49 protein-coding genes are annotated in these 53,359 nt (G+C 56.0%); 28 read left to right on the forward strand and 21 right to left on the reverse strand.

Annotated elements, in window-relative coordinates; all coding sequences use genetic code 11:
• Nucleotides 1-177: 177 nt before the first annotated feature.
• Together ACLQMU_RS09000 and ACLQMU_RS09005 are read right to left on the reverse strand one after the other, a co-directional pair.
• Nucleotides 178-381 (reverse strand): hypothetical protein, encoded by a 204-nt coding sequence (locus ACLQMU_RS09000; protein WP_422149412.1) that lies wholly within the window; start codon nucleotides 379-381, stop codon nucleotides 178-180.
• 154 nt (nucleotides 382-535) lie between these two features.
• A complete protein-coding gene (locus tag ACLQMU_RS09005; protein ID WP_422149413.1) occupies nucleotides 536-1,342 on the reverse strand; it encodes a hypothetical protein in 807 nt (268 codons plus the stop codon).
• 702 nt (nucleotides 1,343-2,044) lie between these two features.
• Here ACLQMU_RS09005 and ACLQMU_RS09010 point away from each other — a divergent pair.
• Nucleotides 2,045-2,521, forward strand: coding sequence for a hypothetical protein (locus tag ACLQMU_RS09010; protein ID WP_422149414.1), 477 nt, complete (start codon nucleotides 2,045-2,047; stop codon nucleotides 2,519-2,521).
• A gap of 97 nt (nucleotides 2,522-2,618) precedes the next feature.
• Here ACLQMU_RS09010 and ACLQMU_RS09015 read toward each other — a convergent pair whose 3' ends face one another.
• Nucleotides 2,619-3,200 carry a hypothetical protein gene (locus ACLQMU_RS09015; RefSeq protein ID WP_422149415.1) on the reverse strand — a complete coding sequence of 194 codons (582 nt, stop codon included), beginning with the start codon at nucleotides 3,198-3,200 and terminating at the stop codon, nucleotides 2,619-2,621.
• Nucleotides 3,197-3,574: a hypothetical protein gene (locus ACLQMU_RS09020; RefSeq protein WP_424039352.1), complete on the reverse strand. Its 378-nt coding sequence runs from the start codon at nucleotides 3,572-3,574 to the stop codon at nucleotides 3,197-3,199. Before ACLQMU_RS09020 ends, ACLQMU_RS09015 begins: the two co-directional genes overlap by 4 nt.
• Nucleotides 3,575-3,931: 357 nt before the next feature.
• Here ACLQMU_RS09020 and ACLQMU_RS09025 point away from each other — a divergent pair, with 357 nt between their 5' ends.
• The 5 genes from ACLQMU_RS09025 to ACLQMU_RS09045 all read left to right on the forward strand — a co-directional run bounded on the left by ACLQMU_RS09025 (nucleotide 3,932) and on the right by ACLQMU_RS09045 (nucleotide 9,296).
• Nucleotides 3,932-4,099, forward strand: a complete 168-nt coding sequence (locus tag ACLQMU_RS09025) for a DUF1059 domain-containing protein (RefSeq protein WP_422149565.1) — start codon at nucleotides 3,932-3,934, stop codon at nucleotides 4,097-4,099.
• 64 nt (nucleotides 4,100-4,163) lie between these two features.
• Nucleotides 4,164-4,664, forward strand: coding sequence for a DUF302 domain-containing protein (locus tag ACLQMU_RS09030; protein WP_422149566.1), 501 nt, complete (start codon nucleotides 4,164-4,166; stop codon nucleotides 4,662-4,664).
• 217 nt (nucleotides 4,665-4,881) lie between these two features.
• Complete coding sequence (locus ACLQMU_RS09035; protein WP_422149567.1) at nucleotides 4,882-5,337, forward strand: hypothetical protein; 456 nt, start codon at nucleotides 4,882-4,884, stop codon at nucleotides 5,335-5,337.
• Between the two features lie 435 nt (nucleotides 5,338-5,772).
• Nucleotides 5,773-8,916, forward strand: coding sequence for a GAF domain-containing protein (locus ACLQMU_RS09040; protein WP_424039350.1), 3,144 nt, complete (start codon nucleotides 5,773-5,775; stop codon nucleotides 8,914-8,916).
• Complete coding sequence (locus tag ACLQMU_RS09045; RefSeq protein ID WP_422149438.1) at nucleotides 8,913-9,296, forward strand: response regulator; 384 nt, start codon at nucleotides 8,913-8,915, stop codon at nucleotides 9,294-9,296. Before ACLQMU_RS09040 ends, ACLQMU_RS09045 begins: the two co-directional genes overlap by 4 nt.
• A gap of 328 nt (nucleotides 9,297-9,624) precedes the next feature.
• On the opposite strand, the gene ACLQMU_RS09050 is transcribed toward ACLQMU_RS09045, so the two are convergent.
• Nucleotides 9,625-11,040 carry an ATP-binding response regulator gene (locus tag ACLQMU_RS09050; protein WP_422149439.1) on the reverse strand — a complete coding sequence of 472 codons (1,416 nt, stop codon included), beginning with the start codon at nucleotides 11,038-11,040 and terminating at the stop codon, nucleotides 9,625-9,627.
• Between the two features lie 254 nt (nucleotides 11,041-11,294).
• Entirely contained in the window at nucleotides 11,295-11,588 is a 294-nt protein-coding gene (locus tag ACLQMU_RS09055) for a DUF2769 domain-containing protein (RefSeq protein WP_422149440.1), read from the reverse strand.
• A 308-nt stretch (nucleotides 11,589-11,896) separates the two neighbouring features.
• Between ACLQMU_RS09055 and ACLQMU_RS09060 the strand changes: the two genes are divergently transcribed.
• The 4 genes from ACLQMU_RS09060 to ACLQMU_RS09075 are packed head-to-tail and all read left to right on the forward strand — an operon-like array spanning nucleotide 11,897 to nucleotide 15,664.
• Entirely contained in the window at nucleotides 11,897-12,607 is a 711-nt protein-coding gene (locus tag ACLQMU_RS09060; protein WP_424039346.1) for a cytochrome c biogenesis CcdA family protein, read from the forward strand.
• A 1-nt stretch (nucleotide 12,608) separates the two neighbouring features.
• Entirely contained in the window at nucleotides 12,609-13,709 is a 1,101-nt protein-coding gene (locus tag ACLQMU_RS09065; protein WP_422149442.1) for a redoxin family protein, read from the forward strand.
• A 20-nt stretch (nucleotides 13,710-13,729) separates the two neighbouring features.
• Nucleotides 13,730-14,491 (forward strand): peptide-methionine (S)-S-oxide reductase MsrA, encoded by a 762-nt coding sequence (gene msrA / locus ACLQMU_RS09070; protein WP_443673670.1) that lies wholly within the window; start codon nucleotides 13,730-13,732, stop codon nucleotides 14,489-14,491.
• 18 nt (nucleotides 14,492-14,509) lie between these two features.
• A complete protein-coding gene (locus ACLQMU_RS09075; protein WP_422149444.1) occupies nucleotides 14,510-15,664 on the forward strand; it encodes an FAD-dependent oxidoreductase in 1,155 nt (384 codons plus the stop codon).
• A 398-nt stretch (nucleotides 15,665-16,062) separates the two neighbouring features.
• Here ACLQMU_RS09075 and ACLQMU_RS09080 read toward each other — a convergent pair whose 3' ends face one another.
• A complete protein-coding gene (locus tag ACLQMU_RS09080) occupies nucleotides 16,063-16,275 on the reverse strand; it encodes a hypothetical protein (RefSeq protein WP_422149445.1) in 213 nt (70 codons plus the stop codon).
• A 174-nt stretch (nucleotides 16,276-16,449) separates the two neighbouring features.
• Nucleotides 16,450-21,471, reverse strand: a complete 5,022-nt coding sequence (locus ACLQMU_RS09085; protein ID WP_443673671.1) for a PKD domain-containing protein — start codon at nucleotides 21,469-21,471, stop codon at nucleotides 16,450-16,452.
• A 706-nt stretch (nucleotides 21,472-22,177) separates the two neighbouring features.
• Here ACLQMU_RS09085 and ACLQMU_RS09090 point away from each other — a divergent pair.
• Complete coding sequence (locus tag ACLQMU_RS09090; protein ID WP_424039830.1) at nucleotides 22,178-22,642, forward strand: hypothetical protein; 465 nt, start codon at nucleotides 22,178-22,180, stop codon at nucleotides 22,640-22,642.
• Nucleotides 22,643-22,763: 121 nt separating this feature from the next.
• Here ACLQMU_RS09090 and ACLQMU_RS09095 read toward each other — a convergent pair whose 3' ends face one another.
• The gene (locus tag ACLQMU_RS09095) at nucleotides 22,764-23,474 is read right to left on the reverse strand and encodes an SRPBCC family protein (RefSeq protein WP_422149816.1); all 711 of its coding nucleotides are present in this window, start codon (nucleotides 23,472-23,474) and stop codon (nucleotides 22,764-22,766) included.
• Nucleotides 23,475-23,610: 136 nt separating this feature from the next.
• On the opposite strand from ACLQMU_RS09095, the gene gap reads away from it, so the two are divergent.
• Both gap and ACLQMU_RS09105 read left to right on the forward strand, forming a co-directional pair.
• The gene (gene gap / locus ACLQMU_RS09100) at nucleotides 23,611-24,645 is read left to right on the forward strand and encodes a type I glyceraldehyde-3-phosphate dehydrogenase (protein ID WP_422149815.1); all 1,035 of its coding nucleotides are present in this window, start codon (nucleotides 23,611-23,613) and stop codon (nucleotides 24,643-24,645) included.
• Nucleotides 24,646-25,750: 1,105 nt separating this feature from the next.
• Entirely contained in the window at nucleotides 25,751-26,149 is a 399-nt protein-coding gene (locus ACLQMU_RS09105) for a pyridoxamine 5'-phosphate oxidase family protein (RefSeq protein WP_422149814.1), read from the forward strand.
• 976 nt (nucleotides 26,150-27,125) lie between these two features.
• On the opposite strand, the gene ligD (ACLQMU_RS09110) is transcribed toward ACLQMU_RS09105, so the two are convergent.
• The 6 genes from ligD (ACLQMU_RS09110) to ACLQMU_RS09135 form a co-directional block, all read right to left on the reverse strand.
• Complete coding sequence (gene ligD, locus ACLQMU_RS09110) at nucleotides 27,126-28,535, reverse strand: non-homologous end-joining DNA ligase (protein ID WP_424040786.1); 1,410 nt, start codon at nucleotides 28,533-28,535, stop codon at nucleotides 27,126-27,128.
• Nucleotides 28,536-28,538: 3 nt separating this feature from the next.
• On the reverse strand, nucleotides 28,539-29,492 hold the full coding sequence (gene ku, locus ACLQMU_RS09115) for a non-homologous end joining protein Ku (RefSeq protein WP_424040784.1): 954 nt from the start codon (nucleotides 29,490-29,492) through the stop codon (nucleotides 28,539-28,541).
• A complete protein-coding gene (ligD, locus tag ACLQMU_RS09120) occupies nucleotides 29,446-30,333 on the reverse strand; it encodes a non-homologous end-joining DNA ligase (protein ID WP_424040782.1) in 888 nt (295 codons plus the stop codon). The genes ku and ligD (ACLQMU_RS09120) overlap by 47 nt, the downstream gene beginning before the upstream one ends.
• A gap of 110 nt (nucleotides 30,334-30,443) precedes the next feature.
• Nucleotides 30,444-32,639 carry an elongation factor EF-2 gene (locus ACLQMU_RS09125; RefSeq protein ID WP_443673672.1) on the reverse strand — a complete coding sequence of 732 codons (2,196 nt, stop codon included), beginning with the start codon at nucleotides 32,637-32,639 and terminating at the stop codon, nucleotides 30,444-30,446.
• A gap of 24 nt (nucleotides 32,640-32,663) precedes the next feature.
• Nucleotides 32,664-33,278 (reverse strand): 30S ribosomal protein S7, encoded by a 615-nt coding sequence (locus ACLQMU_RS09130; RefSeq protein ID WP_422149809.1) that lies wholly within the window; start codon nucleotides 33,276-33,278, stop codon nucleotides 32,664-32,666.
• Nucleotides 33,279-33,283: 5 nt separating this feature from the next.
• Entirely contained in the window at nucleotides 33,284-33,712 is a 429-nt protein-coding gene (locus ACLQMU_RS09135; RefSeq protein WP_011991275.1) for a 30S ribosomal protein S12, read from the reverse strand.
• A 166-nt stretch (nucleotides 33,713-33,878) separates the two neighbouring features.
• On the opposite strand from ACLQMU_RS09135, the gene ACLQMU_RS09140 reads away from it, so the two are divergent.
• Genes ACLQMU_RS09140 through sepS form a run of 9 tightly spaced genes read left to right on the forward strand, consistent with a single transcriptional unit; the run spans nucleotide 33,879 to nucleotide 42,467 of the window.
• Complete coding sequence (locus ACLQMU_RS09140; protein WP_422149808.1) at nucleotides 33,879-34,283, forward strand: 6-carboxytetrahydropterin synthase; 405 nt, start codon at nucleotides 33,879-33,881, stop codon at nucleotides 34,281-34,283.
• Nucleotides 34,280-34,888 (forward strand): 7-carboxy-7-deazaguanine synthase QueE, encoded by a 609-nt coding sequence (locus tag ACLQMU_RS09145; RefSeq protein WP_422149807.1) that lies wholly within the window; start codon nucleotides 34,280-34,282, stop codon nucleotides 34,886-34,888. The genes ACLQMU_RS09140 and ACLQMU_RS09145 overlap by 4 nt, the downstream gene beginning before the upstream one ends.
• Nucleotides 34,888-35,553, forward strand: coding sequence for a 7-cyano-7-deazaguanine synthase QueC (queC, locus tag ACLQMU_RS09150; protein ID WP_422149820.1), 666 nt, complete (start codon nucleotides 34,888-34,890; stop codon nucleotides 35,551-35,553). The genes ACLQMU_RS09145 and queC overlap by 1 nt, the downstream gene beginning before the upstream one ends.
• 2 nt (nucleotides 35,554-35,555) lie before the next feature.
• Nucleotides 35,556-36,053, forward strand: a complete 498-nt coding sequence (locus ACLQMU_RS09155) for an NUDIX hydrolase (protein ID WP_422149806.1) — start codon at nucleotides 35,556-35,558, stop codon at nucleotides 36,051-36,053.
• 3 nt (nucleotides 36,054-36,056) lie between these two features.
• Complete coding sequence (locus ACLQMU_RS09160; protein WP_422149805.1) at nucleotides 36,057-36,947, forward strand: alpha/beta hydrolase; 891 nt, start codon at nucleotides 36,057-36,059, stop codon at nucleotides 36,945-36,947.
• 36 nt (nucleotides 36,948-36,983) lie between these two features.
• A complete protein-coding gene (prf1, locus tag ACLQMU_RS09165; protein WP_422149804.1) occupies nucleotides 36,984-38,255 on the forward strand; it encodes a peptide chain release factor aRF-1 in 1,272 nt (423 codons plus the stop codon).
• Nucleotides 38,255-39,928 (forward strand): arginine--tRNA ligase, encoded by a 1,674-nt coding sequence (argS, locus tag ACLQMU_RS09170; RefSeq protein ID WP_422149819.1) that lies wholly within the window; start codon nucleotides 38,255-38,257, stop codon nucleotides 39,926-39,928. Before prf1 ends, argS begins: the two co-directional genes overlap by 1 nt.
• Nucleotides 39,909-40,814 carry a 4-demethylwyosine synthase TYW1 gene (twy1, locus tag ACLQMU_RS09175; RefSeq protein ID WP_422149803.1) on the forward strand — a complete coding sequence of 302 codons (906 nt, stop codon included), beginning with the start codon at nucleotides 39,909-39,911 and terminating at the stop codon, nucleotides 40,812-40,814. The genes argS and twy1 overlap by 20 nt, the downstream gene beginning before the upstream one ends.
• The gene (gene sepS / locus ACLQMU_RS09180; protein WP_422149802.1) at nucleotides 40,815-42,467 is read left to right on the forward strand and encodes an O-phosphoserine--tRNA ligase; all 1,653 of its coding nucleotides are present in this window, start codon (nucleotides 40,815-40,817) and stop codon (nucleotides 42,465-42,467) included.
• Between the two features lie 319 nt (nucleotides 42,468-42,786).
• Here sepS and ACLQMU_RS09185 read toward each other — a convergent pair whose 3' ends face one another.
• Nucleotides 42,787-43,752, reverse strand: a complete 966-nt coding sequence (locus tag ACLQMU_RS09185; protein ID WP_422149801.1) for a phosphoribulokinase — start codon at nucleotides 43,750-43,752, stop codon at nucleotides 42,787-42,789.
• 149 nt (nucleotides 43,753-43,901) lie between these two features.
• Here ACLQMU_RS09185 and ACLQMU_RS09190 point away from each other — a divergent pair, with 149 nt between their 5' ends.
• Both ACLQMU_RS09190 and ACLQMU_RS09195 read left to right on the forward strand, forming a co-directional pair.
• On the forward strand, nucleotides 43,902-44,288 hold the full coding sequence (locus tag ACLQMU_RS09190) for a hypothetical protein (RefSeq protein WP_422149800.1): 387 nt from the start codon (nucleotides 43,902-43,904) through the stop codon (nucleotides 44,286-44,288).
• Nucleotides 44,289-44,319: 31 nt separating this feature from the next.
• On the forward strand, nucleotides 44,320-44,553 hold the full coding sequence (locus tag ACLQMU_RS09195) for a helix-turn-helix transcriptional regulator (RefSeq protein ID WP_422149799.1): 234 nt from the start codon (nucleotides 44,320-44,322) through the stop codon (nucleotides 44,551-44,553).
• A gap of 4 nt (nucleotides 44,554-44,557) precedes the next feature.
• Here the strand turns inward: ACLQMU_RS09195 and ACLQMU_RS09200 are convergent, their stop codons facing one another.
• Both ACLQMU_RS09200 and ACLQMU_RS09205 read right to left on the reverse strand, forming a co-directional pair.
• Entirely contained in the window at nucleotides 44,558-46,867 is a 2,310-nt protein-coding gene (locus ACLQMU_RS09200; protein ID WP_422149798.1) for a DEAD/DEAH box helicase, read from the reverse strand.
• Nucleotides 46,854-47,930 carry a ribonuclease H-like domain-containing protein gene (locus ACLQMU_RS09205; protein ID WP_422149797.1) on the reverse strand — a complete coding sequence of 359 codons (1,077 nt, stop codon included), beginning with the start codon at nucleotides 47,928-47,930 and terminating at the stop codon, nucleotides 46,854-46,856. The genes ACLQMU_RS09200 and ACLQMU_RS09205 overlap by 14 nt, the downstream gene beginning before the upstream one ends.
• A 108-nt stretch (nucleotides 47,931-48,038) precedes the next feature.
• On the opposite strand from ACLQMU_RS09205, the gene ACLQMU_RS09210 reads away from it, so the two are divergent.
• From ACLQMU_RS09210 to ACLQMU_RS09220, 3 genes are read left to right on the forward strand one after another with little or no spacing between them, the layout of a single operon-like run.
• Complete coding sequence (locus ACLQMU_RS09210) at nucleotides 48,039-48,722, forward strand: type 1 glutamine amidotransferase (RefSeq protein WP_422149796.1); 684 nt, start codon at nucleotides 48,039-48,041, stop codon at nucleotides 48,720-48,722.
• On the forward strand, nucleotides 48,709-49,485 hold the full coding sequence (locus tag ACLQMU_RS09215) for a TIGR01458 family HAD-type hydrolase (RefSeq protein ID WP_422149795.1): 777 nt from the start codon (nucleotides 48,709-48,711) through the stop codon (nucleotides 49,483-49,485). The genes ACLQMU_RS09210 and ACLQMU_RS09215 overlap by 14 nt, the downstream gene beginning before the upstream one ends.
• Nucleotides 49,486-49,497: 12 nt before the next feature.
• Nucleotides 49,498-50,604, forward strand: coding sequence for a hypothetical protein (locus ACLQMU_RS09220; RefSeq protein ID WP_422149794.1), 1,107 nt, complete (start codon nucleotides 49,498-49,500; stop codon nucleotides 50,602-50,604).
• A gap of 43 nt (nucleotides 50,605-50,647) precedes the next feature.
• Here the strand turns inward: ACLQMU_RS09220 and ACLQMU_RS09225 are convergent, their stop codons facing one another.
• The 3 genes from ACLQMU_RS09225 to ACLQMU_RS09235 form a co-directional block, all read right to left on the reverse strand.
• On the reverse strand, nucleotides 50,648-51,523 hold the full coding sequence (locus tag ACLQMU_RS09225) for a DNA-methyltransferase (RefSeq protein WP_422149793.1): 876 nt from the start codon (nucleotides 51,521-51,523) through the stop codon (nucleotides 50,648-50,650).
• A 198-nt stretch (nucleotides 51,524-51,721) separates the two neighbouring features.
• Nucleotides 51,722-51,871: a hypothetical protein gene (locus ACLQMU_RS09230; protein ID WP_422149792.1), complete on the reverse strand. Its 150-nt coding sequence runs from the start codon at nucleotides 51,869-51,871 to the stop codon at nucleotides 51,722-51,724.
• The gene (locus tag ACLQMU_RS09235) at nucleotides 51,864-52,367 is read right to left on the reverse strand and encodes a hypothetical protein (protein WP_422149791.1); all 504 of its coding nucleotides are present in this window, start codon (nucleotides 52,365-52,367) and stop codon (nucleotides 51,864-51,866) included. Before ACLQMU_RS09235 ends, ACLQMU_RS09230 begins: the two co-directional genes overlap by 8 nt.
• A gap of 250 nt (nucleotides 52,368-52,617) precedes the next feature.
• Here ACLQMU_RS09235 and ACLQMU_RS09240 point away from each other — a divergent pair, with 250 nt between their 5' ends.
• The gene (locus tag ACLQMU_RS09240) at nucleotides 52,618-53,196 is read left to right on the forward strand and encodes a flavodoxin family protein (RefSeq protein WP_422149790.1); all 579 of its coding nucleotides are present in this window, start codon (nucleotides 52,618-52,620) and stop codon (nucleotides 53,194-53,196) included.
• Nucleotides 53,197-53,359: the final 163 nt, after the last annotated feature.

Below are 53,359 nucleotides of genomic sequence, written 5' to 3' on the forward strand. Positions count from 1 at the left end.
CGGCGGAGATCTGAAAGCAAGGAAATTTATTGTTCAGATGAAGGAAATCGCAAATAAAATGATTGTCTGTAACATTCACCGGTTCTTACAATTTCTCGTCACTGAGGTTTTCTACAGAGCAAAAAAATTAAAAATAAGAAACTTCCCCTTAAACATTACTTTTTTGCTGTTTTTTTCTCAGCATTCATCCAGCATCGTCTTTACCATCTTGAGGGTCTCGATCTTATACTGGAAATGCTTGATCATCCCTTCTTTCATCATGATCTTTGCATCGAGCATGCGCTTCATCAGGGTCTTTTTCTGGTCGTCAGAGAGCTTTTCCCACATCTCTTTCTCTTTCTCTTCCATCATGCTCATACCGGGTTGTGTGCCATACTCCATACACAGTCCTCCTTTTCGATGCCTGGTTGAACCAGACGCTGCGATCCTCTGTTACTCTCGCAATTTATAGGTACTGGATTTTTTCAAAAATGAATTCAAAAATTGAAACTGGAAATAACCCGATACTGGTCGTATTGTATAAGGCATCAATCGATCAGCCTTGAGTTTTCTGGTTCCCGTTCCCGCAAATGGTACGGCCCCTTCGGGAGGGTACGATAAAAATAGTATAAATAACGATAAGCAGGAGAAGGTATGCAGCTACCCGGACGATGTGCCAGAACCACCACGCTGCAGTCCATGAACTGGTGAATGGGTAAAAAAGCCCGGCCAGCCCGTTCAAAATACAGAACACAGAAAATAGTAAAAATTCCCTGGCTTCTGTTTTCATTGACAGGAAATAGAACCCGGCAGCTGCGATAACAAAGAGAGTTCCGCCGGTTGCATTGATACCGTTTGCTATAAGAGTGAATGTATTATTCACGGTAATGAAGGGGACTATGCCGTGGAACATGACACTTACCGTTCCCAAAACGATCGCAAACAAGGCAACAGCCCCGGCAATGTAATAACCGGGCGTTTTCTTTCCCAAGTGTCTCCCCCACCATATGCTGGTGAAAAGAGCACCCCCGGTGAGAGCTGCCATACTGTGTAACCAGACAGCAGTATTCCCGGGCAATACGGCTGCATGGAATCCGTCAAGAACTGCCATTGCTATCAACGCCGCAGCAATCCAGTCAAAGATTGACCGGATTTCCTGTTTTCCGGGGTTGGTGGAGAGAAGAAACAACGCAGTAATCAAACCAACGGTCAATCCGATTGTTTCAAGGATCGCATGAACCGGGATGCTCATCCATCTCTGATAGGGCAATCCAAGATCGAGCACGAAAAATCCGATAACCGGGAGAATGAAACTCAGAATCGCGATTTTTTTCAGAGTATTTTTTCCACCCCCCATTGCCATGTGTATCGCCTCCTCAGGCTTTCCCCAAAGAAAATATTCATGCAATATCCCGCCACGTTCCCGGTTCTGTTTTTACCCGGATCATTGCGTTGAACCTGCCCGTTCACGACAGCATCCGGCCCGGAAGTTTTCACCGCCAGGGATAACCACCGGGCCGGAGTGCATGCCTTTTTCCGTACTCCGTCCGGATGCCGGATGAACGTCAGCGTCAATATGACCGGGAAGGGCAATCCCATCCTGAACGGCATTAAACCGGGATCTTGTCACGGGGCACTGTTCATTCCGATATACCATGAGATGCTTTTTTTGCAGTTACTCTCATTAGTTCATCAATTTGTTGCTATGCAGGCCGATTCATCTGTTAATTAAAATACTTTTGCCTCGTCTTTCCGATGCGTTCTGATACGTCGGGGCAGACAGGGTATTTTTACCGGGGTGAAAAATCGATTGCCAACCGCTGGCTAAAAAAGGCCCTTCGGTTTTGTTTTTTGCGTTAATGGCTGGTTACGAATAGTTCACCCGGTTAACATTTTCAAATCAATCCGCCAGCGTCACAACACCGGCCGGGCTGCGGGAGTAAGACAACCAGACCTGTAAGCAACAGGGAAGACGAGTCACTGTTGCAGTTCTAATGCCCCCTCCCTGCTACTCCTCAATTTAAGAGGTCTCTCGCCACCACTATAGATTAACGCCAGGTGAACGATGGCCCTCACTGAAGCCCAGGAGCTGTTTACATTATTCTTCGCGATCTATTTTGCTATGATAATAGATCGCTCCCACGAGATGTATAAACCATGGGACACCTACAATGCCTGGAGGGGAAAACCCCATAACATCAGGCGTTTGCTGGCAGCATGGATTATCTTATTCGCGATACCGCTCGTGCATTTTGCGATCTTATTCGCCCTTCTTGGATCGGTCGATGTTCCCTTCGACATGACGATGCGCGGCATTTCAAATGTTATTCTGATCGGCTTTGGTTCATTTTTCGAGTTTGGCTATTTCAGGATATACGAATCTTTTCTGCACAGATACCCCACGTCATTTTTCTCTGAAGAGGAACTGACCCAAAGAGAGAGTCCGGGCGAAATCCGCCCGGATTTCCGGGCTCATTTTATCCCCGGGACATTATATGTAATCATGTCTACGCTTGCTATGTTAATCGCGATTTACTATTAATCGGGCCGTACGCGGTTGAACCCGGTTCAGGCGGGTACTTCCCCCCGTAAAGAACGCAAAACTGGCAGGACTGGGAAGAGTTCCCATGACCGGTCGCCTACTTCACCCGGGACAGCGGGTACTCTTTTGAGAGGTTGTCGATATCGTTGAGGATGTACGCAAACGCAAGCCAGCTCCACTTCCCCCACCGTTTTGCGAGTTCTTCCTGGACCCTCCCGATCTCCTGCCGGGTGTGTGCCGGTGTCCTGCGATCGTAGAGCTCGCTCATGATCACCACGCTCCACGCGTCGATGGGAGGGGTGGACTGGCCGAAGATGATCGCTGCCGAGTATTTCCCGATACCGGGGATGGCGGTAAGGACCTTCATGGCCTCCTCTTCCGGGATCTTCGCAAGCCCGCGGAGGGAGACGGGATGGGAGGCGAGGTACTGCGCAGCACCGACCAGGCGCTCCGCCCGGTACCCGAGCTTCGCCTTCGTGCGAAGGAGCCCCGGGTCGAGGGCGGCGACGTCTTCTGCCCGGGGCCAGAGCGTCACGGTGTGATGGTCAAAAGAGATCTCTGTTCCCGCAAGCGCGAGGACGGCGTCCATCATCCGTTCGCTCCGTTCGATCGGGGCCATCTGGAGAAGGATGGCAAGGACGACACCCCCGAAGACATCCTCCAGGAGCCCTATCCTCATGCCGGGGTGGTCGGCGACCGCTTTTCCCAGTACCTGGCGTCCTGCGCAAATGCGTAGAACCCGGCGAGGTCCTCGTCCGCGCCGAGGCCGGCCCGCACGATGTCCCTGAGATCGCACTTGGCTTCCTTTGCGAGCAGTGCTGCAGTGAAAGCCCGGACCCTGACCCGGTTTTTGTGTGCGGCCATTACGAGCCCGGACGGGATATCGCCGACCCGTACGCCGGTCCAGAGAGTCCCGTCATCGAAGATTTCCTTCCGGGTGGACCAGGGCCACCCCGCGGGCTTGGATACGGTAAGCGGGAAATCGAACGGTTCCGGGATCGTGACGGTGAACGCGTATTCGTGCCGGAGCTGCATCGCGCGTAGGTTTAACACGAATGGTATTAAAACCCGGGGATTAGCCGGGGCGTGCGGTTCCCGGGCCGGTTTTTCCTTCGGTTTAACGAAGCGGGAGACTCTCCAGAATCCGGATTTTCGGATTTTTTCCCTTTACTGATAAATGTACGAAAGCTCCCCCGCAACAAAGAACTGTCTGTGGCGGTCGTCCGGCTTGTGGGGGCGTCCCCATCGCGATCCGGGATTATGTTCATGATACGGAAAAATTGTTTTTAACGTCCCGGACAACGCAACAGATCCCTGCCAGGTAATTATTCATGGCCGATCGTTACAGTTTTTGGAATGTAAAAAAATGCATAAATAGGAGACTGGTATTACAACCCGTGGTGAAATACCATGGTGTCGTTTAAATGCAAGGATATCGGGATGGACTGCAAGTTTGAGGCAACTGCGGCCAATGTGCAGGATCTGGATGATAAAATCGCCCGGCATGCCCGCGAGGCTCACAAAATCACCTCACTTGACAAAGAGATGTGGACGAAGATCCATAAAGCAGAGAAGTGAATTCTTTTTTGAGTCCGCCGGCTTTCGCGAAAAAGTGTAATAAAGTCTTACAGGATATCAGACCATGAACGCCACCTCCGTAGTCGTCAAACATTTCGTTATCGCTTCGGACCGATCGTATGAAGCGGTGCGTGAAGCGCTCAACGAACAACTGGGAAAACAAGCGGACTGGAAAAAAATTGCGCAGGAAATGAAAACCACGAATCCAGAGTGGAAACAGATCAGTAAAATTATTACCCGGCAGATGGGGCCAAGCGGCTTTGCTGTTTTTAGTAAAATTGAATTCGGTCCCCTTCTTGCCTTGAAAGGCAGTCCTGCAAAGGCCGTGCAGTACCTGATCGGTAACCCGTTGCTCGCTCTCATGATGATCGAACGTGTGCCGGAAGCGGCGTTGTATGCCCCACTGAAGCTGGTGCTCTACGAAGATCCAGCCGGCAGCGTCTTTATCGCCTACGATAGTTTCGCCTCCCAACTCGATCAGTACCCGGACCCGGCAATTGCACCGGTGGCGCACCTGGTCGAGAAGAAACTCGGTGAGATGATCGTTAAGGTTGCGACAGGTTAAAAGAATTTAGCGGGAGGATAATTTTTACAATCGAAAAAAAAATTGAGTACGTTTTTTTGAGCGTCGATAGCGTTTTTTCGCAAAAAGAAAACCTGGGCAGGATCACCCTATCCCTTTCCTTATTCCTCATGTAAGGAAAATTCCTGCCAGCCGATACCTTTTCAGGACAACCTGAAGAAACTATATAAAAGGGAAACTGCAATCAAAATGCGATTGAATGCCGGACTATTCCCTTGTTTTCCTGCTTTTGAATGTAGCCCTGGGCTTCTATAATGCCGGAACCATCTGGGCAATGGAAATAGACATATTCCGAACATGGAAACTCGTCGGTCCCAAAGAATTTCATAACATACAGGTAACTCACTGGAAGAAACTTCCCTACTGGATTTTTACCCCAGTCGCACTTACGCTTACAGGAGGGATAATACTTGTTTTCTTTCATCCTGCGGGTTCACCGGCCTGGGCAATCTTTGGCAACATTACCGCCCAGCTCTTGTCGCTCCTCCTGACCGTGATATTCTGGGGCAGGTGGCAGGCGGCATTGAGCCGGGACGAAGCGGGTCCGGCGAGCGAATATCTCGACAAAATACTGAGGACCCACTGGATCAGGACTTTTCTCATCAACATCTATGCCGTCATTTTACTTGCCTGGGCGATCATCATCGTAGTGTAATGGGGAGGGGTGTTTTTGCGCCTCCCGGCACTTTTGACCATCTCCCCTTCATTTCCTGACCTGAAATCAGGCCCTGAAACCCCGTTATGGGACCGTTTTAATTCGCCCGTTTCCAAAAATACGGCCGATTTGGGGTTATTTTGAAACGTAGCCCGATACAGGCTTCTTTTGGGGTGTGAGAAGGGCAATCGGGGCTCATATTGAGGCCGGATGGGATGAGGCCGGTACGGAAATTCGAAGGGGAAAACGGCCGGATAGGGGGGCTGACGGTGGAAAAGATTGCGCTTGTGGAAGGGCCGGGGTGATGTTGTGCGGGAGGTGTTATGCAAGGGAGGAGGGAAAGGGTCGCAGGGACGACGGTTATACCCTCATCAAAGACCGGGGTAAATTGACAAGATATAATACGAATCTCGAACAATAACGGGAAATCCAAACATGCCTCCAAAGTACCGCATTCTCTACGTCAATAATGAGATCCCCCTGCCCGAGCCTGGAAAGCGTTTTCTTGAAAAGGACGGGCAGTTCAGCGTAGAGAGCAGTACCTCTGCGCCGGCTGCACTTTCCCTGCTGGGTTCGAAGGACTACGATGCCATTGTCTCGGGCTACCGGATGCCGGAGATGGACGGCATCGAATTTTTAAAGAAAGTACGATCTTCGGGAAACCCCATCCCGTTTATTATTTTCACCGGACAGGAACGGGAAGAGGCCGTTATGGAGGCCATCAGCAACGGGGCGGATTTTTGTCTCCGGAAAGACGGGTCTTTAGAAACGCAGTTTTTTGAACTGGCCCACAAGATCCGGATCGCTATAGAACACCAGCGGACACTGGAAAAAATACTTTCGCTCAACAGGTTATATTCGGTACTTTCCGCATCCAATAAGGCGATTGTCCATCTCCGGACAAAGGACGGGTTTTTTTCCGAAATATGCCGGATCCTTGTGGAAACCGGGGGATTTCGCATGGCGTGGATTGGCCTCGCCGACCCGGAATACCGGATCATCCGGCCCGTTGCTTCGGCCGGGCATACCAATGGGTACCTCGACACCCTGCATATTTCAACCGAAGATGTCCCTTCCGGACGCGGGCCGACAGGCACGGCATACCGCGACGGGAAATATTTTTTCTCAAACGATATCGCATCCGATCCCCGCATGGTGCCGTGGCGGGAAAACGCCCTGAAGCACGGGTACCTGGCAAGTGCTGCCTTCCCGTTTGCCCCGGGAACAAAAAATGCCGGTGTCCTGACCATCTACGCCCCGGTCACCGGGTTCTTTGATGACCAGACCCTCGCGCTTCTTGAAGAGTTATCCGATTCCATCTCGTTTGCCCTTGAAACACTCGATCAGGCAGGGCAGCGCGCATATGCTGAAAAAGAACTGGAAAAATCAGAACTCAAGTACCGGCAGCTGTTCCAGACGGCATGTGACGGGATCCTGATCCTTGACGGAGACACAGGGGAAATTACCGATGCGAACCCGGCCATCCTCGAAATGCTGGGATACCCGCCGGATTATTTCGTTGGCAGGCACCTCTGGGACCTTGGGTTTCTCAAAGACTCATCCCTTACAAAAAACGCGTTCGCAAAGCTGAAAACCGACGGGTATATCCGGTATGAAGATCTGCCGTTGGAAACACGACAGGGCAAGGCCATCAATGGGGAATTTGTCTGCAATGCCTACTTCGTGGACGACAAGAAGGTTATCCAGTGCAACATCAGGGACATCACCGGGCGCAGGAAAGCAGAAGAGGAACTGAAGCGGAAAAATGAAGACCTTCATGAACTCAACGAGGAACTCACGGCTGCACAGGAAGAATTGCGCCAGAACATTGAAGAACTCACCCTAAGGGAAAGGGAGCTCCAGGCGATCAGCCAGCAGCGCCAGCTTGCGCTGGATGCCGCCCGCTTGGGCTGGTGGCATTACGATCCGGTGACCCGGATCGCCTCGTGGGATGAACGCTGCAGGGAGATCTTCGGTGTCACGGGATACCAGTCCCTCATGGACGAGATACTCGCCATCCGTATGCATCCCGATGACCTGCCCGGCTTCAGGGCCAGGGTGGAGGCCGCCCTCGATCCCGCCAATCCCCGGCCTTTCACGGCAGAGTACCGTATCAGTCAGCCCGACGGGTCGATGCGATGGATCGAGACGCACGGTATCGCATCGTTCGAGGGGACTGGCGAAAACCGCCGGGCAACGAGTCTTGTGAGGACAGTTGCCGATATCAGCGAATCTAAGTATGACGAGGATATCATCCGGCTCACCGTCGCGGTTTTCCGTATTTCATCCACCAGCCACGATCTCCACGGGATGCTTGGCGAGTACGCCGGACTTCTCCAGCAGTATACGGGGTGCAGCGCAATCGGGATCCGGCTCCTCGACGATTACAGCAACATCCCCTACCAGGCGAATATCGGTTTCTCTGAAGAGTTCCTTAAGCGTGAAAGTCCGCTCACCATAAAAACCGACTCCTGCATGTGCATCAATGTCATCAAAGGAACAACCGATCCGTCCCTGCCATTCTATACGAACGAGGGATCCTTTTACATCAATGCCACGACAAAATTCCTGGCCACGGTCTCAGAGGAGGAAAAAGGAAAGACCCGGAACATGTGCAATACGGCAGGGTACGAATCTGTCGCTCTCATCCCCATCAGGCGAGGGGACACGATCCTCGGGCTGCTCCATCTCGCCGACGAGCGGGAAAAGATGGTGCCCGAAAGGATGGTCAGGATCCTTGAAAACGTCGCACTCTCCATGGGTTCGCCGATCCTGCGGATGATTGTGCAGGAGGAACTGAAGCGGAAAAATGAAGCGCTCAATGCAGCCTATGAAGAAATCACTTCAACGGAAGAAGAGCTCCGGCAAAACATAGAAGAACTGAGCCTCCGCGAACTGGAACTGATCAAAAGCGAAGCAGATCTCAAAGAGGCGCTTGTGGAAAAGGAGATCCTTCTCTCCGAGGTCCATCACCGGGTCAAGAACAACCTGACCGCGTTCATCTCGCTCCTGAGCCTTGATGGTACCTATGAGGACACCGAAGGGGGCAGGGCACTCCGTAAGGATCTCCAGAACCGGGCCCGGAGCATGGCCCTGATCCACGAGACATTGTACCGGACCGGGAAATTCTCGAAGGTGGATATGGAGGTCTACCTCACCACCCTCATCGACCAGATCGCCGGTTCTTACGCGGACAGTGCGAAGATCCGGACCGCTGTCGATGTCCACGGAGTGACCCTCGATCTCGCGCGGGCTACCACGGCCGGCCTGATCGTCAACGAACTGGTGACCAACTCGTTCAAGTATGCATTCCCGCCAGGGTTCGACTGTATGGCGGCACGGGGTGAGCCCTGTACGATCCGGGTCTCGCTCGCCCACGAGGACGGGACGGACGTACTCGCCGTGGCCGATAACGGCCGCGGACTACCGGCGGGACTCGAACCCCTGACGACAAAATCTCTCGGTCTCAAACTGGTGACCTTCCTTGCCCGCCACCAGCTCAGGGCAGAAATCGCGGTCAGGGCGGACAAAGGCGCCGGGTTTGTCTTCCGGCTGAAAAATACAGAGGATCGGGCATGACCGGCGAAACCATCCTGGTCGTAGAGGATGAGGGCCTGATCGCCCTCCACCTGTCCGAGATGCTGGAAAAAGCGGGATACCGGGTCATTTCACCGGCGTACTCCGGAGAGATGGCACTCCGGGCGCTCGAAACCTCCCCGAAACCCGATCTCGTCCTGATGGATATCGGGCTTGCCGGGTCGCTTGACGGGATCGAGACCTCCCGGCAGATCAAAAAGCGCTCGCCGGTTCCCCTGATCTTTATCACTGCCTATACCTCTGAGAATATGCTTGCACGAATGCGGGAAGCAGCACCGGCCGGGGTCATCACCAAACCATTCGACGATAAGGATCTGCTTGCCCTTATAGGGAAAGCCGTATCCGGCCCGGCTACACTATAATCACCCTGATGAAATGCCAGTGGTGCATTGATATGCGTTTTTTTACTGGCAGGCCAGCGGGAAGATGACATCAGGTTATGAAGGAAAAGAAGCCGGGCGTGAGAGTCACGCCCGGGGAAAGCTGGTGTGCTTCAGATGTTCTGATTTGACCGCTCTGCAAACGGTCAGGTTGATCTTACCGGATATGGTTAAAAAATTGCGGTCAGTTTCTTTTTTTTGTAACGTAATTTGATCCGCATGGCCGGAGCAGCATGCCGCAGGAACGAGGGCAATCCCGTCGCGGTACTGCCCGGGAGTGTCCATGAAAGTCCCGCGACATGACAGGATCTTATTGCACGTCGGCGAACCGGTACGCCTCTTTTGGCACAACCATTTCGAACCGGGCGCCGTTGCCGGGCTCGCTCGTTTCGTTCAGGGAGATTTTTGTAATGGAGAGGATCTCGCGGGAGAGAAAAAGGCCAAGGCCGGTGTTTTTCCCAAATCCACGCTCGAAAAGGCGTTTTTTGTCCTCGCCGCTGATCCCGGCCCCGTCATCCTCGCAGGTAAGAATAACCCCGGCACCCGTTTCAGAGGAGAAGAACTTGATTTTTGTCATGCCACTGCCCCCATACCTGAGCGCATTGTCGATCAGGTTATAGAAGACCTTCCCGGCCAGGGGGTCGGCAAACACTTCAGTTCCCGGCAGGAGATCGTTTACCACCACAATCTTCCCGGGTGAAGCTTGTTCTGATGCAGCCCCGACGAGCGCGTGGCAGTCCTGCCAGGCCGGGATCCTGACACCGATCTCTTCGTACTCTTTTGTAAACCTGATAATAGCGGAGATGCGCTGTACAGAGGCTGCAACCTTCCGGAAGTATTCATCGCGTACGGGCCCGGCCTGTTCCTTTTCCAGAAAGAGGAGGTAAGTCTGGAGCACCGACAGCTGGTTGTTGATATCGTGCCGTGTGATGCCGGAGAGAAGGTTGAGCTTCTTGTTCGCCTGGCAGACTGCCTTCTCTGCACGTTTTCGTTCGGTGATGTCATGGACCACCACGCAGGAGAGTGCAGGAACTCCCTCGCGGGGGATGATGCGGGACGTAAGGTCCACATCCCGCAGGGAGCCGTCCCGGCACTGGAGCTGAACTTCCCCCGACCATCTGTCCGGGGTGAAGTCGTGCCAGCTCCGTGTCCCGTCCTCCCCGCTGTTGCCGGCGATAATGTCAACAACGTTCATGCCGGTGAGTTCCTCCCCGGTATACCCGAGCAGCCGGATCGATGCCGGGTTGGCTTCGAGAATAGCCTTCGTATCGCAGGAAACCAGCAGGATCCCCTCCGCCGCATTGTCCACGATCGCCCGGTAGCGCTGCATGGTCTCCCTGAGCTGCTGGTCGACTGCATGCCGGTGGAGTGCCATCTCCACCGCGACGAGCAGCTCCCGTTCGTCAAATGGTTTAACGATGTAGTTGTATGGCGCGGTCTCCGTTGCCCGGGCAAGTCGCCTGCTGTCGGAATACGCGGTCAGGAAGATGAGGGGGATATCGGCATGCTCGTGGATCCTGCGGGCTGTTTCAATCCCGTCGATCTTTCCCATCAGTTCGATGTCCATGCAGATAAGATCCGGCAAATTTTTCTTTGCGAGTTCCACGGCCTCCTCCCCGTATGCCGTCGTGCCGGAAACCCGGTACCCGTTCTTCTCCAGCAATTCCCCGATCTGGAGCGCGATGATCCCGTTATCCTCAACGACAAGGATTGATTCGCCAGTCATACCGATTCCCCCGAAACCCGGGACATGTAGTCGCACGTGCTGAAGTTACGGCCAAATTATCCGGCGGTGATCCCGGGATCCGGAAGCGGCACCGTACGACAGGTCCGGTGCCGGGTTCTTCAACGCCTGCCGTATTCCAAAACATCGTTCGTAGTGTTTGTCCGTTTTGTATAACCCCGGTAACCATAATCCCCGTTATTTTCATCCACTGTTGCAGAAGAGCAGGGACATAACAACCAGCTGCGTCGCCCGGATTACATCTTCCTGATTTCCCGTTCCGAACCATCGATGCAGTAATACATGTTCTTAAGCCCCATCATAGGAGTTACCGGGCATTCCGGGCATATGCATTCTTTCTTTACCAGTGTACAGCCGGTTTTTCCGGTTGCACAAAACAACAGCTCATTCTTTTCCTTCATGCAATCGTTGCTGGTCGGGCACTCCATGCAGATGCACTTCATTCTCGCGCCGTCAAGTGCTGCCTTCTGCTCCGCGTCGCTCATTTTCTGCATGGCCTGCATCATTTCTTCAAATTTATCCACAGTCATCACGTCCCTGCCAATTCGTTTGTGCACAAAACCGTTGTGCACAGGTACCGCTTTTCGGGGAGGTGGGATTTTTCCTGCAACAGGCAATCGGTTTTCGAAGAGCAGGTCCGGAAATTCCACCGCTCCCGTAAGAAACACCTATTCAACAGGGAATATTATAGGAATTCTCCCGAAAATCATATTTTGAGACAAATTTTGAAACCGGATGAAAACTATAAAAACAATGATTTGGGTGTCTTTATAAAAACAGGACAGATGAATATCATTTGATGGGGGGAGAAAACCGTCCGCATTCCTGGTGACCTGAAATGGTTGAAGTCTCCTATCTTGTTGCCTTTGCGGCCGGCATAGTCTCGTTTCTAGCTCCCTGCGTCCTGCCGATCGTGCCTGGGTTTCTTGCCTATCTTGCCGGGACAACAGTACGGGAAGGAGCGTCGAAACGGTGGGATATATTTGCGGCAAGCATCCTTTTTGTCGCCGGCTTTTCCGTGGTTTTCTCCCTTCTCGGGGTCCTGCTCAACACGATCCTGACCTCGGTCGCCTATGATGTCCAGCTCTGGCTGTCCCGGGCCGGGGGACTGGTGATCATCTTCTTCGGCCTCTACCTGACAGGGCTTATACGGCTTGGCTGGCTTGAGAAAGAGTACAAGTTCAGCGTCACCGGGAAGCGATCGAAGTATGTCACCTCCTTTCTCTTCGGCGTCGCCTTCGCGGCCGGATGGACACCCTGCGTGGGTGCAGCCCTGGGCGCGATCCTCGGCCTTGCGGCGAGCCAGCCCGGCATCGCGTTCACCCTTCTTCTCGCGTACTCCCTCGGCCTTGGCCTGCCGTTCATTGTCACCGGGCTCTTTGCCTCCCGGGTAGCACCGGCGATATCGAAATACTCCCGCGTGCTGCAGTACATCAACGTCGCGTTTGGCATTGTACTCATCGTCCTTGGAATACTGATCTTCACGCAGACGCTGGGGCTTATCGCGGACCTGCCCCTGCTCAACAATTTCCTTCAGGGGAGTTTATAGTATGGAAAAAAGGACGATTGCACTGGTGATAGCGGTGATCCTGATAGCCGGGGCCATCGTTTACCTTGAACAGTTCAGCGCGAACAAATCGTATACCGGCACACCGGTAGCACCCGGAAACAGGACCGCGATCAATGCCGAAAAGGCAAAAATCTACCCGTACGCAAAAGAGATAGCCCAGCCCTCGGGTTTTGTGAATGTCGATAACATCACTATCGGCAGCCTCATAGGGAAGAATGTGATCCTCGTCGATTTCTGGACATACAGCTGCATCAACTGCGTACGGACGATCCCGTACCTGAACATGTGGTACTCGGAGTATCACGACCAGGGCCTCGAAATTATCGGCGTCCATACCCCGGAGTTCCAGTTCGAGCACAATATCGACAATGTCCGGCAGGCTGTCCGGAGGTTCGGGATCAGGTACCCGGTCGTGCTCGACAACAATTACGCGACCTGGGATTCGTACGGGAACCAGTACTGGCCCGAGGAATACCTGATAGATATCGATGGCTTCATCGTCTACCGCGCTATCGGCGAGGGAGATTACAACGCGACCGAGATGGAGATCCAGAACCTCCTCCGGGAGCGGGCCCAGGCCCTCGGGATCCAGGCCAACATCTCCAACACGACTGCAGCACCTGCGAATGCGGTCAGCGTTGATTTCTCGCAGATCGGCAGCCAGGAGACATATTTCGGTGCAGGAAAGAACCAGTTCCTGGCGAACGGACAACAGTCAGCGACCGGGCCGCAGGCACTGGTGATCCCCGGGTCTGTCCAGTCGAACATGCTCTACCTCGGGGGGACGTGGAACTTCGCCGACGAGTATGCGGAGACCACCGGGAATGACAGCATCGTTTTCCAGTACAATGCAAAGAATGTCTACTTTGTCGCGAGCGCCGATAATGCCACGGCGGTCACGGTCATGCTGGACGGAAAACCGATCGGCAGCAGCGCCGGTTCGGATGTAACGGGAGGTGTCGCCACGATCCAAGACGAGCGGCTGTACACGCTCGTAGCAGGGACGGATTACGGGGAGCATACGCTCAAGCTCGACATCGCACAGCCGGGCCTGCGGGCGTACACGTTCACGTTCGGGTGACGGGACACAGGGAAGATACCATGGACAGGAAACTGGTGAAGGCAACATTTGCAGGAGGCTGCTTCTGGTGCATGCAGCCGCCATTCCAGCAGGTAAAAGGAGTGGTTGAAGTCGTGGCCGGGTATGCCGGTGGGACAAAGGAGAACCCGAGCTATGAAGAGGTCTCTTCCGGTACAACGGGACACCTCGAATCGGTGCAAGTAACGTACGACCCTGAAAAGGTCTCCTACGAAAAGCTCCTCGATGTCTTCTGGACGCAGATCGATCCGACCGACCCGGAGGGCCAGTTCGCGGACAAGGGGTCCCAGTACAAAACCGCCATATTCTACCACGATGAAGAACAGAAGCGGATCGCAGAAGATTCGAAAAAGAAACTCGACGGTTCCGGGAAGTTCCAAAAATCCGTTGCGACAGAGATCCGGCCGTTTATGAATTTCTACCCGGCCGAAGAGTACCACCAGAACTATGCCAGGAAAAAGCCCCGGGAATACCAGCACTACAAGACATATTCCGGGCGTGAGGCGTTCATCGGGAAGGTATGGGGAACTGCGGAAAAAGTCAGGATCTATTCGACCCCGGGGTGCCATAACTGCCACGAGATAAAGGAGTTTCTTACGTCAAAGAAGGAGGAATTCGAAGAGGTCGACCTCGCTACCGATGAGGATGCAAGAACGATGATTATCGAAAAAACCGGGCACCTCGGGGCTCCCATCGTGCAGATAGGGGATGAGTTTATCTTCGGATATGATCCGAAAAAAATGGAGCGCCTCTTGCACCAGTGATACCGGGTGATTGTCAAGATGAGCAAAGTCACCGTCTATTCCACAAAAGACTGCCCCTCCTGCACTATGGCAACGGCGTTCCTTGAAAAACACCGCGTGCCATTCGAGAGTATTGATACCAGTGCGGATCCAAAAGCGGCCCAAAAGATGATCGAGCTATCCGGCCAACAGGGCGGGCCGGTCATCACGGTCGACGACGAGGTTATCGTGGGGTTTGATGCCCGGCGGCTGAACGAACTGTTCGGGGAACCGGCACCCGGGCAGATCTTCGATGTCCTCATCGTCGGGGCAGGCCCGGCCGGGCTGACCGCCGGGGAGTACTGTGCGCGAAAGCTCCTCATGACCATGATCGTCTCGGAAAACATCGGCGGCCAGGCACTCGAATCGTGGGCGATTGAAAATTACATGGGATACCGGATGGTGACCGGTGAAGACCTGATGAAGAAGTTCGAAGAACAGGCAAAAAACCTCGATTTGAGGCTTGAAATCGATCAGGTCACCGGTATTTTCGGGGAAGGCAACCTTTTTCTGGTAAAGACCCTCTCCGGCACCACCCTGCAAGCAAAGTGCCTTATCTTGGCGCAGGGAAAAAGGCCCCGGAAACTCGGGGTGCCCGGCGAGGAGCAGTACCTCGGGCGCGGGCTCTCCGTATGCTCGACCTGCGACGGCCCCCTGTTCAGGGCAAAGAAGGTCGCCGTGGTGGGCGGGGGCAACTCGGCACTGCAGACCGCCATAGAGATGAGCGGGATCGCACAGTCGGTGAGCCTTATTGTGCGCAGCACGATCCGGGCCGACCCGGACTACCAGAAGAAGGTCGAATCAAAAAACAATATCACGGTATACCTGCATTCGCGGGTGAGTACGCTCCACGGGGGCCGGTTCCTCACCGGCATTACGATAACGGACGAAAAAGGCGGTGAGCAGGTCGTCAGCGCGGACGGCGTCTTTGTCGAGATCGGCTGGCTCCCCAACACCGGACTGCTTGGCGGGTTTGTGGAGCTCAACAAGGAAAAAGAGATCGTCGTGGACATAAACTGCCACACGAGCAGGAAGGGTGTCTTTGCCGCAGGCGATGTCACATCGGTGAAGGGCAAGCAGATCATCATCGCCGCAGGAGAGGGAGCAAAAGCGGCGCTCGAAGCGTCAGAATACGTAATGAAGATGGGAACGTAGGGAGCAAAGTGCAAACACCGGTACCTGCGAACGCATCCCGGAACCGGCACGTTACCCATATTCTGCAACTATCCCGCCGGCTGTTTTTCGTACAGATAACAGCACCGGCAAACGGCAGCCTTTATCCAGTCAGGATATTCAAAACCATTTAAAAATAGTTCGCTCGTAGTTTCGCAGACCCGGTCCTTGCATAAAACAGGCCTAGTACCCGGCCACACAAAATAACCGCTCCTTCCTGAGCCGGGGCTCATCAGGATTTTGCCAGGATCCGAACCCCGGAGGGATACTTTTCCGGGGGTCAGCCTGAAGTCATGTTTTTCCCGCCTATATCGTTGAGGATACCCTGTTCCGTGTTCAGGAGGTCCTGCAGGAGAAGTTCGGCGAGGAATATACCCGGTTCAAACGGGAAGTAAAAGCCCTGATCCCCTGTATCCTATGACAGAAGAAAAAATGAGGTCAATCAACAACCGCTGTCGCGCATCGCTCTCCTCCTGAAACAAAGTGTTTCCTGCCAACGGGCAGAAGATATCGTTTCTTCTCTTCACCAGTGCCGGCCTGGCGCTCCTAGTATCGTAGTTTCTTAAAAGATCCCGGGGCATCGGCCACTCCATGGCGGTCCTGATGAGGTGACGGTCGAGATGGATTTACGAGAGGAAAGCGGGGAGAGGCCCCGTTACGTTACCAGAAGCCACTGCTGCGTGTACAGGAAATCGCCGGGCAACCGATTGGAACTACAATAGAATCAGGGCAGAGTTCCCTCGTGCATGCTCCCCACCGGAAGCATATCAATCATACTTCCGGAACAGTGCCGGGTTCTGCCTTCGTATCCACCAGCGCCGGATGAGAACAATCCCCCCGATAACTATCACAATGCCGGCAATTCCTGCAATCGCCGTGATCGGGATACCGGCGGGCGTTACCGGTGCTGCCGGCACAGCGGTCGTTTTCGTTGTTACCGGTACCACCGTCGTGGTACGCTGAACAATCGCGTAGGTCGGCCGGGTCGTGGACACCATTGTCGCATCCGGGGTAATGGGTGCTGCTGTCGGAGCGGGTGTTGCATTCACGGTCGCAACGGAGGCAGTTCCCGGGGATTGCACCACTACGGCAAAGTACGAGAATCCCGGTGTCGTTGCATCGAAATAATAGTAATTTCCGTTCTGGTAATCAAAGGTGGTTGGCAATGCAGTCCATTGATTGTTGTGCTCCCGCATCAGTACAATAGTGGCAGGGTTCACGTTGTGATTGCTGAGCCATTCTCCGATGACAGAGAAGGTGATAATACCATGGTCGACAGCATCCGGATTGACCCCGACGAGATTGATGACCAGATAACCGGCAACGGTACCCTCCAGAGGTTTACCGATATTTGCGGGTAACGCGATCACTTCCACAGCCCCGAGGTTTTGGGAAGGTACTACCTGGACCTGGCTGACAGCAACCGGCTGGATAAGATTGGGATTCTGGTTAAAGGAAAATGTCGCCGGTTGTCCTGAGGAAACGCTGGAGACAGTCGCCGCAGATGAACCACCTACAGCCGACGAGGCACTACTGCCCTCGGACGATGTCGATGCGGAAGGGCTGGTGGCAATGATATAACCGGACCGGGTTATCGTATTCGTCCCCGAAGTATTGGTGACCGACAGTGCCACCGTGTACGTGCCGGCATCGACATAGGTATGACTCGCATTCCGCTGGGTGGCATCGGTCGTGTTAAACCAAATGCTGTCGCCAAACGACCAGTTCCAGAGGGTGATGCCCGGCGATGTCGATGCGTCAGTAAACTGGACAAGGAGAGGAACATTCCCCGATACCGGAGAACCGGTAAATGAGGGGGATGGCAGGGAGGGGAGAGTGGAAATGTACCCTGACCGGCTTGTCGTGTTGACGCCGGTAGTGTTCGTAACCGTCAGGTTCACCGTGAAGGTACCTGCCGTTGAATATTGGTGAGATGCATTCCGGGCTGTAATATCGGTTGTATTGAACCATGGACTGTTGTCACCGAACGACCAGTTCCATATCGAGATGCCGGGGGATGCTGAGGTGTCGTTGAACTGCACCACCAGAGGGGGGTTCCCGGTTGTAGGCGATCCTGTGAAATCCGGAATGGGAAGCGGGGGGCCTACGACAATGTAGCCCGGCTGTGATGTGGTATTTGTTCCCGATAAATTGGTAACCGAGAGGTTCACCGTATACGTTCCCTGTACGGAATAGGGGTGAGTGGCATTCCGGAGTAAAGCGTTCGTCGTGTTGGACCAGGTGGTATCACCGAACGACCAGTTCCATGCCGTGATGCCCGGGGATATGGAGGTGTCGTTGAATTGTACAACCAGCGTCGCATTTCCGCTCCGGGGCGACCCGGTGAGACCGGGGACGGGCAGCGGGCCGGTGACACTGATATAATTCAGGAGGGAGGTCGTGTTGGTTATGGTTGCAGGAAAACTCAGCCCTGATGTATTGGTAACCGAGAGGTTCACCGTGTAACTGCCGCCTGACGAATACGGGTGCGTTACATTCTTTGCCGTCACGTCCGTCGTATTGAACCATGTGGTATCACCGAACGACCAGTTCCAGTACTGGATGCCGGTCCCCGACGTGGTGTCATTGAACTGGACGCTCAGTGGCGCGTGGCCGGATGTCGGCGTCCCGGTAAAGACCGGGATCGGCAGCGCCGCTGAGACGTTGATGTAATTCGCTATCGAGGTCGTGTTGGTAACGGTTGCAGGGGAGATTATTCCCGATGAGTTGGTGACCGAGAGGTTCACCGTGTAACTGCCGATGGCTGTATACGGGTGTGTCACGTTCCGGGCGGTAATAGCCGTCGTATTGAACCAGGTGGCATCACCGAACGACCAGTTCCAGTACTGGATGCCGGTCCCCGACGTGGTGTCATTGAACTGGACATTCTGCGGCTCGTGGCCGAATGTCGGCGTGCCGGTAAAGGATGGGATCGGCAGGATCGCTGATGCGTTGATGTAATTCACGATCGTGGTCGTGTTGGTAATGATCGCAGGAGAAATCAGTCCCGATGAATTGGTGACCGAAAGGCTCACCGTGAAGCTACCGGCCGAAGAATACGGGTGCGTTACGTTCTTTGCCGTTAAGGCTGTTGTATTGAACCAGGTGGCATCACCGAACGACCAGTTCCAGTACTGGATGCCGGTCCCCGACGTGGTGTCATTGAACTGGACACTCAGCGGCTCGTAGCCGGATGTCGGTATGCCGGTAAAGACCGGGATCGGCAGCGCCGCTGAGACGTTGATGTAATTCGCTATCGAGGTCGTGTTGGTAACAGTCGCCGGGGAGATTATTCCCGATGAATTGGTGACCGAGAGGTTCACCGTGTAACTGCCGATGGCTGTATACGGGTGCGTTACATTCTTGGCCGTGACGTCCGTCGTATTGAACCAGGTGGCATCGCCGAACGACCAGTTCCAGTACTGGATGCCGGTCCCCGGCGTGGTGTCATTGAACTGGACATCCTGCGGCGCGTGGCCGAATGTCGGCGTCCCGGTAAAGACCGGGATCGGCAGGGTCGCTGATGCGTTGATGTAATTCGCTATCGAGGTCGTGTTGGTAACGGTTGCAGGGAAACTCAGTCCCGACGAATTGGTGACCGAGAGGTTCACTGTGTAACTGCCGGCTGAAGAATACGGGTGCGTTACGTTCTTTGCCGTTAAGGCTGTCGTATTGAACCAGGTGGCATCGCCGAACGACCAGTTCCAGTACTGGATGCCGGTCCCCGGCGTGGTGTCATTGAACTGGACACTCAGCGGCTCGTAGCCGGATGTCGGCGTCCCGGTAAAGACCGGGATCGGCAGCGCCGCTGAGACGTTGATGTAATTCGCTATCGAGGTCGTGTTGGTAACGGTCGCCGGGGAGATTATTCCCGATGAATTGGTGACCGAGAGGTTCACCGTGTAACTGCCGGTGGCTGTATACGGGTGCGTTACATTCTTGGCCGTGACGTCCGTCGTATTGAACCAGGTGGCATCGCCAAACGACCAGTTCCAGTACTGGATGCCGGTCCCCGGCGTGGTGTCATTGAACTGGACACTCAGCGGCTCGTAGCCGGATGTCGGTGTGCCGGTAAAGACCGGGATCGGCAGCGCCGCTGAGACGTTGATGTAATTCACTATCGAGGTCGTGTTGGATCCGCCAACATCGGAGGCAGTCAGGGAAACCGTGTAGCTGCCCGCCGAAACGTACGTATGCAGAGGGTTCTCTGCAACTGAGAAATTGCCTTCCCCGAACGACCAGTTCCACGAAGTCGGCAGGTACGTCGAGGCATCAGTGAACTGCACGGCCAGCGGGGCGTAGCCGGATGTCGGCGTGCCGGTGAAGTTTGCGACCGGGGCCGTTTCAAAGAAATCGTATTTGCTGAAATGGAGGACTGGGAGGGTGATCAGGGTGTTCCCGATAACGGTGACATTCTGTGAGGGGTAGTTGACAAAACCGGCATAGTTGAGCCAGGTGCCTTTATCGAACAGCGTAGTCGTGGTGCCCGAATCAGTGGTTGCCGTGATCGTAATATTCCCGTAACCGGCGAACGGGAAGCTGTTGGGATACATGGTCAGGGTCGCCGAGTTATTAAATACGGAATTCAGTGCGGTGTTGGTCATGGTAAAATTGGTGCTGTTACCGGTCGAGGATATGGCGAGATTATTCCCGAGCACGGCAAGACCTGAATCGATACCTGATGTTAAAAGGTTCAGGTTCTGGTTGTAACTGATATTCCCGAGCAATGCGTGGGTCGCCGGGTTCTCGACAACAAACGTGAGATTACGGGCTGCCGAAAAATCCGGTATCGAACTCCAGTCGGTTGTCCGGGTGCTGTTGAAGTTCTCACCCGGGAGGGAATAGTAGGGATTGAAATCAAGGACGGTCACGTAACCCATATACCCGGGCGTTGAAACGATATTACCAGAAGAATCTTTGTATGTATTATTCCCGATCGACAGGCCCACCGGAACTACTGCAGAGATATTGCTGAATTTCAGGGAGCTGGTATCGTTGGTCAGGATCCCGCTCGATTCTCCTGAGTTCGAGTCGGTTGTGGTGTCCAGGAACAGGGAGCTGTTCCGGATAACATCGGCCGGCTGCCCGGTAATGTTGGAAATACCGGCAACTAAACTAACATTCCCCCCAAACGGGAAAACCCATTGTGAAGTGTCGATGGTCAGGTTCCTGTTCCCACCGGAAGGCGACCAGGAACTATTGAAGAAGTACCAGGATGTCGTCTGTGTGCCAGCAGTTCCATTCGAGAGATAGAGGGTTAGTCCTGGAGAACTGTAGCCATCATCCTGAATTACGTTTCCGTTCGCTGAGGGGGCAATGTAAATTCTCCCCCCGGGAGCACTATAAATCTGGCTTGTGTCGATATAGACAGGCGGGGAAGTCTCACCTGATGTCGGCGGAGATAGTACACTGGCTGATCCGGGTGCACCATTAAAATTGCCGGTAACATCGAGCCCGATACCTCCAGCTGCACCAGTATTCAGCGGACAGGATTGAGTATCAGAGATGCCGTTGTAGGAGCCTGCCAGGTTGAAAACTATCGACAGATTAGAAGCATAGTCGTTACCGTTGGCGTCTTCAATTTCACCGATCCAGGAATTAAGAGAATTGTAATTTCCCGTGAGGTTTACCCCAGTCCCAGAGAAGTCCCCGGAGATCAGGGATGGATGGGATTCAGCAACATTAAACGTATTTGAACTCCCGGTAATTTCGAAGAGGGAATTATTCCGGAATCCCCCGGTCTGATCATAGCTGAAAACGAGAAAATGACTGCTGCTTGTAGGAGACAATGTATAGGTTTGGGAGTTTCCGTTAAATGCAATCGTTGCATTCATGAAAATGTAGAATTTTTCTCCCGTACTTGGGGTGGTATTTTGATGAATTGTCAGGGAGTTAGGGATTTGAACTATATTTTGGCCGGGGGTCAGGGTCGCCGAAGTGTTACTGATCAGGAGCAATGTATCACCGGGATTCGCCCCCGCTACGGCGTCTTCAAGGGTTTGATATATAGTTCCTGTAGAGGTATCTTTAAGTGCAGCTGAACTAATCCCGGGAATGAGGGCAATCGCAAGAAAGCAGCTCAGCAGGATGATACTCAACGAAGTATAGCTAAGCCCTTTCATGAATATCTACGGTTCTAATTTCATCTTCGTTTATTTATCCTTTGGGATATTACAGAGAATTATGAAAAGCCTTCCACTGAATTATAGTGTTTTTATCTAAATTCCTCTGACGATGATTTGGATCTCTTGGGGACATTGCCTTACCGGTACGATATACGGACATCGTATCAATCCGTTTGTAAGGTTATGCGATAGCTGGCAGTTCCCGGCATGGAACCAAGATTTCAGAGGGGGGAGACCCCGGTAAACCTGCTATTTCTTGTCCACCGGTGCGTTTCCGGGGGGTTTTAATTAAACTATTCAGAGAAATCAAAATATGAAACATATTTTGAAACAATCAGGAAATGAATAAGGGGGAAGATGGTTCTATCGTATGACAGGATACAAAAATCCTGGGACTGGGACTATGTTTCATGATACGGAAAAAACAATCAAGGACCTGGCTGCAGGGTTATGGGCACTTCCCATCGGAGATTACCTGTCATCGGAAAATTTTTTGCTTTTTTGCAGGCACCATGATTTGGCCGATATATGGAGAGAATACCTAGATCTCTCCCACGATATACCCCATTTATACGGGAGTGCGGTGATAAAAAACACCCTTGTCCTGTTTTTGCACCATATTTTTCATAGCCGGCCCAAAGATTTCCTTACCTTGTTTACCCTTCTCCTGATGGATTTTTACGAGGGGAATATCAGTGATTTACCTGTTGGCGACCTGAAAAAGGATCTGGTGCTGCTGGGTTATTCCGACCAGGAGATAGAATATGAATTTTCCAGCATAACCGCGAAGAAAAAGGAGACCTTGGATCGCGGGACGAAAAATTGTCCTGATTGATCATACGTATCGCGGTTACCCCTATCGAAAATTAAATCATCCGTACGTCATAAATTGAGACAGTAAAGATCGTATCCGGGTTATATCCACGGACTAAAAAGTTTGACCAGGATGCCGGGAGTCACGCCACTTTTTTGAACACGAGCTGCCCAAGGACGCCTGCGAATTTATCCAGGGATTCGGTCCACCCGGCCTTTGCCTGGTCACGCAGCTCACCAGCGGGAATACCGGCATGTCGCAGGGTGAGCCTTGTCCTTCCCGCCTGTACTTCGAAGGTCACGGTTACCAGCATTTCAGCAGGAAAGTCCGGGCTCATGCCATAATACGTCGCCGGAACCACGTTGCCTTTTTCATCAGCAAAACTATCCGTACAGACGATTCTTTCCGGTTTTTCAATTTCCCGGTAAACCCCGGTGCTCCAGTAGTCACGACCATCGGGAGATCGCATGCAGTAAAGATAAACCCCGCCGACCCTGAGATCGATCCTACATGACGGTGCTGTAAAGGCTTTGGGTCCCCACCACTGCATGACCAACTCAGGTTCGGTCCATGCCCTCCAGGCAAGATCCCGCGGTGCGTCGAAGAGGCGTGTGATGACAATTTCTCCCTCGCACAGGTTATTTGCGAAACTGCATCCGGCAACAGACGATTCAATTTTGTGGCCGATCACGTTCACCCGGTAGATCCGGGGATTGTTCAGTAAATCCAGCGCATTGATTTTCTGGTCAACGAGTTCCTCAAAGGAAAAGAAATCATTTGTCTCTTTTCCTTCCTCGGTCCAGAAGACCTGGACCCCGTTCTGGTACTTTTTGCTGCCCGTAATCCGCTGCATGTTTCTTTCTCCATGGTCACAGACCTGTTCGCACCTGCTCTTTGATATACAATCACGATATTTTCAAAATTTGTTTCAAATCCTGATTCGAACGCCAACTGATATTTAGGCCGCAAACAGAGTAAGCGCGTCTGCAATGACAGGAAGGGGTATTATCAAAACTATCGCGATAAACGGTCTCGGGCGAATCGGGAGGCTCGTGCTCAGGCATTATGCAGAAAGACCGCCGGGTAATATCCGGCTTACTACAGCAAATTCCTCGACGTCCATGGAAGATCTCGCATACCTGATCAAATACGATTCGGTTCATGGCAAAGCCCCGTTCCCGGTGTCGTATGGCCGGGATTATCTCATGCTTGGGCCCCACCGGCTTGACATCGTGAATAACCGTGATCCGGCGAAGATCCCATGGAAGGAGCATGGTATAGATATCGTGCTCGAATGCACCGGGGTGTTCACGAAGCGGGCCGGGGCTGCCGCACATATAACCGCGGGCGCCTCAAAGGTCATCATCAGCGCCCCATCCACGGACGCTGATGCCACGTTTGTCATGGGCGTGAACGAAAAGGCCTTCGATCCCGCTCACCACCACGTCGTCTCGAATGCGTCGTGCACTACCAACAGCCTCGCTCCGGTCGCAAAGGTGCTCAACGACGCCTTCGGTATCGGATCCCTGATGATGACAACTGTCCACGCGTATACGTCAAGCCAGGCGCTGGTCGATGAATCGGCACGCAAGAAACGGCGGGGAAGGGCTGCGGCGGTATCACTGGTTCCCTCGACAACCGGTGCCGCAGAGGCGACGGCGTTGACTATACCGGCGCTGAACGGCAGGATGCATGCAATGGCGATCCGTGCCCCCGTTCCGGACGGAGCGATCACCGATATCGTAGTGCATCTCGGGCGGCAGGTTACGGTGCAGGAGGTCAATGACACCCTGAAGAGGGCGGCGGAAAACGAGCTGGCCGGCATCATGGAGTATTGCGAGGACGAGCTGGTTTCTGCCGACATCATCGGGAACCCGCATTCTGCCATCATCGACGCCTCATCGACCGCAGTTGTCAACGGGAATGTGATCAAAGTGATGGCATGGTACGACAACGAGTGGGGGTATGCAAGGCGGCTGTTGGATCTCGCGTCATACATGGCGGAGCGCATGGAAGACGGATGAAGGCATAAATGAAGAGCTAGGTATCAATCCTGCTTTTGCCCTGTTCACACGACAACGATCCTTCCGGCAAACGGCTGGATGGAAATTGCGCCCGGCAGGCTGATCCGGGCATATCTTGTCCGATGCCCGGCAGCACCGGGTGGAACCGACGGGGTGCGTGGGATCGTTTTAATATCCCGTTTTACCTGAGCTCATAAAAAAAGTGGATGCAGAGAATTGCAGGTATTTCCCACGAGGGCACCCCACAAAAAACGCCTGTAAAACCGTCCGATCTCTCTGCCCGAAAATAAAATCCCTTATGCGCCCCTGTTTGCCAAAATAGCTCCAAATTGAGCCCCATATAATGCCCTTTACCGCCCCGTAGAAGCCCTGCAGCGGTCACTTTTTTTCATCACCTATAGAAACCCATACTGTCCCACTTCGGGGCTCAAAACAGCGCTATGAGATCGTTTTAATTCGTCCGTTTGTAAAAATAAGACTGATTTGGGGATATTTTTAAACGGAGCCCGATACGGGCTTCTTTTGGGGTGCGATGAGGGTAATCAGGGGCAGGATTGAGCCCGGATTGGGACAGGCCGGACCGAGTGCCTGAAAGGAGACCGGCATGAGAGAATGTACTCCCGACGGAGAGGAGGTGCCGGATACCTCATTTCCCCCGAATTGACCACCAGGACGACAACCAGCTCACACCATCGCGGAGCTGGTCGCCGGGTCATTTCCACATAAATCATGACGATGGAGGGCCTGAACGCAAGTCCCCAAAAAATCAAGCCTTGCGATCCTAAGGGATAATGCCTCCAACAAACTGCCCGGCCTCAAAACAAACCAGGCGCATCTAAGTGGAGAACCACGGAAGTGACCAGGATAGTACCTGGGAGATCTGCCGTACGTCCAAAGGCGACATATGGCGGGAGAATCCTTTTGCTTCCTGACTGCCCACCGGTGCCCCAGAGCCGGTAATCGGATCGACTAACACTATTTCACGATATGCCATCGCCGCGCCGGGTTCCCGGCATCAGCTCCGGTGCCGGCTCTTTTCCGGAAGACTCTTTAGCCAAACCCTTAAATTTACGCTTTTGAAGAAGTAATAACCTGAGGACCTGCAATGGCTAAACTAACCGAGGAGATCAAAGAATCGCTCGCGGGAACAAAGATAGTGTTCATGGCAACCGCTTCAAAAAACAGCAAGCCAAACGTCGTCCCGATCGGGGCGTTCAAACTCCTGGATGACGAGACGCTTCTTATCTCGGACCAGTATTTCAACAAGACACTCTCGAACATGAAAGAGAACCCACAGGTGGCCCTGTCCTACTGGGGGGAGAAAGGCGGCTACCAGATCAAGGGCTCCGTAACCCTCCACACGAATGGCGAGGTCTTCAAAAAAGATGTGGCGTGGATGAAGGAGTTCAGGCCCAACTTAGCACCAAAGTCCGCGGTCATCATGAAAATTGCCGAGGTATATACCATCAAGCCCGGCGCTGATGCGGGAAAGAAGATCCTCTGAAAGCCTGCCGGGTAAACACAGGAGTACGGAGAACTAAAATTTTCCTGGATTTTTTATGACGGTATTCCCTCGCGGGCCAATCCCGGTATTTCCAAAAACGATCACGTACGAATCCACTGTCACCGGGATATTGTAGTGGCGCGGCAGAGGAGCAATTGTTACCTTACCTTGCTGGTGCAGCGCACGATCCCACCCCAATCACATCTATACAGCAACCGCTACCACCACCCCAGAATTGCAAGAACCGGAAGGGCTGTTCTCGATCGTACCGGTATCGATTATTATCTTTCGAAATCGGGTAAACCCACGGTCATGGGAAGAAATCTCTACGCTGCGTTCCCTCATGAGACTTCTGTCGCCGTACGATCCACGGTTTTCCCCATAAGATCGAGAAATTCCGAATCAACGGACGGTTTGATGATAAAACCGCCCGGCGCTACTTCCCGCACTCGTGCAAGGAGATTCTCAGAGGTCTAGGCAGTGATAAAGATCAGGGGAACCGGCGAGCGCTTTTTGATCTGCCGGGCGGACTCGATCCCGACATGCGACCCGGTAAGCCTGATATCCATCAGGACGAGATCGGGTTTCGGGGAGTTTCCTTGAGGTCCTGGCTCTTCTCTGTCCAGGGGTCTTCTTCTTCATGGTCATCTTCTCATTCTCACATCATCCTGGTCTGCAAGGATTTTCGGTTATCATATAACGTGTACCCGTCGGGATTGTCAGATCTTCCCTAGGGGGCGTCGCACATATCGCGAATCCCGGCGTCGGATACCCGGGCGATTTTACTACGGGCAATAGGGTTTTCGGGATAATAATGGATATGTACCGTCCCGGACTTATTGCCAGGGCTGATTCGCTGGCAGGGTCCCAACGTATATTCATGAATTTACCACTGTCCTGCATTGGAAGAACGTGTTGCACCATTTATAATACCGGACCAGAACCTTCCGGCAGGATAACCGGCACCAGGATCGCCTCACTCCGCCACCCGGAACACCAGCCATTCGTTATTTCCCGCCCGTTTGAACTTCACGAGCACGTACGGCCCGTTCAGTCGTCGCCCGTGGAGCGCGATCTCGATCTTCTCTGCATCCCAGTGTTTCGTCTCATACGTCCCGCTGTCCCAGATGGTAACCGTGCCGGCGCCGTACTCACCCTTCGGGATCTCGCCTTCAAACATCCGGTACTCGAGCGGGTGGTCCTCGACAGCGACGGCAAGGTGCTTCTCGCCGATGGCTTCAGGGATGCCTTTAGGCACCGCCCAGCTCTTCAGCACCCCGTCCCGTTCCAGCCGCAGGTCGTAGTGCAGCTTGTGCGAGTGGTGTTCCTGGATGACAAAACTGTTCCCGCTCATGTCCAGGGATCCCTCCGGTTCGTTCGTGACAGAAAAATTCCGCTTCTCATGATAGTTCCTCAGGCCGGGGTGCGCTGCCGCTGGTTGCCTCGCAAGATGCGGTCGCTCATCCGCGAGCTGGTCGATCGTACAGGTAGCCGCCGGCTTGTCGGCACGGAGACGGATAAAGCGGGGGATCCGCAGTTTCCGGTCCCGGGTCACCTCCTGGTACGCCACCTCGCAAACGAGAACAGGTTCCAGCCAGACCACGTTCCCGCGGGTGCTCCACGGCTGCGGGGGAACTGTCACCAACGGTGCGAAGCGCTCCATCAGCTCCACGAGCAGCCGGGTGGAAAAGCCGGTCCCGACCCTGCCGACCGGGACCAGCTGGCCGTTCTCGTACAACCCAAGGAGGAGGGCCCCAAAGGCCGGGCTCCGGGCTCCCCGCCCGGGAGTATAGCCGGCGATCACGCAGTCGCAGCTCTTCTGCGCCTTGATCTTCAGCCACATCCCGCTCCGGATACCGGGCTTATACGGGCTGTCTTTCCGCTTTGCCATCACCCCTTCGAGACCCTGAGCCACCGCTGCCCGGTAATAATCTTCGCCCCGGCCCTCAACCGGTTCGGAGAGGACGACATGGGTGCCTTCCCGCACCGCTGCTTCCAGCTGCTTTCGCCGGAGAAAGAGAGGGAGAGCCGTCAGGGGCTTCCCGTCCCGTTCGAGGATGTCAAAGACTATGTAGGTGACCGGAGCCATGCCGGGGCCGGGCAGGCCGGCCTGCAGCCGCCGGAGGAGGGCCTGCATATCAGGCTTCCCGCCATTCATCACTACAATCTCCCCGTCAAGCACCGTGCCGGGCGCAAGCGTGAGGAGCTCCGTAAGTTCAGGGAACTGCCCGGCAAGTTCCGTGTCGTTCCTGCTCCGGAGGGAGAGCGTCGCGTCAACCGTCGCGATCGCCCGCACGCCGTCCCACTTGATCTCGAAAAGCCAGTCGTCGCCACTGAACGGGGCGGGCGCGGGCCGGGCGAGCATCGGGAGGTAGCGGGAGACCATGCCTCACTTCCGGGCAAGGGTTGCGATGGTCTCCTGCAGGGCCTGCATCAGCTCCTTCGCCTCCCCGGGGTGCGATTCCTCGTACACGATCTTCTCGCCGGCCAGTTTGCTGTCGATCAGGGCGAGGATGGCCTCGCGGTACCGGTCGGGGTAATCGTTGATCGAGAAATCACCGGACAGGTCCCTGATGATCCGTTTCGCAAGCGCTAGCTCGGACTCCTTTGGTACCGGAAGGGTGGGCAGGATCGCAAACGAGTGCGGTTGCATTACCTCGTCGGCATGCCGGAGTGTGGTCAGGACCAGGGCGCCATCGTATACGTGCACAACCACGGGGTATTCTTTGGTCCGGAGCGTGATTGTTCCGGCCGCGGCCCGGCCGAGTTCCTGCAGTGCAGCGACCAGCAGGCTGTACGCCTCCTCGCTCCGGTCAGGGATGAGGAGGTACGAGTTCTCGAAATATACCGGGTCGAGGGAAAGGTAAGAGACAAACTTGTCGATCCGGATCTTCCGCGAGGACTCGGGCACCGCTCCCTTGAGTTCGTCCGGCTCAAAGACCAGGAATTCACCTTTCCTCACTTCGTATCCCTTCACGGTATCCGCCCATGGGATCACGATGCCATCCCGGGAACAGACCCGGTCGTACCTCAGGGGCTGGCCATCTGCCCGGTGGAGCAGCCGGAACGTGAAGGCCCGGTCCCGCACCATCGTATAGAGCCGGACCGGCACGTTGATGAGCCCGATCGTGATGCTCCCGCTCCAGAATGGCCTGCCGGTCTTTTCGGCGTGCTCGTGGTCATCTGGTGAGAGGAGATCCGTTTCCTCTCTTTTTCCGGGAACTGCTGGAGCCGGTTTTTTCCCCGCAACCCTAGCGGCATTTTTTGCGGCCCTGGCAAGCGGCACCGGTGGCGTATCAGAGTCTCTGGCGGGTTTCAATGATTCCCCTCCATGGTTCTTCATGTCTCGAGAGCATCGTCTTTATATTAAAATCTTCGGGACGTGCCCCGTGCCGGAGCTCTTCCCACCGGAGCGGTGCGGAGACAGAGGCGCCAGCCGTGGCCCGGAGGCTGTACGGGGCGGCCATGGTCTTCCCGTGGACATTCTGGAGATAATCGATAAAGATCGTCCCAGGATCCCGGGACCGGGGGAACTCAGAGACGGCATGCGGGGTTGTGCGGGCGATCTCTCTTCCTATCCCGTGCACAAATTCCCTGGCCTCCCTGAAGCGGTAGCCGGGGACGAGCGGAACCACAATGTGGACACCTTTTTTTCCTGATGTCTTGACATACGGCTGCAGCCCGGCATCTTCCAGATGTTCCCTCACAATCTGTGCGATATCGATCACGTCATCGAACTGGAGCGGGGGTTCGGGATCGAGATCGAAGAGGAGAAGATCGGGAGATTCGAATGAACCTGCGGTCGAAAGTGTGGTATGTATCTCAAGGGATGCAAGGTTGGCGATCCAGATGAGCGTATCGAGGTTGTTGCAGAGGATAAAATGCACGTCCCTTCCCGCAGTATCCGAGAAGCGGGTGAAGATATCTACGAAATCCGGTGTACCTGGCGGCGCATCCTTCTCAAAGAAGTCCTCCCCCTCCACCCCGTCCGGGAAGCGGTGCAGGGTCAGCGGCCGGCTCCGGAGAAACGGGAGCAGGAGAGGCGCCACCCGGATATAGTACATGAGCACATCACCTTTCGTGATACGGCCTGCCGGGTACATCACCTTGTCGAGCCGGGTGAGCCGGACTCTCGTAAGGTTGTCGATTGAAGTTCCTTCCAGGCTGTCCGGTCCACTCGCCATCTCGAGTAGTTGTCGGTGACTGCCAAAAAAGGTTTTGCCTTGAAACACATCCATCAGCAGCAGATATAACGGATAACGAATGAAAAAAGGACCGGGTGAAAATTAAAAAATTATACGGACAGGTAGTCCGCCGGAGTGGGCATCTGCTCTTTTAAGCCCTTTCTCTTCCGGATGGCAACGACAACTTCTTTTACCATGTTGTTGGGGACCAGCTCGAATCCCGAGAATTCGGTGTTCCACATCGCACGGCCTTCGGTCGCGGACCGGATGTCGCCGGCAAACCCGAAGAGCTCGGCGACCGGGGCCTTGCCCACCACTGTGATGGTGTCGCCCTCGCTCTGCATGTCGAAAACCTGCCCGCGCCGGCCCTGGATCTGGGAGGTCGCGGCGCCCATCTGGTCGAGCGGCACCGAGATCTGGATCTTCTGGACGGGTTCGAGAAGCGAATCGCCGGCGATCAGCATACCGCCCTTGATCGCGCCACGCACCGCCGGGATGACCTGCGCCGGGCCGCGGTGGATCGCGTCTTCGTGCAGCTTTACATCGGTAAGCGTCATCTTGAGGTTCTGGACCGGCTCGTCCGCAAGCGGGCCGCCGGCAAGGGCTTCGTTGATACCCTCGATGATCAGTTCCATCGTCTCGTTGAGGTACTGGATACCCTTGGTCATATCGACGAGCATGTTCGTGCCCTTGATATGCTTGACGTTCTTTGCCTCGTCCTTGCCCATGCCGGCCTTTAAGAGCACATCACGGCGTTCGATCGCCTGCTGGTTCATCGAGATGTCGCCGGATTTGATCAGGTTTACGATCTCGTCGGGCAACGGCTCAAGGTCGAAGTAGAACCGGTTGTGCCGGTTCGGGGACTTGCCTTCGACATTTTCGACCTTGCCCGTGACCGTCTCACGGTACACCACGATCGGTTCGGAGGTGACGATCTCGACACCCTTGTCACGCTTGATACGGCCCGTGACGATCTCAAGGTGCAGCTCGCCCATACCGGAGATCAGGTGCTCGCCCGTCTCTTCGTTGATGGCGATGCCGAGCGTCGGGTCTTCTTTTGCAACCTGCCGTAGCACTTCGACGAGCTTTGGCAGGTCCTTCATGTTCTTCGCCTCGACTGCGACGGTCATGACCGGCTCGGAGTAGTGCTTGAGCGACTCAAACGGCGCCATCTCCATGAGGGTGGTGACCGTGGAGCCGACCATCGCGTCCTTGAGGCCGGTGACTGCCGCGATGTTACCCGCGACAATCTCCTCGACCTCCACCCGCTTCGGGCCCATGAAGATACCGACCTGCTGGAGCCGGTTCTCTTTTTTCGCCGAACCCATCACATAGAGGCCGTCGCCCCGCTTCAGGCTTCCCGAGAAGAGACGTCCCGTGGCAACTTCGCCCGCGTGGGGATCAAACGAGATGTCAGTGACCATCAGCCCGACCGGGCCGGTCGCGTCGCAGCTGACCATCGCCTTTCCTTCCTTGGACTCCTTGTCACCGTGCCAGATAACCGGGATACGGCGCTTCTGTGCCACGAGTGGGTCGGGCAGGTGGTGCACGACCATGTCGAGCACGACTTCGTAGAGCGGGCTGTTCTTCGCGAGGTACTTCATGTCACCGGACCGGCACTTCTCGAACACGTCCTTGAACGAGACCCCACCCTTTTTCATGTACGGCACCGAGACCGCCCAGTTGTAGAGCGCGGACCCGAAGGCAACCGTGCCCTGCGAGGCGTCGAGCTTCCAGCCGTTATTGTAGGACTCCTCGTTCATGCCCTTGATGAGCTTGTTGACCTTATCGATGACTTTTCCCAGCCGTATCTGCATCTCGGTCTCGTCGACCTTGAGCTCGTTGACCAGCCGGTCCACCTTGTTGATGAAGAGAACCGGGCGGACCTGCTCCTTTAGCGCCTGCCGGAGCACGGTCTCGGTCTGGGGCATCGTGCCTTCGACTGCATCGACGAGCACGACCGCGCCGTCAACCGCACGCATCGCACGCGTCACATCGCCGCCGAAGTCCACGTGGCCCGGCGTATCGATCATGTTGATCAGGTAATCCTGACCATCGTACTCGTGGACCATCGAGACGTTCGATGCATCGATGGTAATCCCCCGGGCCTGCTCTTCTGCATCCGAATCCATGAAGAGCTGCTTACCCGCAAGTTCCTCTGATATAATACCGGCACCCGCAAGCAGGTTATCGGACAGGGTCGTTTTACCGTGGTCGATATGCGCCACGATACCGATGTTTCTGATGTGCTTGGGGTCCTTCATGAGCTCGACTACGCGCTCTACCGTTTTTTTGCCACGTGACATGAAAATAACCTCAAAAAAAGATGTTTAACGGGCGGATTTTGCGATCCGCTCCTTTTCTTCCTTTTTCCCAACCGAGTAGCACTTCGCGTCGCCCTTTGAGGCCGCGATCAGTTCATCGGCAAGGATCGCGCTCGCGGGCTTCTTGCTCTTGCGCGAGGACTTCCAGACTGCCTCGGCGATGAAGCCGATGGCGGAGTCGACACGGCGCAGGGGAGCGGTGTCGACGGATTTCGGGACATTGATACCGCCGTATTTTAACCGGACGGTCTCTTCCCGGGGACCGGTGTTGCCGATTGCCTCGACGAGCACTTCAACGGGATTTCTTTTCGTCTTCTTGTTGATGAGCTCGAATGCATCCCGCACAATCCCTATTGCCAGCTGCTTTTTGCCGGTGTTATTCTCGGTCTGCATCAGGCTGTTGATCAGTCTCTCGACAATCATCATATTGGCCTTATTGAACTCCTGGCGCGAGTACTTGCCGCAGGAGTGGGGGATGATCTGGGGGGTGAGATTCACGTACCGCACAAGGCTCGGGTCGGTAACCTTGACCTCAGATACATCCCACTTGTTGAAGAGCAGTTTCTTTGCCTGGGGCTTTGCATCGGTTGCAGCTTCGGTTTTTATTTCTGCTTCTGCCATCTCGATCACCTGCGCGGTTTCTCTTTCCTGCCGATAACCATCTCATGGAGGCAGACGTTGTTCACGCTCGTCACGACGTACCGGACCCCCGGGATATCTCCCATGGACCGGCCCAGACGGCCGCCGATACCCTCGATTTCGACCTCGTCGTGCTCATCGATAAAGTTGATGGCACCGTCGCCGACCGCGAACGCGGTGACCTGCCGGCCGTTCTTGATCAGCTGCACGCGGACGCATTTCCGGATCGCCGAGTTGGGCTGCTTGGCCTCGACACCGACTTTCTCGAGCACGATACCCCTCGCTTGTGGAGCGCCTTCCAGCGGATCCGACTTCACATCGAGGTTGAGTTCGCGGCGTGCGTAGTTCTTGTCGCTCCACCGGAATTTTTTTGAGTCCCGAACCAGTTTTCTGGCTGCAAATTTACCCTGTCCCATTAAAGAGCCTCATTTCAGTTGTTTTTGTGGTTATCGATAACCCACACTGAGATATATACTAAAGCGGGGAACCGATTTATAAATTGTGGCATCCACCTGCCTGTCTTACACTATTATCCCTCACTCGTAATAATATTATATCCTCATCCGGCCAATGATACTTGCGATGAAAGTCCGGATCTACAAAGAGGTGCAGATTGACACCAGTCATCGCCTCCTTCATTACCACGGGAAGTGTGCGAACCTCCACGGGCACCGGTGGAAGATCGAAATCTGGATGGAAGGCGAGCCGGACCCGGCAACGCAGATCGTGATCGATTACAGTATCATAAAAAAGATCGTGGACAAGTACGATCACCAGATCATCCTCAACAGGGATGATCCGATGGTCCCCCGCATAGCAGAGTTCCACCCGGTCATTACGACGCCCGGCGACCCGACGAGCGAGCTTATCGCGTCCCTGATCCGGGACGATCTCTCCCGCGCCTGCCGCGAGCTGGGGATCAGGGCAACGGTATCGAAGATCCGGGTGTGGGAATCCCCGACATCCTGCGCCGAGCTTACCGAATGAAGATCGCTGATATTTTTACGAGCCTCCAGGGGGAGGGGGTGCGGCAGGGGACGCCCTGCCTTTTTATCCGGCTTAGTGGCTGCAACCTTTCCTGCCGCTGGTGCGACACGCAGTACGCGCGGGAAAGCGGGACGGAGATGGGGTGCGATGCAATCCTCGAACAGGTCTGGCGGGAGAACCCGCGCTCGGTCTGCATCACGGGCGGCGAACCGCTCCTCCAGACAGAGGCACTCCTCCCCCTGCTCGCATCGCTTTTTAGACGCGGCATCGCGATCGATATCGAGACAAACGGCACGATCGATTTTACGCCCGTCCAGCCATATGCCGCGGTCTGCATGGACGTAAAGTGCCCGTCGTCGGGTGAAAAAAGCGACCTTTCGCTGCTTTCTAAGATCCGGCCCGAAGACAGCGTGAAGTTCGTGGTCGGGGACGAGGAGGACTGCCGGTACGCACAGGAGGTCATGGAGAGCCATCCCATCGCCGGCGAGATCTTCTTTTCCCCGGTGTACGGTACGGATTACCAGCCCATCATCCGGTTTATCCTGAAAAACAACCTGCCGGTCCGGTTCCAGCTCCAGCTCCATAAGATCATCGGGGTGAAATGATGAAAGCGGTCTGCCTCATCTCCGGGGGTATGGACTCGTCGACCCTTGCCTATCTGGCAAAGAGCGAAGGCTACGATATCCTCGCCATCCACGCTAACTACGGCCAGCGCACGGAGAACAAGGAACGGGCCTGTGCAAGAAAGATCGCCGGGCTGCTCGGGGCACAGGACGTTGTCGAGATCGATCTCCGGTATTTCCCGCAGTTCGGGGCGAGCAGCCTGACCGACCTCGCGATCACGGTCGACCGGTTCGACCCGGACCGGGCGCACGTCCCCAACACCTACGTCCCGTTCCGGAACGCGAACCTGCTTTCCATCGCGACCAGTTTTGCCGAGGCAAAAGGGGCCGGTGCCATCTTTATTGGCGTGCAGGCGCTCGACTATTCCGGGTACCCTGACTGCCGGCCGGCTTTTATCGATGCCTTCAGGCGCGTGATCGAACTGGGTACGCAGGAAACCTCGCACATCGGACTCTTCACGCCGTTCATCCACATGACCAAGACCGATATCCTGAAGCTCGGAAAAGAACTCGGCGTCCCTTACGAGCACACGTGGTCCTGCTACCAGAACGAGGAGAAGGCCTGCGGGACCTGCGGCTCGTGCCATTTCCGGCGCGGGGCATTTGCCGCGCTCGGGATGACCGACCCGATACCGTACGAGGTGTGAACATGGAGATATTCCGCACGAAGCGCCTCTGGATCGAAAAATCAACCGTCCGGTTCCCGAACGGGGTCGAGGTGGAGAAGGTGACCGTGCACCCGGGCAGTGCGGTCGCGATCCTGCCGGTCACGCCGACCGGGTACCGGCTCCTGCGCCAGTACCGGTACGCGATCGACCGGTATATTTACGAGGCGCCGGCCGGGACGATGGAAGAGGGGGAGGACCCGGAAGAGACCGCACACCGCGAGCTCATAGAGGAAGCAGGCGTCTCGGCAACAACGATGACCCCGAAAGGCTTCATCTACACCACGCCCGGATACACTGATGAGAAGATCTGGCTCTTTGAGGCCCGGGACCTCGTACCTTCCCGTGAATTTGAAAAAGACGCCGATGAGGTGATCGAAGTTATGGATGTCACAAGAGAGGAAACGGACGCGATGGTTGCAAACGGCACCATCTGCGATGCAAAGACCATCTGCCTGATCCACCGGTGCAGGGAGGGATGAGCCTTGCGCGTCCTTCCTGTTGCCGCCGGTCTCGCCGTTCTCGTGGTGCTTGCCGCCTGCGCCGGCTGCACGAGTTCTGCGACTCCCTCGTATTCTGTGGACAATAACGGCGTCCTCTCGGTCACCTGCGCACCGGTCACGACAAACGAGACCGTGATCTTTGCAAACGAGACCTATACCGAGTCCAAAATTATCCTGCACACGCAAACCGGCGACGTGGTCACGTACCTGAGTTACCCGGAGCACCCCAAGGCGGTGATGCTTTACCTGCCGGGCGCCGGGGAAAAGATTTCGGGCCACGCGGAACGGATGGTCACCTATGCTGAGGCCGGGTATGCATTCATGTTCCTCGACTACCGGGGCCGGGGCGGGGAAACGGCAGGCTACCCGCTCAACCCCCAGACGGACTATGCGCTCTTCGAGAACAAGGAGTGGCCCGAATACTACCTGACCATCTGCGACATTTCATCGGCCCAAGCCCTGCTTGCCGGCCGGTTTGGCGTCCCCGTCTACGCGGTCGGGGGCAGCAATGGAGGCCGGTACGCGGCAGTAGCGGCCGGGGTCGACAAGAATTTTGCCGGGTATGTCGGGATCTCCACCGCGGACTGGGGGATAAAAGACGCGGTGCTTGCCCAGGGCGGATCGGGGGATGTCCTCCGGTTTGCCACATCGCTCGAACCCAGCACCTACCTGCCGACGATCTCCCCGCGCCCGGTCTGGATGTTCCACAACGCGACCGACCCGATCATCCCCTTTGCCGATGGCCAGGCCCTCTTTGCGACTGCCAGCCAGCCCAAGATCTTCACTGAATTCGATGGCGACCACGGGATCAACCCGGATGTGGACACCCGGCTTATAGCCCTCTTGGCGCAAATTTATGGGACGCAAGCGTGAATAGGTACTAGCTTTAGGAGAGGCTGAACACCGCTCATGACAGAACCCGGGGAAATGGACGATGCGCGCAAGCGCTACGAGTTCAAAAAGACGCTCGAAAAACTGGAGGCGCAGGAGGGGGACGGAACGGAGCTTATCACGCTCTACATCCCCCCCGACAAGCAGATCTACGATGTGACAGGCCAGCTCAAGGACGAGTTCGGCCAGTGCGCGAACATCAAGAGCAAGCAGACACGGACCAACGTCCAGAGCGCCATCTCCTCGATCCTCTCACGGCTCAAGTACTACAAGCGCCCGCCAGAGAAGGGCATGGCGGTTTTCTGCGGCACGGTGAAGCTCTACGGTGACCGCACCGACCTCCAGTGCACGGTTATCGAGCCGCCCGAGCCCCTCAACCTCTACATGTACCGGTGCAGCTCGAAGTTCGAGCTCGAACCCCTCAAGCAGATGCTCGAGGAGAAGTACGTCTATGGCCTGCTCGTCCTCGACCGGCGCGAGGCGTACTGGGGATTTTTGCGCGGCAACCGGATCGAGCCGATCGGGGGTTCAACCTCCACCGTACCAGGTAAAATGCGAAAAGGGGGCCAGTCGGCAGCCCGGTTCGGCAGGCTCCGCGAGATCGCGATCAACGAGTTTTACACGAAAGTCGGCGAGCGTTCGAGCGCAATCTTCCTTGCCGAGAAGAATTTCTTCGAGCGGTTTAAGGGCCTTTTAATCGGCGGCCCGAGCCCGACAAAGGAGGAGTTCGAGGCCGGAAACTTCCTCCACCACGAGGTCCAGAAAAAGATCATCGGCCTCTTTGACGTCGCGTACACGAACGAGGACGGCCTGCCCGAGCTCGTGGATGCCGCAAAGGACGCGCTCTCGGGGATGGAGGTCGTTAAGGAAAAGTCCCTGATGGAACGGTTCTTAAAAGAACTGGTAAAAGACAACGGTCTTGCCGCCTACGGGGAGGAGAGCATAAGAAAAAACCTCGAGATCGGGGCGGTCGACACGCTCCTTCTCTCCGCAAACCTCCGTAAGTCCCGGCTCAGGATAAAATGCCAGAGCTGCGATTACACCGAGGAGCGGACCGTGAGCATGCCGGTCGGAAAGACTGTCCGCGACATAGAGCTCGGCACGTGCCCGAAGTGCACCGCGCCGCTCGTGCTTGAAGAGGAGATCGATATCATCGACGAACTGGCAAAACTCGCCGACAGCTCCAGCGCAAAAGTGGAGCTGATCTCGGACGATTTCGAGGAGGGCTCGATCCTCTTCTCGGCATTCGGCGGGATTGCCGCGATCCTCAGGTACAGGACGGGATGCTGATGGTTTTTGACGCGATAACAATAATCAAAAAGGCACTGGCGGAATGCTCGGGGACGCAGGACGTCCAGCTCACCGATGGCGGGGAGCACGCGGACCTCGCCTCGACTGTCGCATTCGGCCTTGCGAAGGAGAAAAAACAGGCACCGGTAAAGATAGCGCAGGATATTGTTTGTGCGCTTAAAAACAACCCGGAACTGGTGCAGCAGGGCATCACGGTCGAGGCAAAGGGCCCGTACATCAACTTCGTTTTCGGCAGCGCCTACGTAAGTGCGGCGCTCAAAGCCGCAACGCAACCCGGCTATGGTTCGCTCCCCAAAAAGGAGACCCGGGTCGTGCTCGAACACACGAGCGCAAACCCGAACGGCCCCCTCCACGTGGGACACATCAGGAACTCCATCATCGGGGACACGCTCGCCCGCGCGTTCCGGAAGGCCGGCTACCGGCTCGAAGTCCAGTACTACGTGAACGACATGGGCCGGCAGATCGCGATCGTTGTCTGGGGCTTTGACAATCTCGAACATGAACAAGCCGAGGGTGAGAAAGAGGACGCCCACATCGCCCGGGTCTACATCGAGGCCAACCGGGAGATCGAAAAAGACCCCGGTATCACGCAGCAGGTCGACAAGCTCATGCAACTCGTGGAAGGCGGGGATGCAGAGACGGTAAAAAAGTTCCGTAAGGAAGTCTCCCGCTGCCTCGACGGGTTTGCCGTGACGATGAAGGAACTCAACGTGAAACACGACCGGTTTGTCTGGGAGAGCGACTTTGTCAGGAATGGCGACACAAAGAGGGTCATCCGGAAGATCGAGAAACTCCCGCAGGCCCGGACCGAAGAGAACCTGCTCGCGCTCGACCTTGCAGAGTTCGGCTTTTCGAACAAGTACGTGATCCGGAGGAGCGACGGCACCTCGGTCTACGCGGCCCGCGACCTCGCGTTCCACACCTGGAAGAGCGCAAACTTCGACCGGGTCATCGACGTACTCGGCGCCGACCACAAGTTGATCGGGGCGCAGCTCCAGTGCACCATGAAACTCCTCGGCGAGAAAGCCCCGGAGATCGTGCACTTCGAGTTCGTCTCGCTTCCCGAGGGCTCGATGAGCACCCGGGCGGGAAAATTCGTCTCCGCAGACGATCTGATAGATGAGGTCACGAAGCGTGCCTTTGAGGAAGTCACGACCCGCCGGCCCGAACTCGACGAGGAGACCCGTAAGGAGATTGCCGGGTCCGTCGCCCGTGCCGGGATCCGGTACGATATTGTGAAGATCTCACCGGAAAAGAGCACGGTCTTTGACTGGAAGGAAGCGCTTGACTTCGAGCGCCAGAGCGGCCCTTACATCCAGTACGCCCATGCGCGGGCGTGCAGCATATTAAACAAAGCCGGGACGTTCACCGAATGCTACGATCTTGAAACAGAACAGGAAATAGTGCTCGCAAAGAAGATCGCAAAGTTCCCCGGGGTTATCGAAAAAGTGGTCGCCGAGCTCCGCCCGCACCTGCTCGCCACCTACGCCCACGAACTGGCCGACACCTTCAACACGTTCTACCACTACGAGCCGGTCCTCAAGAGCGAGGGCAAGGTGCGCGACCGCCGGCTTACGCTCGTTACTGCCGTGCAGAATACGTTAAAAGAATCGCTTGAGACGCTCGGGATCGATGCCATCCGCACCATGTGATGCCCTGCGAAAGCAGGGATATCTCTTCTTTTCACCGGCTTCCTCCGCCGCGCTCAAGCCCTGCCTCTGGTGCAAGCGGGCCCTTGCCGGGGGCGACATGTGCTACAAGCACCAGTTCTACGGGGTCGACAGCCACCGCTGCGTCCAGATGACGCCGACGCTGCGCTGCAACCAGCGCTGCCTCTTCTGCTGGCGCTCGTTCGAGCACGAGATGACGGAAATTGAGGAATGCCCGCCCGAAACCATACTCGCAAATGTGCACAAATTACAGAAAAAAGCGCTCGCTGGTTACAACGCAGTGCTCGACAATACCGTGACCGATGAACGCTGGCAGGAAGCGCTCGCGCCAAGACACGTGGCGATCTCGCTCTCGGGCGAACCCACGCTGTACAGCCGTCTCCCGGAACTTGTCGACCTCTTCAACGCGGACGGCTACACCACGTTTGTGGTCAGCAACGGCACGAACCCGGACGTGCTCGCCCGGTGCCGGCCGTTCCAGCAATACGTCTCGCTCGATGCGCCCGACCTCGAAACCTACGAAAAGATCTGCCGGCCGATGGGCGATGCGGGTGGGTACTGGGACCGGATCAGGGAAAGCCTTGCGCACCTCTCGACAAAACGCTCGGCAGTGCGGATCACGCTTGTAGAGGGGCTCAATGACATAAACCCTGAAGGTTATGCCCGGCTCCTGCAGGACGCTGGAGCGACTTTTGTCGAGGTCAAGGGATACATGTATCTGGGATACAGTAGAAACCGTTTGAAACAGAGCAACATGCCGGAACATGAGCAGGTGAGGGCATTTACGAGAAAAATTGCCGCATCGTGCGATTATAAAATCCGTGATGAAAACCCCCTGAGCAGGGTCATATGCATGGAGCGTGTGTAAATGAGATTCAACCCCCAGGACTGGAAAGAGAAATCCCATACGAACTTCGAAGGGGCGTGGCACGAAGGCCCGTCTGTGATCACCCCGCCGGGCGGGGATGGGAAGTACCCCCTCCTCCGGTACAAGCGTGCGCAGGCGCACCCGATTTTCGAGACGATCAACCGCTTGCGTGAGATCTACCTCGCGATGGGATTCGACGAATGCGAGAACCCGGTGATCGTCGAGGAAAGCGACATCTACCGGCAGTTCGGCCCCGAGGCGATGGCCGTCCTGGACCGGGTCTTCTACATCGGTGGGCTCCCGCGCCCGAATGTAGGGATCGCAAAAAAGCAACTCGACGAGATCAACGAAATCCTCCAGAGCCACAAAAGCCCGCTCGCCCACGGCCATACGGTACCGGCAGGAGAAAGCGGCCACAAGGCACCATTCCAGCCGATGACAAAGGAGACCGAAGAGCGGCTCCGCGAAACCCTCCATGCATACAAGAAATCGGAGATCGACGGGGACGAGCTCACCTTCGAACTGGCAAAAGTCCTCGGGGTTGATGACGGTATTGTCGTGCATATCCTCGATGCCGTCTTCCCGGAGTTCAGGTCGCTCGTGCCTGAATCCTCGCGGAGCACGCTCCGGAGCCACATGACCAGCGGCTGGTTCATGACGCTCGGCTCGATCTGGGAGCGCACGCCGCTTCCCATCCGGCTCTTCTCGGTCGACCGCTGCTTCCGGCGCGAGCAGGCAGAAGGCCCGACCCGGCTCATGACCTACCACTCCGCATCCTGCGTGGTCGCAGGAGAAGATGTCACCATCGAGGACGGCAAGGCCGTGAGCGGGGCGCTGCTCTCCGCGTTCGGGTACGAGGACTTCCGGTTCCAGCCCGACGAAAAGCGCTCCAAGTACTATATGCCGGATTCGCAGACCGAGGTCTACGCAAAGCACCCGGTCCACGGCTGGGTGGAAGTGGCGACATTCGGCATGTACTCCCCCTCGGCCCTCGGCGAGTACGGCATCGGTGTACCTGTCATGAACCTCGGCCTTGGGGTCGAGCGGCTCGCGATGATCGCGTACAATGCAGATGACGTCCGCCAGCTTTCGTATCCCCAGTTCTTCCCCCGTCCGCCTGCGGACCGGGAGATCGCACGCGCCGTGCACCTCAGGGAGGAGCCGGTCACGCCGGGAGGAAAGGCGCTCGCGCTTGCCATCGCACAGGTCGCGGCGGCCAATGCCACGGCGCAGGGACCCTGCTCCTTTGAGGCATGGGATGGCACCCTGTACGGTACGCACGTGGAGGTAACGGTCGAGGAAACCGAAGCAAATGCAAAACTCTGCGGGCCGGCGTGCGCAAACGAGATCTTCGTCCACGAGGGAAACATCCTCGGCGTGCCCGATGCCGAGAAGTGGAAGGACGTGCGCACACTGGGCGCCCCGACCGGAATCTCCTATCTCGGTGCAGCATCCGCACTTGCATCAGCAGAGATCGAACGGGCAGCCCGGTGCGGCAAGGGGACGCTCGTGCAGGTCAAGATGGCAAAGCACCCCAGCGACATCAATCTCAGGATCGAAGAGTACGCGATGCGGGCCATCACGGACAACAAGAAGAAAGTGGACGTCCGGGGGCCGGTCTTCCTTGCGGTCAGGTCAGAACTTTCTGAATGATTCTCTTTTTTATTCTGGATTAAAGATCCATTAATCGAGTGTGTTCACTCTCGAAACCAAGAAAAGAAGTTTAGACTTGAAAATGATAATGCGCCGAATTGAAAGAGCTATTAAATTATAGTAACGAGGGCTTCCCGCCTCAGGGCCCATCCGGGGCACGGAGGGGCAGGGAGTTGCCGCGGGGGCGTCCCTTCGGGGGCTGCGGCACCATCGTTACATGCGGAGGTTGAACCGGACCCGTTTCCTGGTACCGGTCTTTTGGCAGTTCTCCCAAGGGTTTCCAACACCGGTGCCGGCGTATAAAACGATTCGGAAAATATCAGATTCGATCCTGCAGGAAGATACGCCAGTGGATGATCCGCCACGAGAGGATGAGCTGGACGAGATCGGTCGCGGTCACCGTCACACGGTTCTCGAAGATAGCGATCGGGTGGACACCGGTCTGCTGCTCGATGCTGGTTTCCAGTTTCCGGACGGTGCCGTAGTTCATCGCGCCGTCGAAGGTAAGCGCACGCATCCGGGCGCAGGCCACATCCTCGGTCGAGAACTCGATCATAAAGGCATGGTCGTGGAAGGAGAGGAGCGAGTACAGGTCGATCGAGAGATCGACATCGGTCACCTTCTGGTCCATCCGGTGCTGGAGGAGCGAGATCCGGTAAACATTCTCGGCCTCTCCTTTCTCGTCCCCGTACCGGGAATTGCCGATGCGGATAACTGCGTCAGCATGGCAACGCTGGGGTGCGATGTAGGTCTCGTAATCTTTCCCCCGCAGGGAGATCTCTTCGGTAACCTCCGCGGACGAATACCCGCGCCCTTCGGTATCGCGGCGGCGTTTCCACGCGTGTTTCACCTCAGGATCCGGGTCGACAAAGACGGAGAAGTCAAGGAGTTCGCGCAGCCGGGGCGTAAAGAGCGTGTGGAGCCCTTCGAGGATAATGATTTTTTTCGAGGCAAACGGCACCGGGAGACCGAACGTCCCGGTCTCATGGTTGTAGACCGGTTTCTGAATTGCACGGCCTTCCTTGAGCCGTGCCACATCCGTTTCAAGCTGTACGAGGTTGTTCGCATCCGGATTGAGTGGGGTAACACCGAGACGCCGGCGCTCTTCCCGGTCGTACCGGTGGTAATCGTCAAGGGTGATGGTGGCAACGAGATCTGGGCCGAAGATCTGACGGATGGCGTTCGTGAACGTGGTCTTCCCCGACCCGCTGTCCCCGGCGACACCGATTACGAAGACCAGCGGCGACCGGGCGATAATCTCTTTGAAATTGGGGATGCGCGGCATGCGTAACGGTACGTGAGATGGCATCGGTCTTTAAGATCGCGTGAAGAGAGGCATCCCGGTGCCGGCAGGACCTTCCCCAAATGTTAGAAATAGATAACATTAATATACCGATAGATGTTAGAAATAAATAACATACCACCGTGACAGCCATGAAACCAAAAAATATCTACCGGATAATTATCGGAGTGCTGATAGTCATCAGCGGTATCGTCTCCATCCTGCTGATCCCTGGGGAGTCGAATCTCGGAACAATGTTACTGGCTGGAGGGCTTGCCTTCCTGATTACCAGTATCGCCAATCACCGTAAATATGGCGATGATCCGGAATCTGATGAACGGTCAAAGAAGATCGGTGCATATGGGTTATCCTATGCCTGGCTAACCGGCATTTTATTCATGTTCGGCCTCTTCTGGCTGGACAGCCTCAACGTGCTCAGGCTCAGTGTGCAGAATGCACTTGTATCATCCATTCTTGTCCTTGCGCTCTCCGCCGTGATCTACCAGGCGATTCTCTTCCGGAAAGGTGATGTCGATTGATTATGCCAGAGTACGCGGAGTGTGAATCCCTGTGCAAACGAAGATAAAGGAATTCCGTGCAAAATATTCCTTAACCCAGGACGATCTCGCAAAAAAAGTGGGCGTGCGGCGCGAGACGATCGTCTTTCTCGAACAAGGAAAATACAACCCATCGCTCAAGCTGGCGCACGATATCGCAAAAGCCCTGCACGCACCGATCGAAGACCTGTTCATCTTCGAAGACGATGAACCAGAACCGGAGCGCCGGGTTGTTCTCGTCGATTGAACCTTCAGGGGAAAACGGGTTCCGGCCCGGCCGGGCACCCACCGGTTTCATGGATTCCCGGGTCCGTGCACAGGTCACAGAGAATCTTAACCGTTGCCTCCTTGTCGAGCGGGACATTGTCGTTGCCGCACTTCGGGGAATAGATGCAGGACGGGCAGCCTTTCCGGCACGGGCAGTCACGCACCAGTTCATAGGCGCTTAAAAAAAGTGCGGGAAGGAGGGTGAATGCCTTCTCCGCGAGGCCGATACCTCCTTCATACCCATCGTAAACAAAAATCGTCGGCTCTCCATTCTCACCGAACGAGGGGGTGGATAATCCCCCGATGTCCCAGCGGTCGCACATCACGTGGAGGGGCATGAGCGCAATAAGCGCGTGTTCCGCGCCGTGCAGCCCGCCGGCAAGATCGAGGCCGCCGGCAGAGACTGCTGCGGCGAGAGTGTCGGGCAGGACCAGCCAGAATGCCTTTGTCCGGAACGTGAGCGGAGGAAGCGAGAGCGGTTCGACGCTGAGGATCGTGTCCCCGCGCTTGATCTTGTACGCGGTGTACTGCTCGGTCACCTCGACATCGCCAAAAGCGCATTTCACCCCATTTACTGCCCGGGTCGCGAGCGTTTCGATCACGCGGAGATCCACCTCTTTTAACGGCTGCGTGTAATAATCCACGTCGGTCTCGCTTACCCGGACAGCGTGGGTCTCAAGGTCCATCTCGTTTACGAGGTAGGTCTCGCCCTGGTGGAGCATGATCGCACCCTTGTGCGCTTCGCGGTATGCCTGCGCCCGGTCCATGGTCTCAAGCATCCTGCCGTGGCACATGATCCGGAAACTCTCTGCGGCCATGCCGTCAAGCCTCACCGCATCGGCTGCCCGGCCCCTGCCTGCGTATACCCATCCCCGGGGCGTCTTTTTGACGAGGCCGCTTTTTGCAAGGCCGGCAAGAAGGGGCGCAAACGATTCCCCGAAAAACCCGGCATCTGCCTCTTCACGTAACGGCAGTTCCGCCGCAGCGCAAAGCATGTGCCCGGAGACGATGTAAGGGTTCCCGGTATCGATGATCGCATGCTCGTGCGAGCGGGAGAAGAACGCATCCGGGTGATGCATGAAGTACTGGTCGAGGGGGTTAGCCTGCGCCACGAGCACCGCAAGCGATTCGCCGCCTTTCCGGCCGGCCCGGCCGGCCTGTTGCCGGGCCGACATCATCGTGCCCGGGTACCCGTCGATGATCACCGCATCGAGCGAGCCGATATCGATGCCAAGTTCGAGTGCATTCGTGGAGACGACGCCCCGGACCTCGCCGCTCTTGAGCTGCCGCTCAATCGTGCGCCGCTCCTCGGGGAGGTAGCCGGCCCGGTATGCAGAGATGCCCTGGGCAAGCCGTGCGGACGTGCGCCGGGCATCCTCTCTCGTCCAGATGGTGACGAGCTCTGCCATCTTCCGTGAACCGGTAAAGCACAGCGTCTGGAGATCGCCTTTCACGCAGGAGAGCAGGAGGTCTTTTGTCTCCTGGTGGGCGGAGCGTTCCCCGATGCCGTCGTAGAAGGGGTTGTAGAGGACAAAGTGCCGGGTCCCGTGCGGTGAGCCGTCAGTATCGACCAGCGTAAAGGGCCGGCCCACGAGCCGGCCGGCAAACTCCTCCGGGTTTGCAAGGGTCGCAGTCGAGAGGACAAACTGCGGGTCGGATCCGTAGGAGCGGGCAATCCGCAGGAGCCGCCGGATCAGGAGCGCGATCTGGGAGCCAAAGACCCCGCGGTACCGGTGTGCCTCGTCGATCACAACAAACTTCAGGTTTGAGAAAAACGGGCTCCATTTCGCATGCCACGACAGAACATGGTGGAGTTCGTGAGGATTCGAAATAACGATCCGGGCATTTTCCCGGATGGCGGCCCTTTTCGATTGCGGTGTATCGCCATCATAGATCGCCGGCTTTGCCGGGATGCCGGTAAATGTTTCCATTGCCCTGATGGTCGCGTACTGGTCGTTCGAGAGGGCTTTTGTGGGATAAAGATACAGTGCCCGGGCCCCGGGGTCGGCCGCGAGGCTGGCAAACACGGGGATGTTGAACGCGAGGGTCTTACCGCTTGCCGTGGGTGTGGTGATGATTACGTTTTTCCCTGCACGGAGACCGTTGATCGCTTCGCACTGGTGGGAGTACAGCCGGATGCCGCTATGGGCAAGGTAGTCAGAAAGCGCCCCGGGGAGCGCTTCGTCCAGAGCACCGTAGCGGGCCGGTTCCGGATCGGAGACCTGGTGACAGGTGACCCGGCTGCGGTACACCGGGTTGGTCCCAAGGAGCCGGACCACGTCAGCGACAGCCACAGGTCTCCCCCAGCAGGTAAAAGAAGAGGCGGGCAAGCGAGACGACATCCTGCCGGTTGTGCCCGACGATCGGGACAAGGGGGCCGCAGTTCTGCGTCCTTTGATAGGTTTCGTAAAACTCCGGCACCATCTGGCCGGGGACATCGTCGGCCCGGGCGACACCGAGAACTGCGGATTCAAGCGTGGAAAGCCGGCACGACGGGAACTGCCCTTTCCACCGGCGCCGGGAGAAGTGTAAAATATCGAAATGCGGGATGCGGGGGATCGCACCGAGGCCGTAATAGGCAAGCCGGTCCTGCACATAGGGGAGATCAAATGCTTTCCCGTTGAATGTCACGAGCGCCGGGCGCTGGCCTGAACACTGCTCCGCGGTCGCAAAAAGAGCGGCAGCCTCCTCGCTGATATCGCGCAGCAGGTACTGGCGGACCACGAGACATGACTGTTCGATGGTGCCGACGCCAAAGAGGATAATCGGCCGGGAAAAGAGCCCGAGCGTCTCGATATCGAGGAAGACATAATCCCCGGGTTCAAACGAGCCGGCCGTCCCAAGCGCGAACGGGTGGGACTTTGTATGCCGGTTCCCGACAAGGTCAATGACATCGGCCGGGTCCGCACGGGTCAGCCGTTCGAGTACCTGCCGGGCCGCATACCTGAACTTCGGGTGCCCGAGAAGGTCCGCTATCGTATGGTAGCCCCGCGTTTTCAGCTGCCGCTCCGACACTTCCCCTACCCCGTGCACAAGCGTGAGATCGGAAAGCATCTCCTGAGCAAGGCGCCCGTAGTCGATGGTGGCAGGGGTAAGGGAGTGCCGGCTCTCAAGCGCGATGCAGGAGCCGCCGTCATTTTCTATCTCCCTGCCGGGAAAGAGGGTGTCGAATTCAACGCCGTCATACCGGTCGATAAGCTCGCTGAGCAGGGTCCGGGCCCGGTCATATTCCGATGAGAAGACGCAGCTGCCGACGAGACCGGCCCTAAAAACATTCCCGTCGCGGACGATATCGTATTCTTTCAGGGCATCCATCCGCTGCTGCCAGAGCGCCCCGATCCTGCTTTCTGCCTGCATGGCGGCCATCTGTACAAAGAATTCCGGGGACCGGATGGTTAAAAGACCGGCCGTGGGGGGTGAAAGTGAAGCGAACGCTCATCATGATGCCACGCACACCTTTTTTTAATGATCGCGATCTTCCAGCACGGGGAGTACGAGCCTGCGGACGCCATCGCGGAATATCTCGATGCCCGTAACAAACCATTCCGGCTCCTCCGGCTCTACGAAGGCGACGCACTCCCGGGCGATCCCCCGGACCGGCTTATCATCCTTGGCGGCCAGATGAGCGTCAACGATGAGAGCACATACCCGTTCCTTTCTCCCGAGAAAAAACTGGTGAGAAATGCGATCGACCGCGGTTGCACGGTGCTCGGGATCTGCCTCGGCGCACAGATGATCGCTTCAGCGTGCGGGATGCAGGTCTATCCCAAAGAAAAGGAACTGGGCTGGCGGACAATCCATGGCTGCGCACCGGCATGGGATCATCTCTTCCCGGCATCGTTTCCGGTCTTCCACTGGCACACGGAAACCTTCGATCTTCCGGAAGGAGCAGAACTTCTTGCGACAGGCAGTGCAGTCCCCAACCAGGCATTCCTGCTCGGCCATGCGCTCGGCGTCCAGTTCCACCCGGAGGTGACTGCTCCCGTGATAGCGCAGTGGGCAAAGGATCTCGGCGATGCAGAACGGTTGATGCTTGTCAGGGAGACAAAAGAGAGGATGGGAGGAAACCGGCAGATCTGGTCCGCACTTATGGACGCCTTCTGCGCTGGCTGGAACCTGACAAAGGAGGTCATGAATGGTAATCAGTAATGTGAAGGGATTTCTCATCGACATTGACGGCGTGCTTTCTACCGGCGACACCGCCATTCCCGGTGCACGGGACGCCATCGCGTATCTCAAAGAACAGGGCTACCCGTTCCGGTGCGTCTCCAACTCGACCCGTAAGTGTCGGGCGACCATTGCAACCCGGCTGGAAAACATGGGGTTCGATATCCCCGGACAGGCAATATTTACACCACCACGTGCTGCGGTCCGGTACCTGCAGGAGACCGGGAAACACCGGGTATACCTCCTCACGACAGGTGACGTGGACCGGGACTTTGCGGGAGCGTGCACCGATGACGGGTCGACCGCGGTCGACTTTGTGATCGTCGGGGATGCGGGGGAACGGGTGACTTACGCCAGCATGAACCACGCGTTTTGCTGCCTGATGGAAGGGGCAGGGCTCATCGCGCTCGAAAAAGACCGGTACTGGATGGCACCGGACGGGCTTTCACTTTCGGCCGGGCCGTTTGTTGCAGCACTGGAATACGCGACGGGGGAGACCGCGATGGTCGTCGGAAAACCTGCACGGGCATTTTTCGATCTCGCGCTGCGCGATATGGGGCTTCCCGCCGACGGGGTCGTGATGGTCGGCGACGATATCCTTACCGATATTGGCGGGGCACAGGCTGCCGGCATGCGGGGCGTTCTTGTCCGGACCGGTAAGTTCCGTGCGGATGCACTCGAAAAAAGCGGGGTAAGACCCGCCGCAGTGATAAATTCTGTCGGAGATATCAGGGATATCCTGTAACGGAATACTCTCATGCACCGGTCCACACTATCCCTCGCGGTTATAATCGTCTTCCTGCTTGCCATGGCCGTTGCCGCCGGCTACCAGTACACCCGGGAGTCGGTGGTCGTTCCCCACATAGAGGTGGGCACCGGGCAGTCGGCCCCGATTATGGCCACGAGCACGTTCCTGTTCGAAAAAAGCCGGATCACCATTACGGTGCCGGTGGATGCTGCCGTCTACAACGCGGCAAAATCTACCGATAAATCGGTTTCCATCTACGGCAACGTGTCGGAAAGCACATGGGTCACGGATAGTTACCTGGAAATGGTCAACGATCCTGCGCAGGACCAGATGTACTCGGACCTGATAACCCAGTTCCGGAAGATCCGTGACGAACAGGGACTTTCAGGTGACGAGTATCTCGAATTAATGGCTGCTTATACCCAGTCCCTAGCGTATAAGACCACGCCCGATAATCCCACGAAGTACCCGGTTGAGACCGTGGTGGAGGGTGCCGGTGACTGCGACGACAAGAGTGTGCTCCTTGCCGGTCTTCTCTCCCGCGAGGGGTACAAAGTTGCGCTCTTCGAATTCTCTCCCGAGTCGCACATGGCTCTTGGCGTGGGTTCCACCGGTTCGCTCTACAAGGACACCGGGTATGCCTATCTCGAAACGACCAACCTCTCCTATGTAGGAGTCCCGCCCGATGAACTTGCAGGGGGAGTAATCCTCACATCGGAACCGCTGGTCATTCCGGTCGGAAACGGCACGACGCTGTACACCAGCGGGGCGGAAACATCCTATATCAACGACATGTCCACCCTCGCAGAGCAGCAGGTGTCGGGCATGGACGCCCGGATCCAGCCGCTCGAAAGAGATCTTACGGCAAAGCAGAACCAGATAGCGGGAATAGAATCGAATATGCAGGCCCTGCGAAGCGCGGGAAATATCGGGGCCTACAATGCCCAGGTTTCGTCCCACAACGCACTCGTATCGGCATATAACGCTGAACTTGACACCTACCATCAGGTGGTTGCCCGGTACGATGCCTATGCCGGGGTCTATAATTACATCATCTCACATGCGTACGACCGGGAAGGCACCTACGAATGGGTGAAGGCGAACATGCCGGCGTAGACGAGAGGCGCCGGCACCTTACAACCGGGCTTCAGCGACTTCGTCAGGGAAGTGCCGGTGCCCGGAAGTCCGTTGCAGCCGCAAGGCGCCGGATCGCCGTATCGCAGTACTGCCGGGAGACATCGATCCCTATAAACCGGCGCCCGTATTTTGCCGCGACAAGCGTGGTCGTTCCCGCGCCGTTGAACGGGTCGAGCACGATATCGTTTTTGTACGAAAAGAGTTTCATGAGCCGGCGGGGGAGTTCCTCGGGAAACATCGCAGGGTGATCGAATTCTTTCATCCGGTGCTCGGGCGTGATCTTCCACCGGCCGATGACCCATTCCTTGAATTCATCGGCAGTGATGTCGATGTCCTCCCGGCGGCCAGTTTTTTTGTGGGTCCCCTTGTCAAAGACCTCGACGAACTCCCACGTGTACTTGATGTAGGGCATAGAGGGCGATTTCCAGCTCCCCCACGCCGTGTACTTGGCGTTGTAGTTGTTCTTCTCCCAGAGAAACTCCGCTTTCCAGAGCAGGCCGAGCCCCAGAAGCTGGTTCGAGACGATGTGATGGGTCGGGACGTAATCCGAGAAGAGCGGCTGGACATTGACGGCTATCCTGCCCCCGGGCCTGAGCACCCGGGCGCACTCCGCCCAGATCCGGTTGAGCGTCGCAAAGTACTCGTTCCACTCATGGGTGTCGTCGTGCAGGTCCTGCGCGTAGGCGTGGCCGAAGTTGTAGGGCGGGGAGGTGATGACAAGGTCGACGCTTTCCGAAGGTATGCCGGAGAGAACGGAAAGAGCGTCCCCGCAGATGATCCGGTTCACAAAAGGTTCGATCGCCGGGTTTTCGCAGGAATGATGGGACTCTTTTGCATCCTTCGAGCCCTTCCGGACCTTCGCCTTGCCAGCCTTGTCCTTTACTTTTTCCTGCCGCACGGATCACGCTGCCTGTAAAGTACTGGTAGAGCGGAGAAGATTAAAAACGCATGTCCTGTCCGGGGCCGGGAGCACCTGCCGATACCGGGGAGAATAATACGCAGGGTGTGGCAGGCCCGTTGTGGTAGTAACAGGTGAAACGGATCGCACAAAAGCAGGCCGGGGCGGGGGATCCTCCCCCGCTTTTGGCCGCCGTTCTTACTTCTTTTCTTCGTTTGTTTCCATGTGGTCGAGGACCCGGTCCCACATGACGAGGAGACCGGGGATTACCACATAGGCGAGGAGGCCGGTGCCCAGAAAGGCACCGGCCAGGACGATCTCGGTTTCCATCGGGATCGCCTCAGGCAAGGGCGGGAACACCGTCTGCCCAGGTTTCAACGACGGTCTGGATGGAGTCATCCTCGTAGGACGAGAGCGAGACCTGCTGCCGGGCAAATGTCAGGAGGAAAATCTCCCCGTTTGCCGCATGGCACCTGATGGTCGCGGAGAACGCATCGCCATCGGAGTCATGGGCCGGGGTCCCCCCGTGCGCCGTGACGTTCGCCGAGTTTGCGAGGACTGCTGCGATGCCTGCCTTGTAGCCGGCGACCGTGCTGTAGCTCTCCGAGCCGCTGCCGATCTTTTTCGCGTCGCTGTCCTGGTACACGAATTTTGCCGTGTAGTTCTCGCGGGACTTCTCTACGGGCGGGTGGTTGGCGCCCGAGCTCATATACGATACACACCCGAACGGATTGTTCAGGATGACGGACTGGACAAGCGCGTTGAACGCGTCCACGTCCTCGAACGGTGCCGCAAGCTTGCGGACCGCACTCTTGATTGCACTGCGTGGTGCGAAGTCTGTCATTTTTTTCACTTCCTTTGTTTTTTTCTTTGTCTCGGGGCGCCCTTTGACACATACCTGTGGACGATATGGGGTATTACGGGTACGCGGGGGGCGGGAATCCGGGGAAGGATTATGGCCGGTTCCGGGATCCGAGGAGTTTGGCGTGCAAAAAGAGGGAAAGGGGGGCAGGAAGAACAGTATTCTTTATCCTGTGAGCCCGGATACGTGACAGAATAGTTATATCCTCCGATCAGACCTACAAAGAAGAAAAATGAAGATCATCGGAATTATTGCAAGTCCGCGAAAAGAAGGCAATACCGCCTGGACCGTAAACAAAATACTCGAAGGTGCGAAAGAACAGGGCGCCGAAACTCAATCCTGGTATTTCAGCGATCTTGATATACAACCGTGCCAAGGGTGTCTTTGCTGCCACAACGGTGGCGATCAAGGTTGTATTATCAATGACGACATGCAGGAACTGTATGGGGCGCTTGAGCATGCCGATGCCCTTGTCCTCGGTTCGCCGGTTTACATGGGGCAGATGAGTGCTCAGGCGAAGATATTCACCGACAGGTTGTTTGCGAAAATCTCTCCGCGGTTCTCACCACATTACAAAGAAAAAGTCGCGAAAATGAAGCTGATTCTTGTGTTTACTCAGGGTAATCCTGATCCCGGCATGTTCCAGGTGTACTTTGATTATACGAAAAAAATGTTTCAGTTGCTGGAATTTGATGTTAGAGAGGTACTTGTTGTTGCCGGTATGCGAAACGGACCGGCGCATGAAAGAAAAGATCTGGACATTGTCATGAAGGATGCCGGTTCATCGCTGGTTTCGGAACGAATCGGATAATATCAGAACTCGTTTGCTATAGACATTCTAAAAAAATTGCTCTGTAGAAAACCTCAGTGACGAGAAATTGTAAGAACCGGTGAATGTTACAGACAATCATTTTATTTGCGATTTCCTTCATCTGAACAATAAATTTCCTTGCTTTCAGATCTCCGCCGAACTT

It is taken from the genome of Methanoregula sp. (assembly GCF_052325125.1).
Taxonomy (GTDB): Archaea; Halobacteriota; Methanomicrobia; order Methanomicrobiales; family Methanospirillaceae; genus Methanoregula.

Excerpts from the sequence above, each read along its gene's own strand:
- argS (WP_422149819.1), top strand. The coding sequence starts at position 38,255 with ATGGTTTTTGACGCGATAACAATAATCAAAAAGGCACTGGCGGAATGC.
- ACLQMU_RS09235 (WP_422149791.1), bottom strand. The coding sequence starts at position 52,367 with ATGACAGACTTCGCACCACGCAGTGCAATCAAGAGTGCGGTCCGCAAG.
- ACLQMU_RS09140 (WP_422149808.1), top strand. The coding sequence starts at position 33,879 with ATGAAAGTCCGGATCTACAAAGAGGTGCAGATTGACACCAGTCATCGC.
- ACLQMU_RS09135 (WP_011991275.1), bottom strand. The coding sequence starts at position 33,712 with ATGGGACAGGGTAAATTTGCAGCCAGAAAACTGGTTCGGGACTCAAAA.
- ACLQMU_RS09005 (WP_422149413.1), bottom strand. The coding sequence starts at position 1,342 with ATGGCAATGGGGGGTGGAAAAAATACTCTGAAAAAAATCGCGATTCTG.
- ACLQMU_RS09030 (WP_422149566.1), top strand. The coding sequence starts at position 4,164 with ATGAACGCCACCTCCGTAGTCGTCAAACATTTCGTTATCGCTTCGGAC.
- ku (WP_424040784.1), bottom strand. The coding sequence starts at position 29,492 with ATGAAGAACCATGGAGGGGAATCATTGAAACCCGCCAGAGACTCTGAT.
- ACLQMU_RS09185 (WP_422149801.1), bottom strand. The coding sequence starts at position 43,752 with ATGCCGCGCATCCCCAATTTCAAAGAGATTATCGCCCGGTCGCCGCTG.
- ACLQMU_RS09000 (WP_422149412.1), bottom strand. The coding sequence starts at position 381 with ATGGAGTATGGCACACAACCCGGTATGAGCATGATGGAAGAGAAAGAG.
- ACLQMU_RS09015 (WP_422149415.1), bottom strand. The coding sequence starts at position 3,200 with ATGAGGATAGGGCTCCTGGAGGATGTCTTCGGGGGTGTCGTCCTTGCC.
- ACLQMU_RS09095 (WP_422149816.1), bottom strand. The coding sequence starts at position 23,474 with ATGCAGCGGATTACGGGCAGCAAAAAGTACCAGAACGGGGTCCAGGTC.
- ACLQMU_RS09055 (WP_422149440.1), bottom strand. The coding sequence starts at position 11,588 with ATGACTGTGGATAAATTTGAAGAAATGATGCAGGCCATGCAGAAAATG.
- ACLQMU_RS09130 (WP_422149809.1), bottom strand. The coding sequence starts at position 33,278 with ATGGCAGAAGCAGAAATAAAAACCGAAGCTGCAACCGATGCAAAGCCC.
- ACLQMU_RS09050 (WP_422149439.1), bottom strand. The coding sequence starts at position 11,040 with ATGACTGGCGAATCAATCCTTGTCGTTGAGGATAACGGGATCATCGCG.
- ACLQMU_RS09215 (WP_422149795.1), top strand. The coding sequence starts at position 48,709 with ATGGTAATCAGTAATGTGAAGGGATTTCTCATCGACATTGACGGCGTG.
- ACLQMU_RS09065 (WP_422149442.1), top strand. The coding sequence starts at position 12,609 with ATGGAAAAAAGGACGATTGCACTGGTGATAGCGGTGATCCTGATAGCC.
- ACLQMU_RS09080 (WP_422149445.1), bottom strand. The coding sequence starts at position 16,275 with ATGGAGTGGCCGATGCCCCGGGATCTTTTAAGAAACTACGATACTAGG.
- queC (WP_422149820.1), top strand. The coding sequence starts at position 34,888 with ATGAAAGCGGTCTGCCTCATCTCCGGGGGTATGGACTCGTCGACCCTT.
- ACLQMU_RS09220 (WP_422149794.1), top strand. The coding sequence starts at position 49,498 with ATGCACCGGTCCACACTATCCCTCGCGGTTATAATCGTCTTCCTGCTT.
- ACLQMU_RS09090 (WP_424039830.1), top strand. The coding sequence starts at position 22,178 with ATGACAGGATACAAAAATCCTGGGACTGGGACTATGTTTCATGATACG.
- ACLQMU_RS09025 (WP_422149565.1), top strand. The coding sequence starts at position 3,932 with ATGGTGTCGTTTAAATGCAAGGATATCGGGATGGACTGCAAGTTTGAG.
- ACLQMU_RS09010 (WP_422149414.1), top strand. The coding sequence starts at position 2,045 with ATGGCCCTCACTGAAGCCCAGGAGCTGTTTACATTATTCTTCGCGATC.
- ACLQMU_RS09190 (WP_422149800.1), top strand. The coding sequence starts at position 43,902 with ATGAAACCAAAAAATATCTACCGGATAATTATCGGAGTGCTGATAGTC.
- sepS (WP_422149802.1), top strand. The coding sequence starts at position 40,815 with ATGAGATTCAACCCCCAGGACTGGAAAGAGAAATCCCATACGAACTTC.
- msrA (WP_443673670.1), top strand. The coding sequence starts at position 13,730 with ATGGACAGGAAACTGGTGAAGGCAACATTTGCAGGAGGCTGCTTCTGG.
- ACLQMU_RS09045 (WP_422149438.1), top strand. The coding sequence starts at position 8,913 with ATGACCGGCGAAACCATCCTGGTCGTAGAGGATGAGGGCCTGATCGCC.
- ACLQMU_RS09105 (WP_422149814.1), top strand. The coding sequence starts at position 25,751 with ATGGCTAAACTAACCGAGGAGATCAAAGAATCGCTCGCGGGAACAAAG.
- ACLQMU_RS09035 (WP_422149567.1), top strand. The coding sequence starts at position 4,882 with ATGCCGGACTATTCCCTTGTTTTCCTGCTTTTGAATGTAGCCCTGGGC.
- ligD (WP_424040786.1), bottom strand. The coding sequence starts at position 28,535 with ATGGTCTCCCGCTACCTCCCGATGCTCGCCCGGCCCGCGCCCGCCCCG.
- ACLQMU_RS09075 (WP_422149444.1), top strand. The coding sequence starts at position 14,510 with ATGAGCAAAGTCACCGTCTATTCCACAAAAGACTGCCCCTCCTGCACT.
- ligD (WP_424040782.1), bottom strand. The coding sequence starts at position 30,333 with ATGGCGAGTGGACCGGACAGCCTGGAAGGAACTTCAATCGACAACCTT.
- ACLQMU_RS09145 (WP_422149807.1), top strand. The coding sequence starts at position 34,280 with ATGAAGATCGCTGATATTTTTACGAGCCTCCAGGGGGAGGGGGTGCGG.
- ACLQMU_RS09210 (WP_422149796.1), top strand. The coding sequence starts at position 48,039 with ATGATCGCGATCTTCCAGCACGGGGAGTACGAGCCTGCGGACGCCATC.
- ACLQMU_RS09155 (WP_422149806.1), top strand. The coding sequence starts at position 35,556 with ATGGAGATATTCCGCACGAAGCGCCTCTGGATCGAAAAATCAACCGTC.
- twy1 (WP_422149803.1), top strand. The coding sequence starts at position 39,909 with ATGCCATCCGCACCATGTGATGCCCTGCGAAAGCAGGGATATCTCTTC.
- ACLQMU_RS09040 (WP_424039350.1), top strand. The coding sequence starts at position 5,773 with ATGCCTCCAAAGTACCGCATTCTCTACGTCAATAATGAGATCCCCCTG.
- ACLQMU_RS09060 (WP_424039346.1), top strand. The coding sequence starts at position 11,897 with ATGGTTGAAGTCTCCTATCTTGTTGCCTTTGCGGCCGGCATAGTCTCG.
- prf1 (WP_422149804.1), top strand. The coding sequence starts at position 36,984 with ATGACAGAACCCGGGGAAATGGACGATGCGCGCAAGCGCTACGAGTTC.
- ACLQMU_RS09240 (WP_422149790.1), top strand. The coding sequence starts at position 52,618 with ATGAAGATCATCGGAATTATTGCAAGTCCGCGAAAAGAAGGCAATACC.
- ACLQMU_RS09125 (WP_443673672.1), bottom strand. The coding sequence starts at position 32,639 with ATGTCACGTGGCAAAAAAACGGTAGAGCGCGTAGTCGAGCTCATGAAG.
- ACLQMU_RS09205 (WP_422149797.1), bottom strand. The coding sequence starts at position 47,930 with ATGCAGGCAGAAAGCAGGATCGGGGCGCTCTGGCAGCAGCGGATGGAT.
- gap (WP_422149815.1), top strand. The coding sequence starts at position 23,611 with ATGACAGGAAGGGGTATTATCAAAACTATCGCGATAAACGGTCTCGGG.